Genomic DNA, 57,671 nt, shown 5'->3' with positions numbered 1-57,671 from the left:
TTCCTCGGTCACGCCAAAGCCGAAATCGGGATATCCGTTTTCGGCGGACTTCTCGAGACTGCGACCGCCATAATCGACATAGACACTGGCGGTGGAGATGGTGATCAGGCGACCGACCCGGTCGGGATCGTAGCGCCGCACATCGCCTTCGTCATAAGCGATGGTGTCAACCACGATATCGGCGGAAGGGGCTGGGTGCTCCCCCGCGATGTATTGCTCGAACCGCGCATCATTGTGCGCCCAAGCCGGCATTGACCGAGCGAGCACTCGCACGTCCCATCCAGCGTCAAGAAACGCCTCGCAGGCGGCATAGCCGATCTGTCCGGCTCCGATGATGGCGACTGTTCCGCTCAATTCCGTCCCCTCAGTGCTGGCAACGCTAGCCCAATGCCAAGAATGGCTGCCGCTCCATAGCCAATCAGAGGAGTGGGGTAGTCACCGATCAATGACGCCAAGGTGAACCCGCCGAGCGCTCCGGCGAGGGCGTAACGGGTGGCTTTGTCGGCGGCTGGCGCGTGCAGGATTATGGCGTGGGCTGCGATCAAACTGAGTGAAAGAAGCGTCGCGATAAGTGGGCTGGTGCTGAACAGGTCTGGCAGGATGCGCTCGACAAACTCCTGTGGCGAGAGGTTTGCTAGGAACAGGGCCGCGCCACATGTGAGAATCCAGAAAATGGCATAAGCCATCCAGTTCGGATGACGGTCTGCGACGGTCATTGCGAGCGCGGCTGTCATCAAGGCCAAGGCCGAAGCGGGGTCCGGCTGGAACAGCGTCAACAGCATGGCTGACACGAGCGCGATGTGTCCAAACTTCTCATCCCTATTGCTGAGAACCGCGATGAGCGGGATGACTAGCATCCCGACATGCAGGCTAAACCCGCCGAGTGGAAGCCAGCGCGCGATGCCTTCGACTTGCGGTCCGGTCAGCAGTGGTAACCCGAGCAGTGCTACAAGCACGAACATGAGAATGCGCACTGTTTTCTCGTCCGAGGGCAGGCGACCGAACGCTGCCCAAAGCGCAGCTGCAGCTAGTGCGCCCGCATTGACGTAGAGATAGCTCGACGGTGCGCCGAACAGCGCAAGGTAGGCTAATCCCGCGCCGCACGGGATCAGCAAGGCGAGCGCCGCGACGGCTCGATTTTTCCAATCGAAACGCGCGGCGCTGTCCATCACATGTGGATCGGTTTGCCTTGGACCGCCATCGCCGCTTCTTTCAGCGCTTCGGCGTGGGTCGGGTGCGCGTGGCAGGTGTAGGCGATGTCTTCGGACGTTGCGCCGAACTCCATCGCTTGGGCTGCCTGTGCGATCATGGTGCCCGCAAGGCTGGCGACGATATGCACGCCCAGCACGCGGTCGGTTTCCGCATCGGCAACCACTTTGACAAACCCGTCGGTGTCGCGGTTTGCCTTGGCGCGGCTGTTGGCCATCATCGGGAACTTGCCGACCTTGATTGTATGGCCTGCCTCTTTCGCTTCCGCTTCAGTCATGCCGACATCAGCGAATTCGGGCATGGTGTAGACGACACCGGGGATCACCGCGTGGTTCACAATGCCGGTCTGTCCCGCGACGTATTCGGCACAGGCGATGCCTTCATCCTCGGCCTTGTGCGCCAGCATCGGGCCAGGCACGACATCACCAATCGCGCGAACGCCATCGACCTTGGTGCGGAATTCGTGATCGATCTCGATCTGGCCGCGCTTGTTCAGCTCCAGCCCGATATTCTCGAGGCCCAGCTTGTCAGTGTTGGGGCGACGCCCGATCGACACCAGCACATGGCTCGCTTCGATAGTCTGCTCGTCGCCACCTGCCGCTTTCTCGACGGTCAGCGTAACTTTCTTGCCCTTGACGTTCGCGCCAGTGACCTTGTGACCGAGCATCAGGTCCATGCCCTGCTTCTTGAAAATGCGTCCGGCTTCCTTGCGCACATCGGCGTCCATGCCAGGGAGCAGCTGGTCGAGGAATTCGACCACGGTGACTTTTGCACCCAGCCGCCGCCAGACCGAGCCAAGCTCCAGTCCGATCACGCCGCCACCGATGACGACGAGGTGTTCGGGCACTTCGGAAAGTTCGAGCGCGCCTGTTGAATCGACGATACGCCCTTTGGCATTGTCCACATCGACACCGGGCAGCGGGGTGACGCTGGAGCCTGTGGCGATGATGATCTCCTTTGCGGTGACGGTGTCATCGCCGACGGTTACCGAATGCGCGTCCTTGAATGAGGCGTGACCTTTGATCCAGGTGACCTTGTTCTTCTTGAACAGGAATTCGATCCCGCCGGTCAACTCGCCCACCGCCTTAGTCTTCTCGGCCATCATGGCCTTGAGGTCGAGCTTTGGCTTGGCGGTGATGCCCCAAGTCGCAAAGTGGCCGCCTTCGGCTTCCTCGAACAGCTCGGAACCGTGCAGCAATGCCTTGGAGGGGATGCAGCCGACATTGAGGCAGGTGCCGCCCAAAGTCTCGCGGCTTTCAACGCAAGCGGTCTTCAGCCCTAGCTGCGCCGCGCGGATAGCGGCGACATAGCCGCCCGGGCCAGCGCCGATAACAAGGACGTCATAATCGTAATTGTGGTCAGCCATGGGGAGTCTCTTTTCCTTAGAGGTCAATCAACATCCGGGTCGGATCTTCGATTGCTTCTTTGATAATCTTCAGCGCGGTCACGGCTTCGCGGCCGTCGATCAGGCGGTGGTCATAAGACAGCGCCAGGTACATCATCGGGCGGATTTCGACCTGACCGTTGATCGCAACCGGGCGATCTTCGATGCGGTGGAGGCCCAGCACAGCGCTTTGCGGCGGGTTGATGATCGGGGTCGACATCAGCGACCCGAATACGCCGCCGTTGGAGACGGTGAATGTGCCGCCGGTCATGTCTTCCATGGTCAGCGTGCCTTCCTTGGCGCGCGCACCGAAATCGGCGATGTCCTTCTCGATGCGGGCAAAGCCCTTCTTGTCAGCATCACGGATCACAGGGACGACAAGGCCGTTTGGCGCGGACACTGCGACCGAGATGTCGACATAGTCGTGATAAACGATCTCATCGCCTTCGATATAAGCGTTGACGGCTGGCACATCTTTCAGCGCCAGACATGCGGCCTTGGCGAAGAAGCCCATAAAGCCGAGGCGGATATCATGCTTCTTGGCGAACAAGTCTTTGTACTTGGTGCGCGCTTCGATGACCGCGCTCATGTCCACATCGTTGAAAGTGGTGAGCAGCGCAGCGTTGTCCTGTGCGCCTTTGAGGCGCTTGGCGATGGTCTGGCGCATGCGGGTCATCTTCACCCGCTCGTCATTGCGTCCGGCGGCCGGAGCACCAGCACCAGCAGGAGCGGCGGCGGGGGCAGGGGTAGGCGCAGCGTCCTTGGCCTTGGCAGCCGCAAGCACGTCTTCCTTGGTTAGGCGACCATCCTTGCCAGTGCCGTTGATCGTCGAGGGATCGACACCGTGTTCGAGAACAGCGCGGCGCACAGCAGGCGACATGGTGATCGTGGCATCGGGTGCATCCTTGGCCGCTGGAGCGGGCGCCGGGCTGTCCGATTTCGTCTCGGCAGGCTTGGCGGAGGCTTCAGCACCTTCGTCAATCACAGCGATGACCGCGCCAACTTCAACGGTGTCACCCACGGCAGCGCGGTGTTCGACCAGCACGCCAGCAACAGGCGAGGGCACGTCAACCGCGACCTTGTCGGTTTCGAGGCTGGCAATCGGTTCGTCGGCGGCGACCGCGTCGCCCGGCTGCTTGAGCCATTCGCCGATGGAGCCTTCTGTGACCGACTCTCCAAGAGCCGGGACGGTGATTTCAGTGGCCATTGTGTTTGTCCTTGAGCCTATTGAAACTGCGATAGATTACGAAAGACCGAGCGCGTCTGCGACCAGCTGTTCCTGCTGCTGCGCGTGGCGTTTGGCGAGGCCGGTTGCGGGCGAAGCCGAAGCTTCGCGGCCGGCATAAGTTGGGCGCATGCCCTTATGACCTGCGTCGGTAAGCGCGTCCTCGATCTGGTTCTGCACAAAGAACCACGATCCGTTGTTCTTCGGCTCTTCCTGACACCAGACGACGTCTTTGAGGTTGGTCATCCGCTTCAGACGCACTGAAAGCGGCTCGCCCGGGAAGGGATAAAGCTGCTCGATACGCACGATCGAGACGTCTGTCAGACCTTCGGCATCACGCTTTTCGATCAGGTCGTAGGCGACCTTGCCTGAGCACAGCACCAGACGTTTGATCTTCTTGTCAGCCGCGCTGTCGGGCGCCATCGACGGGTCCGACTTGATCCGCATGAAGTGGTTTTCGCCCAAGAACTCGTCCTTGGTGCTCTTCGCCATCGGGTGACGCAGCAAGGACTTAGGCGTCATGATCACCAGCGGCTTACGGAACGGGCGCAGCATCTGGCGGCGCAGCACGTGGAAGTAGTTTGCCGGCGTGGTGATGTTGCACACCTGAATGTTGTCGTTGGCGCAAAGCTGAAGGAAACGTTCGAGGCGCGCGGAGGAGTGCTCCGGACCCTGACCCTCGTATCCATGCGGCAACAGCATCACGAGGCCGTTGGCGCGCAGCCACTTGGCTTCGCCGCTGACGATATACTGGTCGATCATGATCTGCGCGCCATTGGCGAAGTCACCAAACTGCGCTTCCCACAGGACCAGCGATTTCGGGTCGGCCATGGCAAACCCGTATTCGAACCCGAGCACGCCGTATTCGGACAGGGTCGAGTCATACACCTCGAACTTACCGTGGGGCAGCGTGGTCAGCGGGATGTACTTCTCTTCGGACTTCTGGTCGATCCAGACCGCATGACGCTGAGAGAAGGTGCCGCGTCCGCTATCCTGACCGGACAGGCGCACGCCATAGCCTTCCATCACAAGGCTGCCGAAGGCGAGCGCTTCACCGGTCGCCCAGTCGAAGCCTTCGCCGCTGTCAAACATCTCACGCTTTGCCTTAAGGACGCGGCCTAAGGTACGGTGAATGTTGTGACTTTCTGGAACCTCGGTGAGCACTTGGCCGAGCCGGTCGAACATCTTGGGTTCAATCGCCGTCTCGATATTGCGGCGCGCATTCTCTGGATCGGCAGGCTTGTTGAGGCCTGCCCAGCGACCGGCGAACCAGTCCGCTTCGTTGGCGGAATAGCTCTTGGCTGCTTCGAATTCCTCTTCAAGCAGAGCGTTGAACTCGGCAGCCACCTCATCGCGGTGTCCATCTTCGATTACGCCTTCTTCGATCAGGCGCGCTTCGTAATGCTTGGACACTTTCGGGTGCTTGCCAATCGCTTCGTACATCAGCGGCTGGGTGAACTTGGGTTCATCGCCTTCGTTGTGGCCGAACCGGCGATAGCACCACATGTCGATCACGACGTCGTGGTTGAACCGTTGGCGGTACTCGACCGCGAGTTTGCAGGCGAAGGTCACCGCTTCGGGATCATCGCCATTTACGTGCAGGATCGGCGCCATCACGCCTTTCGCCACATCGCTGGGGTAGGGCGAATTGCGCGCAAAGCGGGGCGAGGTGGTGAAACCGATCTGGTTGTTGATGATGAAATGCAGGCAACCGCCCGTGTCATAGCCGTTGACGCCCGTGAGGCTCAGGCTTTCCCACACCACGCCTTGGCCAGCGAAGGCGGCATCGCCGTGGATCAGGACGGGCAGAACTTGCTGCTTGTCATCCAGATCATCGCGGACCGCCTGCTGCGCGCGTGCCTTGCCCAGAACAACGGGGTTTACCGTTTCAAGGTGCGATGGGTTTGGCGTCAGCGACATATGGACGCTGATCCCATCAAATTCGCGGTCAGTGCTGGTGCCGAGGTGGTATTTGACGTCGCCCGATCCGCCGACATCTTCAGGATTGGCCGATCCACCAGAGAATTCGTGGAAGATCACTTTGTATGGCTTGGCCATCACGTTCGCGAGGACGTTCAACCGGCCACGGTGGGCCATGCCGTAAATGATCTCGCGCACACCGTCTGAGCCGCCATGCTTGATGACCGCTTCGAGCGCCGGAATCATGGACTCGCCGCCATCAAGGCCGAAGCGCTTGGTGCCGACATATTTCTTGCCGAGGAACTCCTCGTAAAGCTCCCCACGCATCACCGCGGCAAGGATCGCTTTCTTACCCTCAGGGGTAAACTGGATCGTATCGCCAGGGCTTTCGAACTTGTCCTGAAGGAAGCGGCGCTCCTCGGTGTCGGCGATGTGCATGTATTCGAGGCCGACTTTGCCGCAATACACCTCTTTCAGCCGAGCATGCAGCTTGCCGATCGTGGTCCATTCGAGGCCCATGACGTCGCTGACATAGACGTCTTCGTCTTCCATCCCTGCGAGGCCATGAAATTCCAGCGTCAGATCCGCTGGTTCTTCACGCTTGGCCGATATGCCCAATGGATCAATATCCGCCGCCAAGTGGCCGCGCACACGATACAGCCGCACAAGGGTCATCGCCTTGTTCGAGATGTCCGCCGCGTGTTGCAGCGCCGCCTGATCCAAAGGCTTGCCCGCCTTCTTCGCCGCTTTCTCGATGGTATCCTTGGTGACGCGCATTTGCGTCGGATCCATCGCGCTCGCGAGATCGGCATCCGCATCCGCAACCTCGGCCATCCACTTGGGGTTGCCCCAGGAAGGGCCGGGCTGCGGTCCTTCCTGGTCGTAGGATTCAGGGATGAATGTCTGAGCTTCTTTGTTCATGGCTTTTCTCGCGGGGAGGAGAGTACTGGTCCTTACGCCATCTCTTTGAGCATGGCGTCGAGCGTGGTGCCGAGCTCGCTGGGCGAGGGCGAGACGCGGATGCCCGCATCTTCCATCGCGGCGATCTTGTCGTCAGCACCACCCTGGCCGCCCGAAACGATAGCGCCAGCGTGGCCCATGCGGCGCCCCGGAGGTGCCGTGCGACCAGCGATAAAGCCGACAGTCGGTTTGCTGCGGCCCTTGGCTGCTTCGGCTTTCAGGAAGGCTGCTGCCTCTTCTTCGGCCGAACCACCGATTTCACCGATCATGATGATGCTTTCGGTTTCAGGATCATCGAGGAACAGGTCGAGCACGTCGATAAAGTTGGTGCCGTTGACCGGGTCACCGCCAATGCCAACCGCAGTCGTCTGGCCAAGGCCTACGGCTGTGGTCTGGTGCACGGCTTCGTAAGTGAGCGTGCCCGAGCGCGAGACAACGCCGACGCTGCCCTTCTTGAAAATGCTGCCTGGCATGATGCCGATCTTGCACTCTTCCGGCGTCAGAACGCCGGGGCAGTTCGGGCCGATCAGGCGCGATTTCGAGCCGGTGAGCGCAGCCTTGGCGCGGACCATGTCAAGCACCGGAATGCCCTCGGTGATGCAGATGATCAGTTCCATCTCCGCATCAATTGCCTCGCAAATCGCATCAGCGGCGAAGGGCGGGGGAACGTAGATGCACGAAGCGGTCGCGCCGGTGGCTTCCTTCGCATCACGCACCGTGTTGAATTGGGGCAGACCGATGTGGTCGGTGCCACCTTTGCCTGGCGTTACGCCAGCCACCATCTGCGTCCCGTAATCGAGCGCCTGCTGCGTGTGGAAGGTGCCGGTGTTGCCGGTCATCCCTTGGGTGATGACCTTGGTGTCTTTATTTACGAGGATGGACATCTAATTCCCTTTTTCTGGTTCAAGCGAGTTGGACGGTCGCCCGCCAAGAAGAATTCCAAGCCCAAAGAACAGCCATCCAGCTGCCAAAGGGCCAAGTATTATGATTAGGAGCATCTTGCCGTATGGGTCGACAAAGATGCTGGGACCGTCGTTTGCCATTTCGAGAAAAGCTACGAAGCCGAAGAAAGGTGCACTAATCGCGACGGCCCACAAGCAAAGATGGCGCGCTCCGAGCCAGGCCATACTAACAAAAAATATGATGCAGGCAGTAAAGATTAGGACAATCATCACGCCAGCGAGCTATCCAGCCCCTTACATGCCTCAAGCAGTTCCTCGACCGCATCGGTGCTGACCTTGAGGTTGGCTTTCTCTTCGTCGCTGAGTTCGATCTCGACAACTTCCTCGGTGCCGCCTGCGCCGATTACGGTCGGGACGCCGACATAGAGCCCGTCGAGGCCGTATTTGCCTTCGACATAGCTGGCGCAGGGCAGGATGCGCTTCTGGTCGCCGAGATAGGCTTCAGCCATGCTGATCGCGCTGGTTGCCGGCGCATAGTACGCCGAGCCGTTGCCGAGCAGGCCAACAATCTCGCCGCCGCCTTTGCGGGTGCGGTCGACGATTTCGTCGAGGCGCGCAGCATCGACGCCCTTGATCTTGGCATAGTCATCAACCGGAATACCGTTGATGGTGGTGTAGCTTTTGACCGGGACCATGGTGTCGCCGTGGCCGCCGAGGACGAAAGCGTTGACGTCCTTGACCGAGCAATCAAACTCCCAAGCAAGGAAGGTCGCGAAGCGTGCGCTGTCGAGCACGCCCGCCATGCCGACCACTTTGTTGTGCGGAAGACCGGAGAATTCACGCAGCGCCCAAACCATCGCGTCGAGCGGGTTGGTGATGCAGATCACGAAAGCGTCGGGGCAGTTGTTCTTGATGCCTTCGCCAACCGCTTTCATCACTTTCAGGTTGATGCCGAGAAGGTCGTCGCGGCTCATGCCAGGCTTGCGGGGAACGCCTGCGGTTACGATCACAACGTCTGCGCCGGCGATGTCGGCATAATCGTTAGAACCGGTGATCTTGGCGTCGAAGCCTTCGATCGGGCCGCACTGCGAAAGGTCGAGCGCTTTGCCCTGTGGCATGCCTTCGGCGATGTCGAACAGGACGATGTCGCCCATTTCCTTTTTCGCGGCGAGGTGGGCGAGCGTGCCACCAATCATGCCAGAGCCGATAAGCGCGATCTTTTTGCGTGCCATGTGGGGTATTTCCTTCCCTGATCCTTCGGGACGAAAAAGCATTCCTCCAACTGATGCGAACCCCCGTCCCAAGAAGCGTTGTGCATCAGCGCGTCTAAAGGCGAGGTAGGCGGGTGAGCAGGCGATTGCAACCGTCAAAAGGGCGCATGTAACAACAATTTATGCGACTAGTTCGCAATTGCAATAAAGGTTGGCGTTTAGACGCATCCTTAGTGGAAACTGTCTGTTGTTGTTGGGATTAGCTGGGCTACGCCAGCCAACATGCGTCAGGCGCTGGCGCGCTTGCGCTCATCGTCGCGTTCTTGGGCGAGAAGCATTGCCGCCAGATAGTCTGGCACCGCGCGGCTGAAGTAGTAGCCCTGACCAAGGTTACAGCCCGCTTCACGCACCGTCTCGACCTGTTCGAGCCGCTCTAGACCCTCGGCGACGATATCCATCTCGAGCGTGTTGGCCATCTCGGCCACGGCGCGGATAATGGCATCGCTCTTCTTGCCGACATTGGGACCGGAGACGAAGCTGCGATCGACCTTAATCTTCGAGAACGGGAAGTTGTTGATGTAACCCAGCGAGGAATAGCCGGTACCGAAATCATCAAGCGCAAATTTCACACCGATCTCGGAAAGCTCCTCAACGAATGCTGCGGTTGCGTGGTTGTCCTCTACGAACAGGCTTTCGGTGACTTCGAGTTCCAGCCGACGCGGATCAAGTCCAGCTTCACGCAGAGCGTTACGAATACCCAGTGCTGCACCCGGAGCGCGGATTTGCAGCGGGGAGAGGTTCACTGCGACCGTTACATCTTCCGGCCATTGCGCTGCGGTGCGAGCCGCTTGGGCGGTGATCCAGTTGCCCAGTGTTACGATAACACCGGTTTCCTCGGCTACGGGAATAAACTCGTCCGGACGTAGCTCGCCCTTCTCAGGGTGGAACCAGCGCACCAGCGCTTCGAATGTCTTGATGCGGCCCGTTTCCAGGTCGACGATTGGCTGGAAGAAGATTGAAAGCTCATCGCGTTGCAGAGCGATGCGCAACTCGTCCTCGATTTCACGGCGACGCACCAGATCGCGGGTCATGGTCTTGTTGAAGAAGCATGTCTGCGCTCGGCCACCAACTTTGGCGTGATACAGCGCAAGGTCAGCACCCTGCATCAGAGTATCGGCATCTTCGCCATCTTCGGGGAGAATCGCGACACCAAGAGAAGCGCGAACCTCCAACCGGTCTGCTTCCACGCGCACCGGACGCATAATTTCGGCGTGCACCTCGCTTGAGATGTGCTCGGCATGCTTGCGATCACGGATGGGGCAGAACAGAACAAATTCGTCACCACCAAAGCGCGCGACGGTTGAACCTTCTGGAGCAACGTCCTGCAGACGGCTGGCAACTTCGGCCAGAACCTTGTCGCCGACGGGATGGCCCAAAAGGTCGTTGACTTCCTTGAACCGGTCAAGGTCGACCCAGATCAACGCGAGTTTGTCATCTGCACCGACTTCCATCAGTGCCTCGACCATGGCGTGGTTCAGACCGGCACGGTTGGCGAGGCCGGTGACCACGTCGGTACGGGCCAGAATGCGCATCTTTTCGGCCAGCTCGGCGCTCTCTTCGGCTTTGTCGAAGCTTTCGCGCAAAGTTCTGAAGATGTTCAGCGCGATCGACATCATGGCCGGAACCAGCAGCAGGATCGTCACTGCCAAAGCGATCATCGCAGCGCTGCCTATTGCTAGGCAAACGACGATAATCGGCACGCAGACGAGCGTTAGCTGCCCCAAAGCAATCGTTGGGCGCCCGGCATTGCGAGACGCCACTCCCACGCCGTAACACAGCGCGTTGGCGACCATCATGATCTTCGCATCAGCAGGCGTTGGATACCAGAGCACCAGAGCGGCCAAGATGCTGATTGTCAGAGCATAGCTGAACGCGCCCATTTCATAGAGCACTTCGAGCATCCGCGTGCTGCGGCTTTCAGATTGGGGGTGAAAGCAACAGCTGCTCCGACACGGACGATTGCGACGATTGTGAGCACCGTGAAGCAAACGTAGATTTCTGTGATGTCGGAGACCCAGGCGGCCACAGCTGCAGCAGCGACACCGGCCAATGCGCCAATCGCGAGGCTGGAAGGGTTAGCGTAGAGAGTTGTTACGAGCAAACGTTGCACGCGTGCGGAAACCTGGTCCGAACGCGGACCAGATGCGCGTCGCGCACGTAGTTTCGTTAGAGTGCTCACAACTCCCATGACACATGTGAACTAACGTAAAGTGGTCAAGCGGAGGTTAACGCGATGCTTACCGCGTTTTTCCTTATTGCTTTTGGGATGTTACAATCAGTCGTTTGAAGACTGATTTGGCAATTCCAGGGGCAAAACCGTGTTTCTGGCGCCATTTGCCTGATCCGCAATGCGCCGATCAAGCGTGCGGGTGATGCCAAGCCACCAGTCATACGCTTCGCGGTCACCTGCAAAGAAAGCATCTTCTGCTTTGGCCCGTGCGGCCCGTGCTGCGCCGAGACCGTGCTGGGCAAAATGCCGAAGCGCTGCGCGCAGCATAGCGTCGCTGGGTGCTTCCTTTGTGGGAAGCGGGCTGTTGTCGTTGTTGGCGCTGGGAAAAGTCGGGCACTGCAAAACCCTCGCCAAAGGCGATGCGTTTGCGATGTTTGCAGGAGCAAAGTGAATTGTCATCACGCGCGCTTTTCCCGACCCGTTCTTCTTCTTGGATGCAGCGCGATGAGCCGTCATGGCGGCGCGCACCTTATTCAACGATGAGACGGGATTAGCTGGCCTAGCGCTAAGGCTTGGTGTGGTAACACGGTTTCGAAGCGATTAACCCTATTACTCCTTCGGGGTATCAGCCGGAGGCGCACCAGGAGATGGTTCACCTGGCTTCTTCTTCCACTGGCCCGCGTTGGCATAAGGCGATTTGACATCGCCCGAGCGCGGCAATGGGGGTGGGGCAGGTGCAGCGGTCGGCGCCGGCGTTGTGTTTGCAGAAGCATTATCATCGGAAGCTGCGCGCGCTGGTCGTGAAGATGGCCTTGAGGCGACCGCACGCGGGGCGCTGCGCGTTGAAGAGGCTCCGGCGCGGCGCGGTGCAATTGCAGGGGCCGGGGGTACTCGTCCACCAACCCTAGGCTCGATGCCAGAATAGGTACCGGTAAAGGCGCTTTTCTCGCCCTCTGCTCCACGTGCCCGGTAAAATCTGTGCGCGCCCACGGTGCCGATCGGGCTGAGCGTTGCCGCCCAGCCGGGCGTTGCCCAGCGAGTGTGGTAGTGTGTGGCTAGGCCAATCGGGGCGTACACTTTACCCGCCAGCGCATCTCTCGCCATGTCTTGGGCGCGGGTCCAGCCCGAGCCGGCTGGCTTGCGAGCTAAGCTTCCGTCGCAAGCGAAACCGAATTCGCACGCCGAGCCACGGGCCGATTTCTCATAGGCTACGCCGCAAACGCTGCCTGGCCATTTGGGGTGCGCTACCCGGTTCAAGATGACCTGTGCCACCGCGCGCTGCGCCGCTTCGCCCTCGGTTCCGGCTTCGTAATACACCGCTTGGGATAGGCATTCTTGCGCGCGTGCCTGGCTGGACATGCTTCCAGCAACAAAGAACGCCGAAGCTGCGGGGCCAGCGTCGATCAGCGCGCCAACGTCGCGCCCAAATTCTCCACCCGCGGCAAGAGGATCCGAAGAAGGAAGCGCGACGAGCGACTCATCGGAAGCGTCGATGTAATAGAACGCGGAGCCGGGAAAGCTCATGCCCGCTTGTTCGAACGGCATCGCATCTGGGCCACCAATCCCTGCCATCCAATCGGCTTCAGCCGGGGCAGCACCCGGTTCTTTACCGAAATTGCCTGAGGCAGCTGCCGCTGGAATAGCCACTATGGCCAGCAGAAACGCAATGCGCTTGCGCATCGAAAACTTAGGCTCGGGCTTTGAGCTGATTTCAGCGTGCTCGTCAGCGGGGCTAGTTTCAAGTTCTGCCTGATCGTGAGGGACCGGTGCTTCCGAAAAGGCTTCATCAACCGGCGGTGTATCCTCGATCACCTCGGGTGCCGGATGGGCCGTCTCATCAAAGATGTCTTTAACCGGAACCGGCGGAGCAAAGCTCTCCATTGATGGGAGATCGCGACGCATGCGCTTGCGCGGCTCGCCAAGCTCGATGGGCTTGGGCGGCGTGAAGCTTTTTCTTCCTAGGCGGGTGATCGTGCTGTCGGTCATGGCGCGCTTAGGCGCGTATCCTGAAAGTGCGCTTTGGCGCGAGGGGGAAGGCGTGTGCCGTCCCGATAGCAAACACCTTTGATCAAGGGGTTAACAGAGACCTTGCAGGGCGTCTTGCAGGCGCGAAGACCTGCGCCTATCGCTGACCCCGTTTTATGGCGCGCACGGCACTCTCTTTCGGAAAGCGAACTCGCAGCGCGTTTCTAAGCGCGGTTTTGGCCATGTCGGCATGCAGTGCGCCTGCCGAAGCGCCCGAAAACGACAAGCCCACTTTCGTCAGTCTCAACCCATGTCTCGATGCGATATTGGTGGAAGTCGCTGAGCCCGACCAAATCCTCGCGCTTTCGCATTACAGCCGCGATCCTTCGGCCAGCTCAATGGACACAGGTCTGGCCAAGCAGTTCGGGGTTACTGGCGGCACGGTTGAAGAGATACTCGCGCTGGAGCCCGATATAGTTGTGGGCAGCACATTCATGTCACCTGCGACCCGCAACGCGCTCGCCCGGCTCGGCTTACAGGTTGAGGCGTTTGGCAGTCCGGCCTCGGTTGATGACAGTATTGAGCAGGTCGAACGTCTTAGTACGCTGGTGGGTGGTGACGCCGATGCCGACGCGTTGATTGAGGAAATGAGGCCCGCGCAGTCCGCCCATAGCGGGGAGACGGCGCCATCAGCGTTGCTATGGCAACCAGGTGAGATTGTCCCCGGTGGCCAGACACTCATCGTGCAGCTGATTGCGGAGGCAGGGTTTTCGAGTCACGCCGAAGCACTAGGTTTGGGCCAGGCGGATCGGGTTTCACTTGAACAGGTGCTCGCATCGCCGCCGGACCTTCTGTTGGTAGCAGGCACCAGCCGGGGCCAACGCCATCCGGGCCTCGACGCTCTTGAGGGCGTTGCGGTTGAAGTGTTTGATCAACGGCTGCTCTATTGCGGCGGCCCGACAATCGCCAAGGCCAGGGACAGGCTCGCCCAGATTCGCCGTGAGCTTGAAAGTCCGGCATCATGAACCGTGCTGTCCTTGCCTTTGCCGCGATGCTGCTTGTGCTGTTTCCGCTGTCGTTGCTGGCGGGGCGGGTGTGGATTGATCCCGCGACGACCCAGAACGCAACCGTTATCCTGATGGAGCTGCGCCTTCCGCGAGCGGTTCTGGCGTTGATTGTGGGGGCAGGACTGGGCGCAGCGGGTGCGGCGATGCAAGGGTATTTGCGCAATCCTCTGGCCGATCCTGGACTTTTCGGGATTGCACCAATGGCAGCGCTCGGCGCGGTCGCCAGTTTCTGGTTTGGAGCGCTTCTGCCCACCGCTTTTGCCAGCTGGAGTCTGCCCGTCTTTGCGTTGACGGGAGCAGGGCTCGCCATGGCACTGCTCGCCCTGATCGCCGGTCGCACGCCTTCGGGAGCAGGCGGGGGGATAGCGCTGTTCACGCTGGCTGGCCTGATGATTGCCAGCCTTGCTGGAGCGCTCACCGCTTTGGCGATCACGCTTGCGCCCAATCCGTTCGCGCTTTCGGAAATTGTCATGTGGCTCAATGGTGCATTGACTGACCGTTCTTGGCGCGACGTGATGATTGCCGCGCCACTGGTCGCACTGGGCATTGGGACGCTGGCCCTGGCAGCCCGTTCGCTCGATGCGCTGACACTTGGGGAAGATGCAGCGCGCTCTATGGGCGTGGATCCAACCCGATTGCTCTGGCTGCTTGTGGTGGGCGTAGGCCTTACAGTCGGCGCAGGTGTAGCGGTCGCCGGGATCATCGGCTTTGTCGGCCTGATCGTCCCGCATCTCGTCCGCCCATTGACCGACCGTTTGCCATCAAGCCTGATTTTGCCCAGCGCGCTCGCGGGTGCATGTCTGGTGTTGCTCGCTGACAGTGCGGTGAGAGTGCTGCCGTTCGTCACTGAACTGCGCCTTGGCATTGCGCTCAGTCTGATTGGCGCGCCATTCTTCCTGTGGCTGTTGCTGCGTATGCGCCGGGGGATGCTGTGATGCTTGCCGCTCAGGATCTATCAATTCGCCGGGGCGGCAAGCGCGTGGTTGAGAGTGTTTCAGCCAAGCTGGAGCCAGGCACAATAACCGCTATTTGCGGCCCGAATGGCGCGGGCAAATCAAGTCTGCTGCTGGGGCTCGCAGGGCTGCTTTCGGCAGAAAGTGGCGCTGTATCGCTCGAAGATGCTGACCTTGCCGCGATGCCAACGCAGGCACGCGCCAAAGCATTGGGCTACCTCCCGCAATCAGCCGATGTCGCATGGGACGTCGCGGTCGAGAGCCTCGTCGCGCTGGGCCGTCTGCCGCACCGCGACGCGCGCCAAGAACCTGTCGAAGCCGCATTGCAGGCCCTTTCTCTGACTGACCTGCGCCATCGACCCGTCAGCCGGCTCTCAGGCGGCGAACGAGCCCGCGCATTGCTCGCCCGCGTTCTCGCCGGAGAACCCCGCTGGATCCTCGCTGACGAGCCGCTCGCTGCGCTCGACCTCGCGCATCAGCTCAATCTGATCGCTCATTTCAAATCATGTGCGAAGGCGGGGCAGGGCGTCGTCATAGTGCTTCATGATCTCACGCTGGCGATGAACCATGCGGACCGGGCTCTGGTGATGCAACATGGCCAAGTGATCGCCGATGGTCCCCCCGAAACGGCGCTTTCGGCCGAAAAAATCGGCAAGGCTTGGGGCGTGGACACAGGCTGGATCGGAGAAGAGGGCGCACGAGCACTCGTCCATCGATAGAGGATTGGCGGCACTCCATGGACACAGAACGTCGGATGGGGACCCGAAGGATGCCCATGGAGTACCTACTCTTGAATGCCTTACAACACGCTGGAGCGACCCGAAGAGCCCATCGCAAGACTTACAAAGAGGACTACATACGTAACGGCACAAACAGCCAGCGGGACTTCATTTTTCCTGTAGGGCAACGTAAGATACTGAAAGTATGTTAAAGTCTTTCAAAATGGGTCGGAAAAAAGCGGGAGGCACCCCCTAAGCGGCACCTCCCGTAAGGTTCGAGGAACTCTCGCTTGGAGAGCCGAGCACCAGACTGGGTCGCTAGGCCAGTGCTCTGGTTTGTCGTGGGCGAAAGCGGAGAAGTTCACGTGTGATGGGGGTCACGGGGCAGAGGGCTTGGCGGTCTCTTCAGTCAAAGCCTTCGCACACGTTTCCGATGGCGAGAGCTCTGGAAGCCAGACAACCAACAATCCAAGGATAATCAAAATTACTGCTGCCGGCGCCTTTGATAGAGAGTCGATAAAGCCGGGAAGAGCCTTCACGATCTCTATCAGATTGGCCATCGACTTGCTCTTCTCGGCCCCGCCTAGAGCCTTGGTTTCTTCGCCTTTCTGGCGTGCTTCTTGAACCAGAATGTAAATGGCCGAAAAGCCCTGAATGATCAGAAGCACAATCGCTGCCCAGAACGCGAAAACCGCGATGGTGTAGAGGCTGTCAAAAAGTTCGACGCGATCCTGAAGAAAGGTGCGGCATTGCTCGATCAGGCTAAGCTTGGGCTTCATGGTCACGTTCTCCTACGCGTTGTGTGCTTTGCATTCTTGATTAGCTGTTACGGTTCACCTCACACCAATGGGCCGAGAAATGGTTGGTCCGCATTCGTCTCAATCGTCGCGAGATTAGGTGTGTGTTTGTTCGTCACGCTGGTCACCAGCCTTGTGACCTCAGCCTCGACCTCGCGCGCTGACATCCCTGGCTTAGCGGCAGTTTCGAGCGCCCAAGTGAATACGCTTCGTTTTTCGAAAACTCCGGGCGAGACCTCGATCTTTTTTACAATAGCTTGTTCCTCTTCTTGCGCGGCCCCGAAATGGACGGAGTTGATCAGATCGCTATCGAAGACGATGGACTTGAAGAGGCTGCCGTGCTTCTTGATGGAGAGATCTGAAGGTGGAACAGCGCCGTCATATTTCAGATCGCCGGAGGAGATGAATTTGGCAATCTCGCCCTTCTGAAGGTCCACTCGCGCCTGACTTTTACCGTCTTCCGGTTCGTCAAAGCTGAATTTCTTATAGAATTCACCGCCGTGGCAAATGTCGTAGATGGCGTAGAAAGAGACATCGGGGCGTAGGCGTTTCTTAAGAAAGGCGCTCATCCATGAATCCGGCAAGAGCGATGACGATGTTGCCTCGTGCGGTACGATTGCCTCCGAATAATCCTCCTTCACGGGATCGTACATCCGGTAGCCGTGCGCCGTGATGTAGAACAGGGCCACATCGCCGGGATGACTGCTATCGACCAGATGGTTGAGCGCATCAATCAGGCCACGTCGTGTTGCTGTTGCGTCTTGCAGTGTATTGATGTCATCGAAACCGAATGTCGATGCGATACGTTTGAATGCTGCCAAGTCTAAATCGAGACCGGGAAGGTTATGCCTTGGATCGGCATATTGCCCGATGGCGACGCACAATGCTCTTTTCTCTGGCATTTTTTTCTCCATAGATCGAGAAACAACTCCAAAGCACGGACTATTTCACCGCGTCTTCGATTGCCTTTTTCAGTGCTTTGCCAAGATCACTCTTGTTTCCTTCAAAAGCTTCGCTGAGTGCCTGAAGCGCGACGCTGGGATCTTCGCTTTCCGTAACGATTGCCGAGATATTGTGGCGTGGCGCTTTGGGGACAGAGAATGAAAATGACGGTCCAAGGGGGTTGGCTTCGCATTGGCCATCTTCGCCAGTGTTATAAGTCTTGCCGATCTCGAAGCGACCCATATTGATCAGGTTTGCAGCCGGACTCTTGTCTTTGCCGCCATTCGCCTTCGGGCTATTCTTATTTTTTCCTCCTGTGGCCTCATCCTTCGGTTTGTCTTTAGACTTTGAGGTGCCCTGATTGACATCTATCCCATTAGCCTCTGGGAAATCACCTACGGGTGCGAAGCTGAATGCCAATGTGATCTCTTTGCGACCTTTGCCTCGGTTTCTGGCGCTGGTATCCGAATATGTTAGACAATCCGGTGTCACTGTCACGACAAGCGATTTTGAAGTCGCGTTCTGCTCAATGGTTACAGCTGATTTGAGGCTGAAGGCGGGCTTTGATCGTTTGGCATCCCCTTCCGCAGCACGTGAAATTGTCAAAGTGCCGTTCTTACAGTTAACAAACTGGTCGGTGCTGTTGGCGGCCGTCCAGCTACTTGTGCGCGCCTTTTGAGCTGCAGCGAGACTTTTGGAGATGACTCCGATGGCTGTGTCCACAGCGATGCCTACGATGGGAGCTAGTATGGCAGCTTTTGGAATCCCGTCATCCTTGCAAGAGAAAACGAGCCTGTTGACCTCTCGAATGCCTTCAGCCGTTGCAGCGCTTTCGACCCCAGCATATCGGAGGGAATTTCCTCCACAGCTGGCGAGCACAGTGGATGCCATTGCGATTGCCAATACAGATTTCTTCATGCTTCAATCCCCTACTTGTGGTGAGGCGAGGACTAGAAGAGGTCGCCGCAGGCAACGCGTGACCGACGTCACGCTGTGCCAAATTGCTTTTGTGATCTCAGATCATGCTGGAATCAGCGCCACCCGGTTACCGTTGGAACGCTGCGGCTGCGGATCAATCTGGACTTCGGCTTCGAGCCGGGGGAGAATGGTGCTTTCTGACACCTTAAGTCTGAAGCTCCAAAGACGCGAGCATGTCCGCATCAGACGCCGCTGTGTCAAATACACGCGCTTTGTCCAGGCGGCAGGTCTCGGCCGGCTCTTCATTAGGCGGCGCAGGGCTTTGGAGGTCGTGTGGCAGCTCAAGCTGCAAGCCGCTCGCTCGATCGCGTCGATTTTTGGCTTGTTGTGGCGCTCAGCACAGAGTTGGCCACGGGCAAGCTCGACCTGCATTGTACATGCGGTCGAGCTCATCCATATCTCTGGCCCTCTCTCGAGGAGCGGCGCCTAGAGGATGAAATTGCTCTCTAGCAGCGGGATATTGCCGTCGAGGCGGATGGCATAGTCTGCCGCTCCGTCACCGTCGATGTCCATGAAGATCATGGTGTTGGCGCCATCATTCTCGAAGCGGAGCTCTCCTGCCGTGCCCGAGAACGCATCGGTGCCCACAAAGGTGAAGGAATCGTCTTCACCGCCAAGGATCGCGTCAACGGCTGAGAGGTCGATAATCTCGCCCTGCGCGGCATTGAAATCGAGAATTCGGTCCGCGGTGTTGGCAGTGAGCCCGTCAAAATCACCATCAGCAAAGACGAAACTATCCGCACCGGTGCCCCCGGTCATGCTGTCACGGCCAGCACCGCCAGTCAGGATATCGACGCCTGCATCGCCGAAAAGGCGATCATTGCCAGCTTCGCCCATAAGGGTGTCATTTTGGCCTCCTCCGCGCAGCGTATCGCTGCCGCTTCCGCCATTAAGCTGATCATTGCCATTGCCACCGTTCAGGATGTCATTGCCAATCCCGCCGAACAGGAAGTCACCGCCAGCATCGCCGTTCAGGATGTCGCTGCCATCACCGCCGTTCAGCGTATCCGCACCTGAATTGCCGAAGAGGCTATCATTGCCAGATTCGCCGATAAGCGTGTCACTGCCATTGCTGCCAAACAGAGAGTCGTCACCGCCTCGACCGTTGAGGGTTGCTGCTTCACGCCCGGCAAACATCTGATTGTCGAGGAAGTTGCCTGTTCCTTCGTTCGCTGCTCCGGCAAGACGCAGGATTTCCTCGCCATTGCCCAATGTATAATTGATTGAAGCGCGCACCGCGTCGATGCCCCCGTCATCTTCTTCAAACACGACGTCGCCAACCTGAGTGACGAAATAGGTGTCGTTGCCGGCACCGCCGCGCATCAAATCATCGCCAGAGCCGCCAATAAGACGGTCATCTCCGTCACCGCCAACAAGCACATCATCGCCGCCAAAGCCGAGCAGCAGGCTGCCGACATCGGGATTGGCGCGTAGCTCATTTGCGCTCTGGTTGCCGAACAGCTCATCTGCCGTGCCCGCCAGTTCAAAAGCTTCTACATTGCGGAAATTTACTGGCTGCGCGCGGAAGTTGATGCTCGAGATCACCCGATCCACGCCTTCGCCGGCGAGTTCGGTCACACGATCACCCGCGTCATCGAGGAAATAGACGTCGTCGCCATCACCGCCTATCATGACGTCAGCTTCGCCAAGGCCGTCTATTACATCGTTGAAATCGCCGCCCGTCAGATTGTTGGCATTTTCATCGCCAAGGATGCGATTTCCAGTCGGACCACCATAAAGGACGAATGCACCTCCTGCGAATTCAACGCCATCCGTATTACGCAAAAAGCTTGATCCGATCACAAGGTCATCGAAGCCATCATTGTTGATGTCTCCGACACCTGACACACCACTGACGCCCACATTACTCACATCGTCATTTTCGATGACGAAGCCGTTGAGGCCATCCAGCGCTGTTAGGTCAATTTCAGCATCAAAACCCTGATCGGTGCCAAAAATGACAAAGCTCTCATCGCTAAAGCCGCTGACGGCAAAATCATCAAAACCATCGCCGTTAAAATCACCGATGCCTTCGATATACTCGCCGAACCCTTCATCGATCTGGTCCCCCACAATTTTGAAACCGTTGGTTCCATCAAGCGTGGCGACATCGAAATTGGGTCCGAATGGATCGGTTGATCCGAAAACGACATAGACCGCGCCAACCCCGTCTTCACCCCCTTCGCCGGTGAAATCATCCGGGAGGAAACCCAGGGCGGAGACCATAAAGTCATCAATGCCATCGCCATTCACGTCGCCGATACCGGCGGCATTGAAGCCAATTTCATCAAAGCCGTTCTCGGCATCGATTATGAACCCGTCAGTGCCATCGAGCGTGTCAAGATCGATAACTGGGTCAAAACCGGCGTCAGAGCCGAATACGACGGCGGCGAAACTCGAATCCTCAAAGGTCTGATCGTCGAAGCCGAATGGACCACCTACCAAGACATCGTCAAAACCGTCGCCGTTAATGTCCCCGATACCGGCGACAGAATTGCCGAAACTTGCACCACCAAAGCCTTGCAGTGCCACACCGTTGGTGCCGTCAAGAATGCTGGGATCGAATTCGTCCAGAAACGGATCGGTTGTACCGAAGATGACGTAGGCAAAGCCATCGTCGTTGAACACATCCTCTTTGCCGGGCCCGTTTTTCAGTCTTGCGCCAACGATGAAGTCTTCGATCCCGTCTCCGTTGAAATCGCCGATACTATCAACGTCACTGCCGAGCAGATCACCCGCCAAGATGCCGTGAAGGCGGAAACCGTTGGTGCCGTCCAGATCGCTTACGCTCAGATCAACAAGACCAGCATCGTCTCCGAAGATGACGAAAGTGGACCCATCTCGGCGTTGCCCTTCGAATGACTGCAATTCAGAGCCGATAATGATGTCGTTGAAACCGTCGCCATTGATGTCCGCCCCGGAAGCGGCATCGCCAAGTTCACCAAATCGCTCGGCACCATCGATCCTAAAACCACTCGTCCCATCGAGATCGGCCAGCAGAAATTCATCGCCAAACCCGCCAGCATTGCCGAATATGACGTAAACGCGTCCTTCGCCAGATCCACCGGGAATGTCGAAGCTGTCAGCGATGATGACAAAGTCATCGATCCCGTCACCATTCACGTCGCCAACAGGTGCAACGACGCTGCCTGTTCTGGCAAAGCGCTGCTCACCCAGGATCCGCGTTCCACCGCGCTCGGTGATTTCTGTCAGTCTAACTCTTGCGCCGATGCCCATGTCGATTCTCCACTGTTCCGTGGTCGCGGTTAATCAGCCACCGTTTGAATCACCGTTTGAAAAAGCGTTGTAATGCACGACAAAAAGCGTTGGAATCTGCGCTTCCGTGAGATTTTCATCGCAACCAGTGAAGGGTTTCGATCAAGGTGGCTCCTGTTTCCTCATTCTGGTTGGAACCCTCTGTGTTCAACCACCGTTGAACAACTGCGCCGCGCAAACCATCTTTGAGCGGCGACTTCGCGGGCGGGGGATCAGGTTACCTCGCGCTCTTGACCTATGCGAACATTTCCGGAACAGAAACGCTCATGAGCCTTACCAAAATCTCCGTCCGTGGTGCCCGTGAGCACAATCTCAAGGGTGTCGATATCGATCTGCCGCGCGATGCGCTTATCGTGGTGACGGGACTGTCGGGATCGGGGAAATCGAGCCTCGCGTTCGACACGATCTATGCCGAGGGGCAGCGGCGCTATGTTGAGAGCCTTTCGGCCTATGCGCGCCAATTCCTCGAGATGATGCAGAAGCCGGATGTCGAGCATATTGACGGGCTCTCGCCGGCAATCTCGATCGAGCAAAAGACCACCTCGCGCAATCCGCGTTCGACCGTCGCGACGGTGACCGAGATCTACGATTATATGCGGCTGCTGTGGGCGAGGGTGGGGGTGCCTTACTCGCCCGCAACAGGTGAGCCGATCACCGCGCAGTCAGTGTCGCAAATGGTCGACCGGGTGATGGCTCTGCCAGAGGGCACACGCGCTTATCTGCTGGCGCCGGTGGTACGCGGGCGCAAGGGTGAATACCGCAAGGAGCTGGCCGAGTGGCAGAAGGCCGGCTTCACCCGTGTGCGGATCGACGGGGAGCTGTACCCGATCGAGGAAGCGCCGGCGCTCGACAAGAAGTTCAAGCACGACATTGAAGTGGTGGTTGATCGCCTTGCGGTGAAAGAGGGTTTGGAGACGCGGCTGGCGGACTCGTTTGAGACCGCGCTGAAGCTGGCGGACGGGCTTGCCTATATCGACCTCGCCGACGGCGTGGTGCCGGGGCGAGAGGATGAAGCCGATACTGGTGGCGCGATGAAAGGGGCGGGCATCCCGGCCAACCGCATCGTGTTCTCGGAGAAGTTTGCCTGTCCGGTGAGCGGCTTTACTATCGAGGAGATCGAACCGCGGCTGTTCTCGTTCAACTCGCCGCAGGGTGCGTGCCCGACATGCGACGGGATTGGCGAGAAGCAGCTTTTTGACGAGCAGTTGGTTATCCCGAACGAGGCTTTGACGCTTAAACAAGGTGCGGTGGCTCCGTGGGCGAAGTCCAACCCTCCGTCGCCGTATTATATGCAGGTTCTGACCTCGTTGGCGAAGGCCTATGATTTTACCGTCACCACGCCGTGGCGCGACTTGGAGCCGGATCAGAAGCTGATCATCCTCCACGGCACGGGCGGGATGCCGGTTGCGCTGACGTTCAAGGACGGGCGCAAGGAATACACCGTCAACAAGCCGTTCGAGGGTGTGATCGGCAACCTCAACCGCCGCCTGATGCAGACCGAAAGTGCGTGGATGCAGGAGGAGCTGGGCAAGTTCCAAACCGCTCAGCCGTGCGAGACGTGCGGGGGTAAGCGCCTGAACGAGAAGTCGCTGGCGGTGAAGGTAGCGGGCACGGACATTGCCGAGCCGGTGAAGATGAGCGTGTCGGATGCGAAGGCGTGGTTCCTCGCACTTGATGACAAGCTGACCGACCAGCAATCGCAGATCGCCAAGGCAATCCTCAAAGAGATCAACGAGCGGCTGGGCTTCCTCGACAATGTCGGGCTCGACTACCTCAACCTTGACCGCACCAGCGGCACTCTGTCGGGCGGGGAGAGTCAGCGCATCCGCCTTGCCTCGCAGATCGGCTCCGGCCTGTCCGGCGTGCTCTATGTGCTCGACGAACCCAGCATTGGCCTGCACCAGCGCGACAATGATCGGCTGCTGGAGACGCTCAAGCGCCTGCGCGATCTCGGCAACACGGTGATCGTGGTCGAGCATGACGAGGACGCGATCCGTCAGGCGGACCATGTGGTTGACCTTGGCCCCGGCGCGGGTGTGCGCGGCGGCGAAGTGGTGGCGCAGGGCACACTCAAACAGATCATGAAGGCGAAGAAGTCGCTCACCGCCGATTACCTGACCGGCAGACGCGAGATCGCGGTTCCACAAACCCGTCGCACAGGCAACGGCCATCAGCTGACCGTCCACGGCGCGCAGGCGAACAACCTCAAGGACGTGACCGCCAGCATCCCGCTCGGCACCTTCACCTGCATCACCGGCGTCAGTGGCTCGGGCAAAAGCTCCTTCACCATCGACACGCTGCACGCAGGCGCGGCGCGGGTGCTCAACGGCGCGCGCGTCATCGCGGGCAAGCACGAGAAGATCACCGGCCTCGAATATTGCGACAAGGTCATCGAGATCGACCAGTCCCCCATCGGCCGCACCCCGCGCTCCAACCCCGCCACCTACACCGGCGCCTTCACCAACATCCGCGACTGGTTCGCCGGCCTGCCGGAATCGCAAGCGCGCGGGTACAAGCCGGGCCGCTTCTCCTTCAACGTCAAAGGCGGGCGCTGCGAACAATGCACCGGCGACGGCCTGATCAAGATCGAGATGCACTTCCTCCCCGACGTTTACGTGACGTGTGAGACATGCGGCGGCAAACGCTACAACCGTGAAACGCTGGAGGTGAAGTTCAAAGGCCACTCCATCGCCGATGTGCTGGATATGACGATTGAGGACGCGGAGGAGTTCTTCAAAGCCGTGCCCCCGATCCGTGACAAGATGCGGATGCTGAACGAAGTGGGCCTCGGCTACGTCAAGGTCGGCCAACAGGCGACGACATTGTCAGGCGGCGAAGCGCAGCGCGTGAAACTGGCCAAGGAGCTGGCGAAGCGATCCACCGGACAGACGCTCTATATCCTCGACGAGCCGACCACCGGCCTGCATTTCGAGGATGTGCGCAAACTGCTCGAAGTGCTGCACCGTCTGGTGGAGCAGGGCAATTCGGTCGTAGTGATCGAGCACAACCTCGACGTGATCAAAACCGCCGACTGGATCGTGGACCTTGGCCCGGAAGGCGGCGTGCGCGGGGGTGAGGTTGTGGCGGAAGGGACGCCAGAGGAGGTGGCAAGCGTCTCGCGCTCATTTACCGGACAATACCTCGCCCCCATGTTGAAACGTCAGCAAGAGGCAGCCGAGTAGCGTTCCGCACAACGCCGAGCGCGCAAGGCCGACCGGCCGCCCGCAGCGACGCGACCAAAGGTCGCGTGAGCGAGGATTTCGCGGCGCGGATGCGCTGCGGAAAACAAAAGCCCGCGCTCGTTTACGGGGCAGTATTTGAAGCCGATGCTTGAGAAAGGTGCGGCGCGGGAAGCGGCGGAGTGACTTGTTCGAGCAGCCCAGGTTAGGGCGCGATCTCGGCAAGAGCTTCAATCTGTAGGCCCACGCTTTCTTCGAGCAGGCTACCAAACTCGTGACCAGCATCGCGAAGTGCCTCTTCAACTCTGGGCAAAAATATCTTTCCCAGAGCGAATTCAAAGCTGACTGCTTCACCAATAATTTGATCCGTATTTGCGCGGTTTGGGTTGGTGCGGAGAATCTTGTGCTTAAGATCAGCTCGTTTACGCGTGATTTTCGACGCAAGTCTCGCTTGTGCTCCGGCCAAAGCTGTATCGATGGCCTCTTGTGCCACCACCTCGTCAACTTCAAGAACAGCAGAAATGTGGGCGGGGCGACAGAAAAAGTGTTCGATGTCGGTCAACTCAGAAATATAGATCGATGCTCTTTCGGGGAGATCCTGTTCGTACTTTTGTTGCGCCCATTCGCGTTCGGCTTCCGTCATGCAATCGCCATCACGATACACTAGGACCCTGTTTGCTTCTGAGAGTGAGAGAAAATAGTCTATGACGATGCGTGTGGCTTCAAAATTATCGACTCCGTTAAATGAAACGAACTCAACGTCCTCTAAGTCCCAACCATTTGAAATAAGAATTTTCTCTAACTTGTTGGTTTTTTCGTCTTCGGCAAAAACAATGGTTTTGGGACGTTCGTCTGACAGTGATGAGAACCGATCGAGCGCACCGAGGTCCAAAAGCAACCCAGCATCAGCATCCTGATCATTTATAATCTGACCGTCACTAAGCCAATGGAGCGAACCAAGCGGATTATTCGTTATTGAGTCAAAGACGTGCCGCGAGTGGCTTGCCAGAACAATCTGTGTGTTGGCGCTATCTGCTAGCGCGAACAGCATGTCGATTAATAGTTTTTGATTTCCAGGGTGCAAATGTGCATCCGGCTCATCGAGAAGCAGCAATTTTGGTTCGTATAGAATGACGTAGGCCGCGAGTTGAAGTGCTTGTAGACATCCGGTGCCTGAGAGCTCCAAAGGGTGCCAAAAACCATTCAAGAATACTTCGCTAGATATGTACTGATTGAGGTTCTCGTCAAACTGGGTTCGGACCTGAAACCTTGGAAAAATGTTTCGCATCAATAACTGCAAGGCGCGCTTTTTTGCCGCATCCTCTTCCAGTCGAAGTAAGATGTTTCTCAAAAACAAGTTTGCATCCCCTTGTGCAATACCTGCTTGAACTATTGAGTTTGCTCGCCTTTCCTCCGCTAATGGTATTCCTGCGAGTCCAGGCACAAACACTGAGAACGGTGTCAACAAATCCGAGGCGGCACGAAAAAACGGCGAGTATTTATTGTAGGCGATCGAGATATTTGCGTTCTTTCCGCGATACAATGAAAGCTTGAAAGGTTGCGGGTTTCCTTGACCATCTTTGTACGTGAACGAGATCTGGGGGCCGACATTTTGTGTCATCGCTGTGCGATGATTCATTCGCATGATTTCTGTTGTAGGTAGGAAAGTGAACTGGTTTACGCCCAAGGTCGTGGCAGGAAGATTTTGGCTCTTGCCGTACATTCTCGCGGATCGAAGCGCACTAATCGCAAAGTGGATCGCTTGGATTATGGATGACTTGCCAGCGTTGTTTCCGCCAATGATCAGATTCAAATCGTCAAGATCGATTGAGACGTCATCGATATTCTTGAAGGAGCTAATTCTGATACTTTCTATTTGCAACAGGCCAATCCTCAATGAACAAACAATGAAAGGTTTTTAGTAGCTATAGCGCACAACTCGGTTCGTACTTCAAGATTTTCTGAATTTCTTCCCTGAGCGCCACAACACCACGTATGCGGACTAAATCCGGGAGGTAGTCAATTGTTGACGGCCATGGCTCTGAATCAGGTGCTTAGACAATCGCAGTTCCTGCGAAGTCTAATTTCCTACCTCCACCTCATCCACTAATTGGATCGGTTCCCCAAATCCCCAGAGGAACAGAACATGCCCGACCTCACCCCCACCGACTCCACTCCCATCCCTCCGCACTTCTCGCGCGATGACCAGGCCGTGTTCCTCGATAGGCTTGCGCAGTGGGGGAATGTGACGGCGGCGGCGCGGGTGGCTGGAGTTAGCCGCGCGACCGCTTATCGCATGCGGCGGTCTTGTCCGCGCTTCAAGAAAATGTGGGACGCGGCGCTGTTGCTGGCGCGGCCTCAAGTGGAGGCGGTGCTGGCCGACCGGGCGCTCAACGGCACCGAGGAGTCGGTGTACTACCACGGCGAGGAGGTCGCGACGCGGGTGCGCTATGACGCGCGGTTGCTGCTGGCGCATCTGGGGCGGCTCGACCGGCTCGAGGACTCGCGCACCATCAGGCAAACCGCCGAGGGGTTCGATTGGGAGCTCGCCAAGTTGCTTGATGCCAAGGAGGTGGAAATGGTCGAATGCGTGCCGTGCGAGGAGGAGGCGCCGGAAGAGGGGCAGGACGCTGCGGGGCGCTCCGAAGGGCAGGGCGGTTTTTTGGCTCAGGACACTGTGTCAGCTGTTTCAAGCGTTCCTGAGCCGCGATGAACCAAGGGGTGGCCTGCGCAATCTGTCGCCGATGGACAAGCGTGTGGGCCGGGTGTGCGGTATGCTCCGATCCTTGGATTGGAGGGAACGATGGAACACAGGACACAGAGCATACGGGTGATCGCGGGCGCGGCGGCGCTGGCGCTGTTGGGGTTGCCGGTGGCGGGGCACGCGGCGGGCTACCTCAAGATACCGAGCATACCGGGTGAGAGCGAGACGAAGAAGGACTCGGGCGAGGCGCATCTCGACTATCTCGTGATCACGATGGAGAATGTGATGGTCACGCGGAAAGGCGATGATCACAGCAGCGGGGATGAGCACGAGATCGAGTATGACATCGCCGCGGGGGCGCTGAAGCAGACAGCGCGGCCCAAGATCGCGGGTGTGACATGGGGCGCGGTGAAGCCGGCGCGCATGGCGACGCGCGATGCAGCGACGGGGCTGCCCACGGGCAAGCGCCAGCACAAGCCGCTGAGCACGACCAAGCCGATCGACAAGGCTACCCCGATGAAGATGCGCGCGGCGGTGCGCTGGAGCGGCTGTGGTGTGGGTCGGCGGTTTGACCACGTGCTGCTCGGCGATGGTGCGGGTAAGGAGTACAAACTGCCCAACGCGGCGGTCACGGCCTGCGCGCGCGAGCATGTGAGCTTCACCTACGACAAGATCACCTCCTGACCGGACCTGATCGGGTATGAGTCCGCCCCCTTTTCAGGCGGGCCCGGATTTTATAGTCTTCTCCCCATCGAGGGGCTCGCATCACCGGAATAAGGGAGCCGGTGGCCTCGCGAAATGCCCCACGATGTCGGGATATCGATGGGAGAGGGATAATGATGAAAGGGACAATGCGCGGCGCTCTTGCGGGTGCCGGATTGGTGATGGCCGTGCCGTTGGGCGCGCAGGATGATGCGGAGCGCTATGCCTATGTCAGCACGTCGTTGTTCGGCGAGTATGTAACTGACGGCACGAGCGACGGGAAGGGCGCAGGCGAAGATGCGAGCGCCGACTTCATGGCTGAGTTCGACTATGTCGATGGCAAGATCTGTTACCTGCTTGAGCTGACAGAGATCGACGACTTCACCGCCGCCCACATCCACAGAGGCACTCGCAAAGAGAACGGCCCACCGGTGATGGAGCTGAAGCTATCGGAAGATGGCAACGACGTATGCGCGCCGGCCGATACCGCTCTGATGAAAGAGATGGAGGCGAAGCAGGAGCAATTCTACGTCAAGGTCCACACCAAGGCATTCCCGAATGGAGCAGTGCGTGGGCAGCTGGGCGAATAGAGAGATTGTCTTGCAGCCAGGCGGCGCTTGCGGCTAGCAGGAGGCAGGGGAAACAAACAGGGGGTCAGGACGTGGCAACAGCCGCTGCCAAGCGCGCGTATGACGTGAAGCCGCTCTTCGCAGAGCCGTATTTCGTGATGAACATCGCCGATGCAATTAGCGACAAGCAGGTTGAGTTCATCAAATCGATCAAGATGATCGAGAACCAAATGAACCACATCTCTGAGGAGCTGTATCTGTTCGATCGCCCCGAGATGCGGAGCATTTCCAAGGCGGTTCAGGAAGGGCTCGATATCTACACTTCAGAGGTGATGGGCGGCTCACACAAGCTGAAAGTGACGCAGAGCTGGGCGTTGATGAACCCGCCGGGTGTGGGGATGCACAGCCACACGCACTCGAACTCGATTGTTTCAGGATCGCTGTACTTCGCCGAAATGCCCAATCCTCCGGGCAATATGATCTTTGATAGGCACAACACCTATCGGCAGATTGAACTGGATGTTCGGTCCGAGAAGCAGAACATCTATAACGCGCAGCGCAATGCGATCATTCCCAAGCGCGGTGATCTGGTGCTGTTCAGTTCAAGCATCCAGCACTACGTTGAGCCGAACAACTCTATGCAGAACCGTCACTCGATCGCGTTTAACACTTTCGTGCGTGGGACCATTGGGTCGTTCTGTGATGTGAGCGAGTTGAAAGTCTGAACTAACCGTTCAGCCAACTTTCCTACCCGTAATGAAGTCTGCCACACCGCTTCTAAGCGGTGTCGTGAGGGCAGAACTGAGTCGAGCTGAGCCCAAAAAGCAAATGGGGCCGGCATTGCTGCCGACCCCACTCTCACCAGCGCGTGGTCGCTTCGGTCTTTCGGGTCTTCCGGCGAACCTTCCGTCCCGTTTTTCCGATGCGCGCTTGGCGCCCGATGTCTTGCCCTTTCGCACCGAAGCGCGTCCGGGTTTGTCACCGGCGCTCGCGCCGGCATCCAGCTTCCACTTGACGGGGCAGTCCAAGTGCGCCGAGCCGAAACCCTTTGCTCTTGTGTCTGCTCCTTGGGCGGGAGCCGTGGCCGCGTCTCGTTAGTGACTGGCTGTTCTGTGCGTCCAGTTCGGGCCGAAACCCTCCTCTTTCGCGAACTGCCGGTCCGATCCTTGGCCGAACCGATGATCTCGCTTCGCGCTCTTCTCAAACGATCCAGCTTGCACTTGGCCTGAACCTTATGCATGCCATCTCTCAAAGGGCGCGTGGACAAAGATCCTCGCATCCTTGGAACTCTAAAGCCTCACAAAATCAAAGTCTTGCGACTTGCTTTTCTGATGCTCCGTGTTCCGAAGACAGGTTGAGATTGCGTCGGAATCGGCGGTCTGACAAGCAGCGCAACACCGACTTATCCACTTTTCACCAGATCATCTGTGGACAGCGGTGGACAACTCAACCGTTCATCGCATTTGACAGTTTGAGCGGGAACGAAATCGAAGAGAGGCGAATCTCACCTTGCCCAATAGGCAAGGCGTGCTTTTCGATTCTTTCAATCAGATGAAACGCAATTCAGCGAGTCGCAACTTCAGTGAGGCAAGACCTAGTCGCGCTGACGGTCTCGCTGGGCGAGCAGTTTCAGGCGCAGCGCGTTGAGCTTGATGAAGCCCTCGGCATCATGCTGGTCATAAGCACCAGCATCGTCTTCGAAGGTCACATGCACTTCTGAGTAGAGCGAGTGAGGTGACTTCCGGCCAACTACGCTTGCCAGGCCTTTGTAGAGCCTCAGCCGAACCGTGCCGCTGACCTTCTCTTGGCTGAGGTCGATTGCAGCTTGAAGCATCTCACGCTCGGGGCTGAACCAGAAGCCGTTATAGATGAGTTCGGCGTATTTCGGCATCAGTTCGTCTTTGAGGTGTGCTGCGCCGCGATCAAGTGTGATCTGCTCGATGCCACGGTGCGCGCAAGCGTAGATCTCACCGCCCGGCGTTTCGTACATGCCGCGCGATTTCATGCCGACGAAGCGGTTTTCGACCAGATCGAGCCGTCCGATACCGTGCTTGCGGCCCAAGTCGTTGAGCGCAGTTAGCAGACTAGCGGGCGACATCGCTTCGCCATTGAGCGCAACGCCATCGCCGCGCTCGAAATCGATCGTGATGTATTCGGGCGTATCGGGTGCGTTCTCCGGGTGATCGGTGCGCGAATAGACGTAGTCCGGTGTCTCTTCCCACGGATCTTCCAGCACTTTGCCTTCGGACGAAGTGTGAAGCAGGTTCGCATCGGTCGAGAACGGGCTTTCACCCCGCTTGTCAGTCGGCACCTTGATCTGGTGTTTTTCCGCCCACGCGATCAGCGCGGTGCGGCTGGTCAGGTCCCATTCGCGCCACGGGGCAATGACGTGGATGCTCGGATCAAGCGCATAGGCTGACAGCTCGAAGCGCACCTGATCGTTGCCTTTGCCCGTTGCGCCGTGAGCGATCGCATCGGCGTCCGTCTCGTGCGCAATCTCGACCAGACGCTTTGAAATCAGCGGGCGCGCGATGGAAGTGCCAAGTAGATAGTCGCCTTCGTACCGCGCATTGGCGCGCATCATCGGGAAGACATAGTCACGCACGAATTCCTCGCGTAGGTCTTCGATAAAGATGTGCTTGTCCGGGATGCCCATGGCGCGTGCCTTGTCGCGCGCGGGTTCAATCTCTTCGCCTTGGCCAAGGTCAGCGGTGAAGGTGACCACCTCCAGCCCGCGTTCCACGCTCAGCCATTTGGCGATCACAGAGGTATCGAGGCCGCCCGAATAGGCGAGGACTACACGTTTGATGTCGGACATAGATTGGGCCTTGGGTTCTGGCTTGAGTTGGTTGCGCGGCGGCTAGCACCGGCAAGGCCCCTCGGCAATAAGGGTAGAGCTATTTGGGACCCTATGAATTCTTCCTCATCAAACGCTTCTCCTCACGCTCGATATAGCTGCGAGAAAGGGGAAGGGCGTGGCGTGTGCGGATGTACTGGATCTGGTAATTGCACATGCTGCCATATTCGAAGACCGTGGCCGCACCGGCGAGGTAGAAGGTCCACATGCGGAAGAAACGCTCATCGTACATATCGATGATCGCCTCCTTGTTCTTCATGCAGTTGTCGTACCAGCAGCGCAGCGTCTTTCCGTAGTGGACGCGCAGCGTTTCGATGTCGCTGGCGATCAGGCGGAACTTTTCGCTCGATTCCACGGTCTCTGAGAGGGCGGGGATGTATCCTCCGGGAAAGATGTATTTTCGGGTGAAGGCGTCGGTTGACCCGGGTGATCCCATCCGGCCAATCGTGTGGAGCAACATAACGCCGTCGTCAGTCAGGAGTTTGCCGCATGCCTCGAAGAAGGTGTCGAACTGCGGCTGCCCCACATGCTCGAACATGCCGACAGAAACGATGCGGTTGAACTTACGGCCCTCTGCCGCGAAATCACGATAGTCGACCAATTCAATGCTGACTTTGTCGGCGAGGCCCGCCTGCCTGACTTTTTGCCGAGCAAGATCGGCCTGCTCTTCGGACAGGGTGATGCCGGTGACATGGACATCGTAATTCTTGGCCAGGAAGATCGCCATCCCGCCCCAACCGCAGCCGATGTCGAGGATGGTATTGCCTTTCTTGATGTTCAACTTCGCCGCGATGTGCCCGAGCTTGGCCGTCTGGCACTCGCCCAGCGTCTCGACCCCTTCAGGCCAGTATCCGCAGCTATATTGCCAGTGCTCTTCGTCCAGCATCAGCGCGTAAAAGGCATTGCCGATGTCGTAGTGGTGCGCGACGTTGCTCTTTGCGCTGACCGCGTTGTTGACCTTCTCGAACGCGTAACCTGCTGCATTGCCGATACGGCGCAGCATCGAAGGGGGATCAATGTCGCCGCCCTCATCCCAGCGATTGTTCGCGCGCAGCAGAGTGACGAGGCCCATGATATCGCCTTCTTCGACGATCAGGCGACCGTCCATGAAGGCTTCGGCGGCGCCAAGGCGCGGGTCCATCAGGATATCGCGGGGCACCGCATCATCGGCGAAACGAAGGATTATGTCAGGGTAGCCTTTAGCGGGTTCGCCATAGGTTTTGTCCGATCCATCGGCGAACACCACGCCTAGTCGGCCCTTGGTAACACTGCGGCCTAGGAACTTGTCGAGAAGTACTTTGCTCATTGCGATCCCATCTTGTTATCGGCCCCCGACACTCGCCCACAATGGCGGTCACTTGCGCTGTGTCAACAATGGGATAAACCTGTGCGCATGGCAGAGAACAAGACCCAGCAAACTGATGTGGCGGTGGAGGAGTTCATCGCCTCGGTCGAACCCGAAGCAAAGCGAGAAGATGCCAAGGTGCTCGACGCGATGTTCCGAAGGGTGACCGGCGAAGAGCCGAAGATGTGGGGGGCAAGCATCATCGGCTATGGCAGCTACCACTACAAATACGAAAGCGGGCGCGAGGGCGACTGGATGCGCAGCGGCTTTTCCCCGCGCAAGGCAAAGCACTCGCTCTACCTGATGGGCGGGTATTGTGATGAACTTGCCTCGGGAGAGCGCAAGGAAATTCTTGAGCGGCTGGGCAAACATGCCGAGGGCAAGAGCTGCCTATACGTCAACAAGCTGGCCGACGTTGATCTGGAAGTTTTGGAAGAGATGATCGCCAATGACTGGGCGAATATGAACCGGATTTATCCGCCAAAGTAATCAGATACCGGCGTACCACTGGTACCCATATTCGTCTTCCCAGAACCCGCCTTTGCCTTTGCCGATATCGTCAAAGCTGGCGACCGCTTCGATGGCGGTGACGTATTTGGCGTGTTTGTAGCCTAGCTGCCGTTCGATCCGCATGCGTAAGGGAGCACCGTTCTTCTCTGGCAGTGGCTCACCGTTCAGTTCGTGCGCGATGATGGTCTGTTCGTGATAGGCGTCAACCAGATCAACGCTTTCGTAATAGCGTTCTCCGGCGATTGTGTCGGCACAGCGGAAGACGACGAATCTGGCTTCAGGTTTGATCTTTGCGCGGTCAAGCAGTTGGCCCAGTTGCGGCCCTTTCCATTCGGCAATCGCGCTCCACCCCTCCACACAATCGTGTCGGGTGATCTGCGTTCGCTGGGGAAGGGCGCGCACTTCATCCATGGAAAGCGAGAGTGGGTTCTCGACAAGGCCCGTCACTGCCAGTCGCCAATCGGCAAAACCGTTGGAGAGGCCTGTGCGGTACTCGGGTGTGTTCACCGTCGTCGAACCATTGCCGCGAATGTCGGGTGAGCGTTCATCAGGTGCGTATTCAGGGGCGAGCCGTTGCCGGCCTGCAAGCGCGCGGTGCGCCGCACGGTGCCAGTCCTCGGCGGTATCGAGAACCGCGCCGCCCCATTCGCTCTTGCTAATCTCGGAGCAGCCGCTTGCGCCCAGAGCTGCCATTCCAGCGAGCAGCGATCGGCGTTTGATATCAGTCATGGGCAGCCTCCATTTCGGCGTCACCGCCATCAATCATGCCCCAAATTTGCTTCGATGCGCCGGAGACCAAAACCATCGCTACATGGATCACGACAAAGGCGAACACCGCCCATGCAAAGATGAAGTGCAGCGAGCGCGCACTCTGTCGTCCACCCAGAATGTCGACGAGCCACGGTGCGGCAGGCTCAATTCCCGGACTGATCGCGAGACCGGTGAACACCATCATGGGCAGGAGGATGCCATAGACAGTGCCGTAGGCGATCTTCTGAAGCGTGTTGTACTTGCCCTCATGCGCGTCGAATCGACCCCGCAGATGCTCGCGAATATCGGCGAACAGATGCGACGGCTTCCACTCACGCAGACGCGTCATAATAGAGCGGGCAAAGTGCCGGCTGACCAGCATGTTTACCCACATTGCAAACAGACCAACGCCAAAGAACCATGCGGCGATATTGTGCCAGTCGCGCGCAATGGCGAGGCTGTAGTAGCCCGGGATGGTCGCCCATCCGGGGAAGCGGATCACGGCGGTCCATGCATCGGCTGGATCGAAGCCGTAGTCGCCCCAGTAGAGGTATCGATGCGCATTCGAGATGTTGAGGCCTGACATGAACAGCACGATCACCGCCGCTGCGTTGATCCAATGCCAGACCCTTGTGAAGAGCGAGTGGCGCTTCACGCGTCTGCTCCTTCGCGCGCAAGATAAATCACATCGCGTCCCTGCGAGAGCAGATGCTGCCCGCTGTCGATAAACAGGGTGGAGCCGCTCTTTAGCGCGCCAGAGGCAAGGAACAGCGCAGCATCGACGATCTCGCTCGCATCGGTCTTGCGGCCCAGCAGGTTGAGCTTGTGCGAAACCTCGGTCTCGTCCTCGGTTTGGTCATGGCTGGCCAGAATGGCGCCGGGCGCGATGCCGTAGACGCGGTCATATGGTCTCGCAGCGCCCTCAGCCAGCATCGGAATGGTCGCGGCGAGGGCGTGTTTGGACATGGTGTAGCTGAAGAAGTCCGGATTGGGGTTCTCCAGTTTCATGTCTGTCACTTGCACCACACTGCGCACGCCATCGCTTTTGGCATGGGATAGGAAGGCTTGCGCCATAACAGCAGGGCTGACCGCATTCACTTGCATCGCTTCGTAGTTCGTTGCGAGATCGAGTTTGGTTGCATCGTCATAGTCAAAAACCGATGCGGAGTTGATCAGACACCGCCAATCGGGAAGGCGCGCAGCCAGTTCTTTGATCATCGCGCGTGCCGCTTCGGCATCGGTTAGATCGCATTGCACTGTTTCGGCAGAGGGCAGATCGGCGGCCAATGCATCGGCTGGATCAGAGGATGATTTAAAGTGGATCACCACGTGCCAGCCTTCCCGTGCAAAGCCGCGAACGATGGCGGCGCCGATGCGGGTCGCACCACCTGTGACAAGGACGGCTGGCTTGGTCATGCGCTCGGCCTATCAGGGCAGAATAATCGGTTCAATTGGCGCTCACCAGCTTCGCTGCCGCTTTCTCTCGCAAACGCGGAGTAAGGCGCTCCAATTTGGTCAGCTCCGCCAACTCCTCTTTGGTCGCCTTGCCAGCCACCAATGCCTCAAAGGCGCGCGCGACAGTCCAATCCGCGTGGCCAATCTCGAGACGTTCGAGCACATCACCTGCCTCGCAGTCGCCGATCTCAAGGACTCGGAAGTACCAACCTGCGCGGCCAGTCTTGGAGATCTTGGCCACCATGCCCTTCGCCCCAAAGCGGTGCTCGATCTTCCAGCATGGCTGACGTGGTTGGCTGATCTCGATCAATGCATTGCCGACACGAAACCGATCGCCGATATGGACGTCAGTTTCGTCAAATCCGCGCACAGCAAGGTTCGAACCGAATGCGCCCGGTCGGTCAAGCAGGCTCGTGTCTTCCAATTCGCCCTGCCACCAATCATGGTGATCGAGTGGGTAGAGATGCACCGCCATTTCGGGCCCGCCATGCACGCGCCGATCGGCCTGCTCGTCCGGCGCGAAACCGTCCTCCAGCAACTGCACCACACCTTCGCGCGGACGCTTGGCAATTGCGCTGGTCTCCGCGCCGTTGAAGGGGCGGGCAGTTCCGGTGCAAATCGCTTCGACGGTTAGTTTCATGGTGCCCTATTGATGCTTTTGGCCGGTAATGGCCAGCCAGTCTCGCTGGGTGCCATCGCTGGCTTTTCCCGCAAACATTGATTGATCGACGATTCTGAATCCAGCAGCGCGATAGCGTTCGATCAACCAGGCCGCCGTTGGGAAGTTATGCAGTCGCCCCAGCAAATCGCGACCTTCGCCTGCCCCGAGTTTGAAACTGGCGTAGTGATAGCCTTCTGGTTTCAGCGCCCCGTGGATACGTGCCAAAACATCTGGCAGCTCGGCCTGGGGGCAATGCAGCAAGCAGGCGTGCGCCCAGACCGCGTTATATTCCGACGACGCCTCTAGCTGATCGAAGCGCATCAGGCGGGCATCAAGACCCCAGCGCTCGTTAGCTTTCGCCACCATGGCGGGAACACCGTCGGTTGCGTGGATATCAAAACCGCGTTTGCGTATCTGCGCCGCATCGCGACCCGCGCCACAACCAAGCTCCAAAACCCGCGCTCTGGGCTCGAGACGATCTAGAAAACCATCGAGATGTCGGCTGTAGCTGATCGAGGGATCAAGCGAATAGAACGGTGCTTGCGATTGATAAAAGTCGTAGGTTTGGGCGTCGATCACATTGGCGCTCAATCTTTGAGATGCTTTTCAAAGAACGCGATGGTCGCAGGCCAGATCACCTTTTGCGCTTCAAGCGTCGCTTGATCTACCTTCGTGCTGGTCCCGTCGCCCGATAGAAAATGCCCAGCATCAGTAAAAACTAGACTTACTGTCGGTAAGCCAGATTCGGCACGGCGCTCTGCAATAATCTGCGCCATTTCGCCTGAATTCCAAACGAGATCTGCATCGCCGCCGGCGACGAGAAGCGGCTCGTCGATGGCTTCTACATCAATGCGTGCGGCGACTGCGCGGTCTGGGTTGGCATTTCGGCCTTTGTCATGTGGTAGTCGCAGGCGAGGGCGACCATCCGGCCCGGTGGGGTTCGAGAATTCTTCTCCCATCCCATCATATGGTACGAAGGGGAGCGGCTCGCCTTGCCAACTGAAGCTGCTGAGCTTGCCCTCATACGGACCGGCGCCCCAGCCTTCCCAGACGACGTCTGTGGGCACAATAGCCGCAATCGCGGCGAAGCCATCGATTTTGGAGCCAGCGAGGAGGGCAAATTCGGCCCCTTTGGAGACACCATAAATCCCGATGTCTTCGGACTGGATATCCGTACGTTTAGCTAGCCAGTCTTTTGCCACGCCTGCCTTGTCGACCGGGATATTCACGAAGGCACTTGGAAGGTCAGGAAATTGCTTCGGCTGACCGCCCCATGCTGGCGAGTAGTAGGGAACGCCAAGTACCGCGTATCCCTCGGCCAAGAAGCGTGGTGCAAGGCTGCGCGAACCGCGGTCGCCGCCCTCACTCCCTCCCAGTAGGATAATGGCTGGAAATGGGCCATCACCCTCGGGTTTCATAAAGAACGCGCCGGGTAGCGCGTCTCCCACCATCACTTCTGCAGTCGCGGGAGCCTGCTCTTCTTGGGCAATGGCAGGGGCAGCGGTGACTGTTGCAGACCACAACAAGTTCGCTGCGAGAAAGGTGCGTAGACTCATGGAATTATCTCCTGTCTCGCCTCCCACTGTAGGGCAGCTACGAACAAGAGCAATGGCAGGATGCGTTACTCCGCAGCAGCAGCGGCGGCTTCGCGGTCTCTTTCGGCGCGACTTTTCTTTTGCGCGGCGGTTTTCAGCTGACCGCAGGCTGCGTCAATATCGCGTCCGCGCGGCGTGCGCACCGGGGCGCTGATGCCCGCCTCGAATACGATATTGCTGAAGGATCTAATCCGGTCAGGGTCGGAGCATTCATAACCAACGCCGGGCCATGGGTTGAACGGGATCAGGTTCACCTTGGCGGGCAGGTCATATTCCTTGATCAGACGGACAAGTTCGTGCGCGTCTTCATCGCTGTCATTCTTGTCCTTCAACATCACATACTCAAACGTGATGCGCCGCGCGTTCGATGCCTTGGGATAATCGGCGCACGCCTGAAGCAGCTCATCGATCCCGTATTTCTTGTTCAGCGGCACGATCTCATCGCGCACTTCCTTGCGCACGGCATGCAGGGACACGGCAAGGTTCACGCCGATTTCTTGCGCGCACCGCTCCATCATCGGGATAACCCCGCTGGTTGAAAGAGTGATACGGCGTTTAGACAGAGCCAAGCCTTCGCCATCCATCACCAGCTTCAGCGCGTCACGCACATGGTCGAAATTATACAGCGGCTCACCCATGCCCATCATCACGATATTGGTCAGAAGGCGGCCATCGGCACGGTATTCGCTTTCGTCTTCCTCATCCGCGAAATCCATCTTGCCTTTGGGCCATTCACCCAAAGCATCGCGGGCCAGCATGACCTGACCGACAATCTCCCCCGGTGTCAGATTGCGAACAAGGCGCATCGTGCCGGTGGCACAGAATGTGCAGTTCAACGTGCAGCCAACTTGGCTTGAAACGCACAAAGTCCCGCGATCCGCATCGGGGATGAACACCATCTCGAAATCGTGGCCATCATCGGTTTTCAGCAACCATTTGCGAGTGCCATCGGAGCTGTGTTGCGCTTCGACAATATTGGGGCGACCAACGATAAACCGCTCGGTCAGCCAAGGCCGCATAGTCTTGGCAATATCGGTCATCGCGTCAAAATCGGTGACGCCGCGATGATACAGCCAGTGGAACACCTGTTTCGAGCGTAGCTTGGCTTGACGCGCATCCAGCCCCGCATCTTCGAACAGCTCGCGGATGCGGAGGCGGGGCAGGCCGATCAGGTCGATACGACCATCCTCGCGCGGCGTGATGTCACGCGCGACGGGAACGGGATCCACCTGTCCGGGGATCGACATGAGATCAGTATCTGCCATGATTAGGGCAGCATATAGTCGCGGATTTGCGCGAATGCCAGTGCTCTAAAGGCGCGCGCATCCCACCACCGCTGCGTCAATCGCAGTGGCTGCGCCGGAAAGGCTGTATCTCTGAGAAAAGCTGCGATTATCAGTGTCGCGAGCGCTGATCCGCATGGTGGACGAAGACCGCATAGCGGCGACTATCGCTGCATCCATCTGGCGGTTCTGCGCCCAGGCGTTGCGACCCTTTGTGGCTAGCACAAAGCTGCGATCTCCGATGGTCAAATTCGCTCCCTTGCCACCGACTGCACGGGGCAAGCGGAAGTGCACCTGATTGCGGACCTTACGGCCCGGCCATGTTCCGATGCTCGCGAAGGATGATGCTCCCGAACGCGGCTTGGCAATCGCATAACAGCGAGGGCTTTTGGCATCGCGAAACGCTGCCCAATCTGAGTACACACCAAGCGAGTCCTTGGCGGCCGCGGGAAGGGCTAAGATGGCCAAAGGAAATAGGAGCAGCAGCTTACGCATAGTCGATTGCCATCACTTCCCATTCTTTCGCGCCGCCGGGAAGCCTTACCAATCGCAAATCCCCAATTGCCGCGCCACGCAGCGCCTCGGCCATAGGGGAGTTCCAGCCGATCCGACCTTTGCTCGCATCCTGTTCGTCATCGCCAACGATGGTCACAGTCTTACGCGCATCATCTTCATCGGCGATCTCAACCGTGGCACCAAAGAACACCTTCTCTTTGTTCGGTTGATCTGCGGGATCGACCACGCGACATGCCTTCATGCGTCGCGAGAGGTATCCCAATTCTCGGTCAATCTCGCGCATGCGCTTGCGGCCATAGAGGTAATCGCCATTCTCGCTGCGATCACCATTGCCTGCGGCCCAGCTGACGATCTCGACAATCTCGGGCCGCTCTGTGCCGAGCAAATGGTCATAGCGTGCTTTGAGAGCCGCCATGCCTTGCGGAGTGATTGGTGGACCGGGTTTCGACGCCATATGGCGGGCTCTTTAGAAGAACCCGCCGATAGTACGCGGCAGACCCGCCTGCTCGGGATACATGTGAGAATAGCTGACGGCGTTCCCGAGGACGCGCATCACGTAATAGCGCGTTTCGGTGAACTTGATCTTCTCGATCCATTGCTGCCAATCGACCGCGCCGGTGCGAGGGTCGCCATTGGCACGCAGCCACTTGTTCACATTGCCGGGACCGGCGTTGTAGGCGGCGACTGCGAGTGGAACCGAGCCATCATAATACCGCACCATGCGGGCAAAGAACGCATCGCCCAGCGTGATGTTGTATGATGGATCGGTGAACAAGCCCGAGGGACGATAAGGTAGGCCGAGCTTACCTGCGGTCTCCCTAGCGGTACCCGGCATCAGCTGCATCATGCCGCGTGCGCCGGCGTGGCTTTCACGCGTGCGATCGAACTCGCTTTCCTGACGCATGATGGCGTGGGACATCGTCCAATCGTTCAGGACCGGTGTTTGTACGGTAGGGAAGCCGACGCGCGCCAATTCGTTGAAGCCGGATTCTTCGGCTTTGAAGCCCACAACAACTGCCATTTCTTCAAGGCCGGTATCTCGTGCAAGCTCACTTACAAGGGCAATATCTTCTTGAGACTCTGCGGCTTCACCAATGGCCTCGAAGAAGCGCCTTTCGACGCGCCAATCACGGCGGTTTTGCGCGATAGCCCGGATGGCCTGAGTTAGCGGTTTGTTGTTGAAATCAGCACGTGCCGACGGATCGGCTGGCGGCTGTGGCAACCCTGCGAAACCAGGCATTGTGCGACCCAAGGCTTCAATAGATAGCTGACCATAATAATATTGCGGGTATTGCGCGGCCATTTCGAAGTAGCGCGCCGCGTCGGCCGTCTGACCTGCCCGACGCGCTGCACGACCAGCCCAGTAATAACCCTTTGACTTTGTCAGCGGCCCACGCGCCGCGTTGCCATAATTAAGGAACATCGGCGCCGCGGTCGCGCCATCACCCAAACGCCAGAGCGCGTTGGTGCCGCCTTTCCACATCAGGTCAGTGTATTGGTCGCGCAACTTGAACGACATTTTGGAAATGTCAGTGCCTGGAGCAAACAAATCGTTGGTCTTGCTGGCGATTTTCACCGTGTCGCGCACCGTGGCCGCGGAGGCGAGGGCGAGCATGTCATCCACAAACGCTTCGGGATCATGTGCTGGGGCGCGGAAGTTAGGGCGGTTCGCAAGGACCTGAATTGCTGCTGCAGTCTGGCGACGCGCTCGCAGGTGATTGACGAGAGTGAAGGTGTAGCCCGCGTCGAAATTCGCCTCGTTCGGAATGCTGAGCCCGGCGCTGCTGGGCATTGAGCCATTCAGAAGAGCGAGACGTGCCATCGCAATTTCGCGCTGCGTTTGGGGAAGCGTATTCAGCATCCGTGTGGCAGCGTTACGCTCGCCTTGCCAGAGCAAGGCATCAACCCGCGCCACATTGTCATCGGTGGTGAGCTGCGAACCGAACATGCCTTTGATGTATGCTTCAGCGGAGTCGCTCATTACCCCGCCACGCCATGCCGCGCGCGCCATATCGGCAGCTTGCGGGCGTTGCTGAGATGCAAGGGCCAGCGCGTAGGCAGCGCGGCCGTGGTTGGTCAGCGGCGGGTGTTTGTCGAAATAGTAGATCAGCGAGCTGGGCGAGGGGGCTTCATTCTTCAGACCCGCTTCGGCGCGCAGACGAATGATCTCCATGCGCGGAAATTCGGGGTAACGGGCGGCGAAATTGGCGTATTGGGCAAAGCTAAGGCCGCGCGTCTTGTTGAGATACTCCCAACGGTCAATCGCCTGATTTATGCTTTGCTGGGAGAACTGCGCGGGTGATGCGCTGCTTTGCCGCTCAGCAGAGGATGGGCTGGAGAGTGCGCCCACGCTGGCCGTGGCCAGAGCAACTATTGCGATAGGACGATTGAAGAGTGTTTGGCGGGGGAATTTGAAAGGCATGCTGGACATGATGCCGTTGGTCTCCTTATCACGCGCTGAACAGCGGCGTGTGTAATATGGTGCGTCTGCTTTGTAAGATAAATGTCTGATTTAGGAATAACGCAATGTTCAGCGGCTCAATTCCCGCTCTAGTGACTCCTTTTCGCGACGGATCGTTTGATGAGGCCGCTTTTCGGCGTCTGGTCGATTGGCAAATCGAGCATGGCAGCGCCGCTTTGGTGCCTTGTGGTACGACAGGCGAGGCTTCCACACTTTCCAACGCAGAGCACCATCGTGTGATCGAGGTATGCATCGAGCAGGCGGCTGGGCGCGTTCCCGTGATCGCCGGTTGCGGCTCAAATGACACCAAGAACGCGCTTTTGCATATGAGCTTTGCCAAGAAAGCGGGCGCTGCGGCGGGGCTGTGTGTCGCTCCATACTATAACCGACCGAGTCAGGCAGGGATCATCGCGCACTTCAGCCATCTTGCAGAGAACAGTGACCTGCCGATTGTTCTTTATAATGTGCCCGCGCGGACCGTGACCGATATTGAAGACGATACGGTCGTGACTCTGGTCAAAAAATTTCCCGACCGCATCGTCGCCATTAAGGATGCAAGCGGAGACCTTTCGCGTGTGGCCGATCACCGCATGGGCCTGTCGAGCGACTTCTGCCAGCTTTCGGGCAATGACGAATTGTGGCTGCCGCATTCGGCCGCAGGGGGCGCGGCGCAATTTCGGTGACGGCAAACGTTGCGCCGGCCTTGTGCGCTGAATTCCAGGCGGCGATTGCTGCAAATGAGCTCAAGAAAGCGCGCGAGCTGAATGATTGCCTGTTCCCGCTTCACTATGCGATGTTCTCAGACGCATCTCCTGCGCCGGTGAAGTATGCGCTGAGCCGCGTTCATGACTGGATCGAGCCGTCGGTGCGTTTGCCCATCGTCGAAGCCAGCGCAGAGGCCCGCAAAGCCGTTGACGAAGCGCTCGAGCATGCGGGACTTTTGAGTTGAATGAAAACGTCATCCTGAGGTGCAAACTGCCCTTAGAATTTGATCCGAAGGGACTTCAGGCAGATTATGAGCGCCTGACCCAGGGCGACTATGGAGATGTCTATAACTCCTATTTGGAGCCGGATACACTTTATTTCGCGACGCTTATTGAGCCGGAATTCGTGCCCGAAATGGACCGCACTCCGGATTTTTACCCCAATGCACTGCTCAGAAGGTGCCCAGCATTTTTGGAAGTATTTGAGGCGATTGAGTCGCCAATGGAGTTGATGCGAGTGCATAAGCTCGCACCCGGTGCCTCAATTCGGCCTCATCGCGATGTAGGCAGGTCCTTTGAAGGCGGCGTGTTCCGTATTCATGTTCCCATTACGACCGGGCCGGGTGTTGAGACGATCCATGCCGATGAGCAAGTCAGTATGGCCCCCGGAGAATGCTGGTACATCAACTTTGATTTGAAGCACGAAATCCACAATCGGTCGGACAAATGGCGAGCGCACCTGATCATGGACTGCCGCCGGAATGATTGGTGGGACACAATAATGGCGCAAGCGATTTAAACGGGGCTTTCACTTGGCGCGCGCAGAGCCTATCTGCGCTGCATCATGGCAAAGCCCAAACCCGAGACCTTCGATAAGCAAAAAACCGTCGCGGAAAATCGCCGTGCGCGGTTCGATTATCATATCGAGGAGAAGTTTGAGGCTGGCCTTGCTCTTCAAGGGACAGAGGTAAAGGCACTGCGCGCGGGCGAAGCAACAATTGCCGAAAGCTATGCCGAAGTGAAAGACGGTGAAGTGTGGCTCATCAATTCCAATATACCGGAATACAGCCACGGCAATCGCCAGAACCACGAGCCGCGTCGTCCACGGAAATTGCTGCTCAACAGTCGCGAGATCAACAAGCTGTTCGGCGCCGTCGAGCGCAAGGGTATGACGCTGGTTCCGCTGTCGGTCTATTTCAATTCGACGGGCCGGGCGAAGGTTGAGCTCGCGCTGGCCAAGGGCAAGCAAGCACGCGATAAGCGCGCCACGATCAAGGACCGTGACTGGAAGCGCGACAAGGCTCGGCTGATGCGGGAGAAGGGCTGATGAGCCTGCTCTCCCTTTGTTTCGAGTCAGACCGTTTCACCCACACGGCAAGCCGAGAACTAGGCCTCAGTTCACCTGTTGGTCAGAACTCAAAAGCTATCCATATTGAAACTATGGTGGCACGCACTTTCACAGAATTGTTCGCACATGCTGACGGTGCGCATTTGCGCCGTGGGAGTGACGTGTGATGGCGCGGGAAAGCAATCGCAACACTTGGCTATCTGACAAGATACGCAAGTACATGCCCAAGCGCGAAGAGATGGCGAAGAACAAGTATCTCGCCCCGATTGCGCACAGGTTCCTCTCTCCGGAGTTGTGGCGCTTTACCCGCCGATCGGTACCGCGCGGCGTTGCCTTGGGACTGTTCAGCGCGTTTATCATTCCAATTGGCCAGATATTTCTGGCGGCTTTCTTGGCACTGCCCCTGCGAGCAAACGTTCCGCTCGCAGCGCTGGTTACCTTCGTCACCAACCCGTTCACTATCTGGTTCTGGATTCCGATTGCGAACCGTGTCGGTAACTTCATGATCCAGATTGATGCAGAGACGGCCAACGAAGCAGCGCGCCAGTTGGAGAGCAATCAGGTGCAATGGGCTGCCGAGGCGGGCGAGATGGCTGGATTGACGATCTTGGGATTCGTTGTGCTGGCTGTTTCGTCGGCAGTAGTCGGTTACTTTATTGCGGTTGGTGCGTGGCGCGTGCTGGTTGCACGCAGGCGGGCAAAACGTCTCGCTCAGATGGAAGAGCGTCTCGACCAGGGGCTCAACCCGAATTAAGGCTACACGTCTTGGCAGTCACAAGAACCTGCCGCACAAAGAAGAAGTTGAGCGCTTGAAAAGCCTGATCGACATTCCTGCAGATAGCGATAATCGGCTGATGCTGGTGGCACTGGGTGGTGCGCTGGCAGTGAGTGGTGCTGTACTTTTCGCAATGACCTCAAGCGGCGTGATTGCGTTGTCTTTCGTCCTCGGTGCGCTGATCCTGCTGGTCGGCTACTTCGCGATCGAACATCTGCGCGCGGCACCATCGCAATCGGTGGAGGCTTCGCAGGATTGGTCCGTCACAGTAGCAGCCATCGAACAGGTTGGAGAAGCCGTTGCCATAACGGATCGCGCCAACCGCCTTGTTTGTGCCAACTCGGCGTTTGTCGATGCATTCGGTGTCGATAGCGCGCCGCCTTCGTTGCCGCTTGAGCGGCCAGAGCTTGAGGCGGTTACCCGTCTGGCACGCATCGCATGGCGTGACGGTGTGGCGGCGCTCGATGAGATGGCGAGTGACGATGGTGCGCAATACTGGAGCGTTTCCGCCGAGCGTGTGGGGCGCGGCGAAGACCATCTGATCTGGCGTTTCTTCCCGTTGCTGGAAGCCGATGAGCTGGGTCTTGATGAGCTTGATCTGGGCGGCCCGTTTGGCGTCTTGTTGAGCCGCGCAGGGATCGAAACGGCGATCACCACTTCAGACGGCGTAATCCGGTCTGTCAGTGCAGGGTTTGCCGAGCGCGCGGTTGGTGACGCCGCGGCGACATTGGCTGGCCAGGATTTCGTGTCACTTCTTCGTTCCGACGACCGTGACCGGATCCATTTCGCGCGTGAGGGGCGCGGCGGCACGCCGCAGACACTGATCGATGTGCCCTTAAGCGATCCGGCGGTTGGTGGCGGTCTAGGCCCCGATGAGGTCACCTCTCTCATGCTACTCGTCGATAGCGGTGTCGGAATCGGTAGCGGCTACGACGGTTCATCCAAAGCAGGCGTCGCTCAGCTTGAGGCGCTCCTCGGACAATTGCCGCTTGGATTGGCAATGACAGATCGCGATGGCCGTTTCCTCTTCGGCAACGACGCCTTCTTGCGCTCGATTGAGCGCGATGGGCGCGGGCTACCAGCTTTTCCGACCGATCTGGTTGTGAAGGAGGATAAGGCTGCATTGTCCGACGCCGTTCGGCGTCACGGACGTGGCCCTTCAACCAGTGGCAATATGGCGGTGCGGCTGGTCAATCAGCCAAACGAGCCCGTATCTCTGGGCTTGGCCGGCGTCAGAGGGTTGGGCGAGCCGGCCGTGTTGCTCAGCCTTGCTGATTCTAGCGAAGAGAACCAGCTCAAGCGACAGGTGGCGCAAGCGACCAAAATGCAGGCGGTGGGCCAACTGGCAGGCGGTGTTGCGCATGATTTCAACAATGTGTTGACTGCGATCATCGGTACCTGTGACCTGATGCTGCTGCGCCATACGCCGGGCGACAGCGACTACGACGACATTCAACAAATCCGCGCAAACTCCAATCGAGCGGCTTCACTGACCCGTCAGCTCCTCGCATTCTCGCGCCAGCAAACACTGCGCCCGGAAATCCTCCAGTTGCCTGATGTGGTGAGCGAAGTCAGTCCGCTGATCAAGCGCCTGCTAGGCGAGAAGATCACCTATTTCGTGCAGCACGACCGTGATCTGGGCGCAGTGCGCGCTGACCCGCAGCAGCTAGAGCAGGTCATCATGAACCTTGCCGTGAATGCGCGCGATGCAATCCAGTCGAATGGCCCCAAAGAGCTTCGAGGAGCGGGGCGCATTTCGCTATTCACCCGCAGCATTCAGGCCAAAGACGTGATGCAGCTGGGATCGGAAATCCTTCCAGCGAGCGATTACACCGTCCTGATCGTACAGGATACCGGCGGGGGCATTCCCACCGAGGTACTGCCCAAATTGTTCGAGCCGTTCTTCACGACTAAAGAGCAGGGCAAGGGCACCGGTCTTGGTCTCTCAACCGCCTACGGTATCGTCAAACAATCAGGCGGGTTTATCTTTGCGGACAATGTGACTGGCAAAGATGGCAAGCCAACCGGGGCCCGCTTCACGGTCTACTTCCCCGTCCATCGTGGGGAGGCGCCGCAAAAGCGAGAGAAGCCCAAGCCATTGCCATCATCCGATTGGTCAGCGGGTGGCAAGATCCTGCTCGTCGAAGATGAAGACATGGTTCGAGCAGTGGCCGAACGTGCACTTGCCCGTGCAGGATTTGAAGTGACGACTGCGCCGGATGGCGAGGACGGGCTTGAAGAGATCACAAAGGGCGGTGCCTTCGATATGGTCGTCAGCGATGTTGTGATGCCGGGTATGGATGGCCCCGCGATGGTTCGTGCGATCCGCCAGCAACGGCCCGAAATCCCGGTCCTGTTCATGTCTGGCTATGCCGAAGAACAACTGCGCAAAGACATCAATATTCCGGATATGCACTTCATCGCTAAGCCGTTTAGCGTTGCTGCGATCAGCGAGAAGGTCAGCGGCATTTTGCACCAGGCGAAAGCGGCGAAAAGCGAAGACGGCTAACGTTCTCATCCGGAAAAACGGTGAATTTCAGAACATTCACCTTGGATACACATGCATCTTCCATCATACTCGCCAGCAAATCGGGGAGGGGAATGGCATGTCCAACCAAGTGTTTTCGCGCGCTGCCAAAGTCGCTGCGCTTTCTGCCACCGCATTGATCGCAGGCGTTGCCGCGGCACAATCGGTCCCTGATCCAGATGAAAGCGCGCAGGGCGATGTGTCGCTGACGATATACAACAACAGTCTCGCGCTGGTTCAAGATGTTCGTCAAATCAACATCGCCGACGGCAAAAGCCGGGTCGAGTTTCCCGATGTCTCTGCCAGCATCCGGCCAGAAACGCTCAGTTTTTACGCGCCTGATACGACCATCATCGAGCAGAACTTTGATTTCGATCTGCTCACCCCGACGAAGATGATGGAAAAGGCCATCGGGCAGACGGTGACCTTGCTGCGCACCAATCCTGCCACGGGCGCGCAAACGCGCGAACGGGCCAAGGTGCTCTCAACCGCAGGCGGTGTTGTGATCCAGATTGGCAACCGGATTGAGGTGCTGCGTGATGATGGCTTGCCGGTGCGCGTTATCTTTGACCGCGTCCCGCCAAACCTGCGCGCTCGCCCGACGCTTTCCGTGAATGTGGACAGCAGTCGCGCCGGCACCCGTCCAGTCTCGCTGCGTTATCTTTCGCGCGGATTTGGCTGGGAAGCTGACTACGTCGCGCTCTACAACGAGCAGGAAGACACGATCGACATGCAGGGTTGGGTAACCCTCACCAACAATTCCGGCACCACTTTCAACCGCGCCAATGCCGTGCTGGTGGCGGGTGATCCATATCGTTCACGCGGACGCGGATTCGGCTCACGTGGGATGACCCGCGCGGGCACTGAGAATGCGGACCGCGAGCAGTTGGGTGATTATTACCTCTACCCAATCAGCGGCCGCACAACGATTGCCAACAACCAGACCAAGCAGGTCAGTTTCCTCGATGTGCAGGGCGTGCCTGCGCGCAAAATCTATTCAACCAGTGCTCGCTGGCAGCAAAACGACACTCAGCCACGAAGCGTCGCCAGCAAGATCAGCTTCTCGACGTCGCGTGATCAGGGGTTGGGCGATGCTCTGCCTGAGGGGACTGTTCGGTTCTATCAGCGCGACAGCCAAGGCACACCGCAATATATCGGCGAGAATGGCATCAGCCACACGCCGATGGGCAGCGAACTCTCGCTGGCGACGGGCGAAGCCTTTGATGTGAATTATCAGGTCGAGGTCGAGAAGCGCGAGACCATTACTGGAAGGGAATGGGAGCGCACAGCGCGCTACCGTGTGCTTGAAGACGGTGAGGAAGTCCGCCGCGTTGATGTTGAACGGCCCAAGACCTTCTACCGCACCACCATGCGCTACACTGTGTTCAATGCGAAGAGCGAGCCGGTGAATGTCGAGCTGACTCAAACAGGCCTCAATCGCAATTGGTGGGCGAATGACTACCGTATTGTCAGCGAGGATATCGCAGGCGAGCAGCTCAATGCTGACCGCCGCAAATACACGATCCCCGTGCCCGCAGAAGGCAAAACGGTTATCCGCGTCACCTACGAAACCCGCTACTAATCGGTAGGGGCAGGGTGATGCGGTTTTCCGCCCTCCTTTTGGCCGCCGCGGCGGTCGCGATGACGCCGGGCGTCAGCGCTCAACAGCGCGCTGTGGTGGAGGCCTCTGCGCCTTCTGATCTGTCCGTCACCATCTACCGCGATCCTTATCGTGATCCTGACGTTGAGATGGACACTCGTTTCCCCGGAGGTTTTGCCATGATCAGCGAGACTCGCACAGTCACGCTGCCTGCAGGCCGGTCTACGATCCGTTTTGAGGGCGTGGCTGAAGGAATGGTGGGTGTCACTGCTATTGTGACTGGACTCCCAGGTGGCACAATCGAGAAGAACCGAAACGCCGAATTGCTGTCTCCTGCGGCGCTGGTGAACGGTACACTGGGTAACCGCGTCACGATCACGCGCGCCAATCCGGGTACAGGGCAGTCTGTGTCGGAGCAGGCGACCGTTCGGACCCGCGCTGATGGCGGGCTGGTCCTGCAAACGAGTCAGGGCTTTGAGGCTGTGCGTTGTGCTGGCTTGCCTGAAAAGCTGACCTTCAACCGTGTACCCGATGGCCTGTCGGCCAAACCGATCTACTCTGTCGATACGCGCAGCGAAGCGGGCGGCACTTTCGAAGTGACGCTGACATACATCTCTTCAGGCTTTGATTGGCAGGCCAACTATGTTGGCACCATGGGCCGCAAGGAGCCGGGTGGCGACGAATTCAAGATGCAGATGCTCAGTTGGCTGACATTGCTGAATGACAACGGGCAGAGCTTTGACAACGCCAAGCTTCAGATCATCGCAGGCAAGCTCAATGTTGATAGTGATTTTGAAGATCTGTCCGATCCACCTGTGGCCGAGCCGCTTCGGCTGACTTGCTATCCCATCGGCAACACCAAGAGAGGTTCACCGATCCAGAACCTATTGCCGCCGCCCCCACCTCCACCACCGCCTCCGCCACCAGCCGCGCCGATGGCCGACCAAATGATCACGGTCACGGGGTCGCGACTTGTAAGGGAGGAGCTTGAGATGGCTGCTCCTGTTTCTGTTGTCACAGCGGAGGAAGAAGACCTCGGCGATCTCAAACTATTCCGTGTGCCGGATCGCGTAAATGTTTCGGCCAAGGGACAAAAGCAAGTCGCTTTCCTCAACAAGGATGAAGTCAAGGCTCGCTACCTCTATTTGACCGGGTGCAACGTCAATGATCCTGATATGCCCGGCGAGGATATGAACCCGTCGGGCATCCTTCTCGTTACCAAGAACGAAGAGGAGAGGGGGCTAGGCATTGCTTTGCCGCAGGGTTCGATGACACTTTATGAGCCGACATCAGGCGGCGTGCGTCTTTCAGGTAAGACTGACCTCAAAGACTATGCGCGCGGGCAGGAGGTTGAGCTGGAGCTCGGCCAGAGCTCGCAAGTGCATGCGAACTGCTCCGCATTGCAGCACAAGAGCTATCGCAAGAACCTCGAGAAGAATAAATGGGTGAAAATGTTCGCGGTGCTCAGCAATGCGAGATCCCCATCCGATCAAGGTCCGCGTCCAATTGGGATGGAGCAGCGATTGGGATGTTCGCTTTCCGCGTGAAAAGGTCACCGTGAAGAACGGCTACAAGACGGTCGAACTGGAAGTTCCAGCCAATTCACAGGAAGAATATCGCTGGAAAATACGCACGACAGACCGGAACTAGAGGCTGTCGAGAAAAATTTCGTTCCCTACTTGTTCCATGAGAACAAATCAGATACATACTGTCCCACACAAGGGGCGGTCGATATCTTTTTGTCGACCCTAGGCAAGTGAAGGAGCGCATGCGATGGCTACGAACCTCAAGCTGGTAGAGAAGGAAAATAACGTGGACCGTCAAAAGGCGCTCGACGCGGCACTGGCGCAGATTGATCGCGCATTCGGCAAAGGCTCGGCAATGAAGCTGGGTTCCAAGGAAGCGATGCAGGTTGAATCAATTTCGACCGGATCGCTGGGTCTGGATATTGCTCTGGGTATTGGCGGCCTGCCTAAAGGCCGCGTCATTGAAGTGTATGGTCCGGAAAGCTCGGGCAAGACCACTCTGGCTCTGCATGTCATTGCTGAAGCGCAAAAAGCGGGCGGTACTGCGGCGTTCGTCGATGCCGAGCATGCGCTTGATCCGGTCTATGCCAAGAAACTGGGCGTGGACATTGATGAACTGATCGTCTCTCAGCCGGATACCGGTGAGCAGGCGCTCGAAATTACTGACACTCTCGTACGTTCAAACGCGATTGATGTGTTGGTGGTCGACTCGGTGGCGGCGCTTGTTCCCCGCGCCGAAATCGAAGGTGAGATGGGCGATTCCCACGTCGGTCTCCAAGCGCGGCTTATGTCCCAATCGCTGCGCAAGCTGACCGGGTCGATCAACCGTTCAAAGTGCATGGTGATTTTCATCAACCAGTTGCGCATGAAAATCGGCGTGATGTACGGCAACCCTGAGACGACGACAGGCGGCAACGCGCTCAAGTTCTATGCTTCGGTGCGCCTCGACATTCGCCGCACTGGTCAGATCAAGGACCGTGACGAGGTGATCGGCAACTCGACCCGCGTGAAAGTGGTGAAGAACAAGGTGGCGCCGCCATTCAAACAAGTCGAATTCGACATCATGTATGGTGAGGGCATTTCCAAGAAGGGCGAGATACTCGATCTTGGCGTGAAGGCTGGCCTCGTAGAGAAATCGGGCAGCTGGTACTCTTACGACAGTGTGCGCATTGGACAGGGGCGTGAGAACTCCAAGACTTACCTTATGGAAAATCCGGAAGTTTGCGACCGGTTGGAAGCCGCTATTCGCGGTAAAACCGACGAGGTTGCCGAGGAAATGATGACGGGCCCGGACGCGGACTGACCCATCATATCCTCAAGCGGGTCCGTTCACGGATAAGGCGAGCTGCGCTCCCGCCCGAGAGACCGGAAAACCGGCACACGCCATCCCCGTTGGCGGTGCCGGTTTTTCTGTTTTCTAGCGAACCATTCCAACGAATATGTCGGCTGTGGTCACGCTATATCTTGTCGGCTCGCGCCCTATTGCCTAACTGCCCAATCATGACGTCTACCAATGATCTTCGCCGGTCGTTCCTCGACTACTTTGCAAGTGCCGAGCACCAAGCTGTGCCTAGCGCGCCGCTGGTGCCATATAACGACCCGACGCTGATGTTCGTGAATGCGGGCATGGTCCCGTTCAAGAACGTTTTCACCGGCTTGGAGACACCACCAGCTCGGCGCGCGACCTCGTCACAGAAATGTGTGCGAGCAGGGGGCAAGCACAACGATCTCGACAATGTCGGATACACCGCGCGCCACCACACCTTCTTCGAAATGCTCGGCAACTTCTCGTTCGGCGACTACTTCAAAGAAGAGGCGATCCTGCATGCCTGGACGCTGCTAACGAAAGAGTGGGGTATCGCGCCTGATAAGCTGACGGCGACTGTCTACCACACAGATGATGAGGCGTTTGACCTTTGGCGCAAGATTTCGGGTCTCCCTGAAGAACGCATCATCCGTATTTCAACCAACGACAATTTCTGGTCGATGGGAGACACTGGTCCGTGTGGTCCGTGTTCCGAGATTTTCTACGACCATGGCGATCAAATTGCTGGAGGGCCTCCGGGAAGTCCCGACGAGGATGGTGATCGCTTCGTCGAGATCTGGAACCTCGTTTTCATGCAGTATGATCAGGGAGCGGACGGTGAGCGAAAGGACTTGCCCAAGCCATCGATCGACACAGGTATGGGGCTCGAGCGGATCGCAGCTGTGCTCCAAGGAGTGCACGACAACTACGACACCGATACCTTCAAATCGCTGATCGCTGCGTCGGAGAACCTGACAAACGTTTCTGCTGACGGCGAACATGCTGCGAGTCACCGAGTGATCGCCGATCACCTGCGCTCCACCAGTTTCCTGATGGCCGATGGCGTGCTGCCGTCAAACGAAGGTCGTGGATACGTTCTCCGACGCATCATGCGTCGCGCAATGCGTCACGCACACCTGCTCGGGGCAGGAGAGCCGCTGATGCATCGACTGGTTGGCAACCTCGTCACTGAAATGGGCCAGGCTTACCCTGAGCTTGTTCGAGGTCAGGCGCTGATTGAAGAGGTGCTGCTGCGCGAGGAGACGCAATTCCGCAAGACTCTGGATAAGGGCTTGAAGCTGCTCGACGAAGCGACCGGCGATATGAACGAAGGCGGTGAGCTTGACGGCGAAACGGCTTTCAAACTCTACGATACATATGGCTTCCCATACGATTTGACCGAGGATGCGCTGCGTGCGCGCGGCATCGGCGTAGACCGTGACGGCTTTGATTCCGCCATGGAACGCCAGAAGGCTGCCGCCCGCGCCGCGTGGAAGGGCTCTGGTGAAGCTGCATCGGGCGAGGTGTGGTTCGACATTGCCGAACGCGAAGGCGCCAGCGAGTTTACGGGCTATGCCTCAACCTCGGGTGAGGGCGCAGTGGTTGCCATCGTGAATGGTGGCACGGAGGTGCAAAGCGCCAGCGCGGGTGATGAAGTCGTTATCCTGACCAACCAGACACCGTTTTATGGTGAAAGTGGCGGTCAGACTGGCGATACCGGTTCGATCAGCACGCCAAACGGGCTTTCGGCAGAGGTATCTGACACATCCAAGCCGCTTGGTCGTTTGCACGCGCATCATGCGATAATCAGCGCAGGTGAAATTGCGGTGGGCGATACCGTCCACCTTGATGTCGACGCGAGCCGCCGGACAAAAATACGATCCAACCACTCGGCGACACACCTGGTCCACGCGGCGCTTCGCAACCGTCTCGGCGGTCATGTGACGCAAAAGGGATCGCTTGTTGCCGAAGACCGCTTGCGCTTTGATTTCTCACAGCCCGGTCCACTTACGGCTGAAGATGTCGCTGCAATCGAGGCAGAGGTTAACGCTGAGATCCTCGCCAACGAGCCTGTCGAAACGCGGCTGATGAGCCCAGACGATGCAGTTGAAGCCGGAGCGCTCGCCTTGTTTGGCGAGAAGTACGGCGATGAAGTCCGCGTGCTTTCAATGGGCCGCAAAGGCGAAAACGCGCGCAATTACTCGGTTGAGTTGTGTGGTGGCACCCACGTTGAGGCGACGGGTGATATCGGTCTGTTCCGTATCATCTCGGAAAGCGCAGTGTCATCGGGTGTCCGCCGGATTGAGGCGCTGACGGGTGAGGCCGCACGCGAATGGCTGGTGGGCCGCGAGGAAGCCTTGAAGGCCGCGGCTGGAGCCATCCGCGCCACGCCCGAGGAAGTGCCGGGCCGCATTGCTGCATTGCTCGATGAGCGCAAGCGGCTCGAGAAAGAGCTAGCCGAAGCGCAAAAGGCGCTCGCCCTTGGTGGTGGCACTGGTAGCGATGCGAGTGGCGGCGATGAAGAGGTCGGGGGGTCAAATTCTCCGGTCAGGTGATCGAAGGGCTCAATCCCAAGGAGCTTCGTCCACTGCTGGATGAAGCCAAGACCCGCCTTGGTTCAGGTATTGCGGCTATTGTCGCTGTGAATGACGGCAAGGCCAGCATTGCAGCGGCGGTCACACAGGATTTGACTGATCGGTTTAGTTCAGTCGATCTAGTTCGTGCCGGTGTGGAAGCGCTTGGCGGGAAGGGCGGCGGTGGCCGTCCTGATATGGCGCAAGGCGGCGGACCGGACGGGACCAAAGGCGATGACGCAATTGCTGCGGTGAAAGCGGTGCTGGCAGGGTAAATGCTGCGGACTAGGCTTCGGACGTCGAAGTTCGGAGCTTAGGCTTCTGGTCCAGCCCCCCATCGCGCTCAAGCCGCTCGCGATATTCGTCCCGCTTCTCGTGGATCGAAGCGATCACTGGGCCCATAGCGACACCGATATCAACCAAGACGGCTTCAGAAAGTTGCAGTGAGCTTTCGAGATTTTCCGGCACAGCATGGCTGGCACCTGCGCGATAGAGAGATGCTGCATGATCCGTGTCGCGGGCGCGTGAGACGATTAGCAATTCGGGATGCTCATTGCGTAGCTTTGAAACCAGTCGCTGTGCCAAGATGGGTTCGTCCATGGTCAGGACTACGGCGGGTGCTTGCTCCACTCCTAGTCTCGACAGTGCGTCGCCACGCGCCGCATCGCCGAACGTCGCCCTGTATCCGTCACGTTTGGCACCGGAGATGAGGTCTGGGTCGGAGTCGAGCATCACATAAGGCTGTTCATGCTTGACCATCATATCCGCGATCAGGCGGCCAACGCGTCCTCCGCCGATAATGATGGTGCGTGCCTCATCCTGATCCTCTTCAGGCAATTCAGGCACGTCCTCTACCCGGCGCGCGATCACGCGGCCCAGCTTTGCGAGCAACGGAGTAACGGTGAGGCCAATGGCGGTGACGATCTGCCAGAACTGCGCCGTTTCGGTATCGATCACCAAAGCGCTTGTTGCGGCGGCGAGGACAATCAAGGTTGTTTCGCTTGGGCTGGCCATCAGCACGCCTGTCTCGGCAGCGGTGCTTCGCCGCGCGCCCATCAGGCGGAGCAATGTGCCCGTGACAATGGCTTTAAACACCAAGACCCCGACCACAGCGGCAGCAATGCTTCCAATGTCTTCCCAGATCGACATCAAATTGATGCTCATCCCGATGGTGATCAGGAAGACGCCGAGTGCGAGCCCCTTAAATGGGTCCATGATGCTTTCGACTTCGCCGTGATACTCGGTTTCCGCGATAAGCAGACCAGCGATCAGCGCACCGACGATCGGAGATAAGCCTGTCGCCGCGGTGGCGAGACTGGCGCCGATCACGACTAGCAAAGATGCCGCAAGAAACAGCTCCGGGCTTTTGGTGCGCGCGGCTTGCGAGAATAACGGGGGAAGGGCGTATCGTCCCAAGACAAGCAGGACTAGCACTACCAAACCGCCCTGCCACAGAGTGTCTGTAAGTCCGGTCATGCCTTCAGCCTGCGCGTAGGGAGACAACGCGCCAAGGATGAAGACTATCGGCACGATCATAATGTCTTCGAACAGCAGCATTGAGAGAGCTGCGCGTCCAACCGGCGAACGCGTGCCCGATATCGGCAGCACAATCGCTGTGGACGAGAAGGCGAGGGCGAAGCCGAGCGCGAGCGCTGCGGTCCACGTCATGCTGCCTGAGAGGCTGAAAAAGGCAGCTCCGGATGCGCCGATGATGAGCAGCTCGAGCGAACCAAGACCAAAGACGAGCTTCCTCAGCTGCCACAGCCGGTTGAAGGACAGCTCTAGTCCAATCGCAAACAGCAGCAGGATGATGCCGAAGTCGGCAAAGGGAGTTAACCGGTCGGGATCCGATATCGTCACATATTGAAGCCAATCGAACCGATCGACCAATGTGCCCAGGCCATAGGGACCGACGAGAACTCCAATCAGGATGAACCCGATGATCGGTGTGATGCGGAATCGAGCAAAGACCGGAATCACAATGCCAGCAGCGCCCAGAATAACGAGCGCGTCCTGCATTACCGGAGAGAGTTCGAGTTCGCCTGCCACCGTAGTCCAATCTAACCCGCTATTGGCCAGGTGTCATCGCTTTACGAAAAAGGGTGAGCCCTCACTATGACGGGCCACCCTCATTCTGAACATGAAATTTGTCGCTATGACTGAGCCAATTAGGCCCAGCTCTGCATTTCCGTTTCGAGATTGCGGACGATAGCCTCGAAGAATTGCTCGGTCGTAAGCCAGTTCTGGCCCGGACCGATCAGCAGCGCGAGGTCTTTGGTCATCTCGCCCTTTTCAACCGTTTCGATGCAGACGCGCTCGAGTGTTTCGGCGAAGCGCACCACGTCAGGCGTGTCATCGAACTTACCGCGATACATCAGGCCGCGCGTCCACGCGAAGATGGAAGCGATCGGGTTGGTCGAAGTCGCCTTGCCCTGTTGGTGCTGGCGATAGTGGCGGGTGACGGTGCCGTGCGCAGCTTCGGCTTCAACGGTCTTGCCGTCCGGTGTCATCAGAACCGAAGTCATCAGACCCAGTGAACCAAAGCCTTGCGCGACAGTGTCAGACTGAACGTCGCCGTCATAGTTCTTACAGGCCCAGACGAACTTGCCGTTCCACTTAAGCGCGGAGGCGACCATGTCGTCGATCAGGCGGTGTTCGTAGGTGATGCCGGCAGCTTCGAACTTGTCGGCAAACTCTGCGTCGAACACCTCCTGGAAAAGGTCTTTGAAGCGGCCATCATACTTTTTCATGATGGTGTTCTTGGTCGACAGGTATACCGGCCAACCACGGTCGAGGCCATAATTCATCGAAGCGCGAGCAAAATCGCGGATCGAATCGTCGAGGTTGTACATCGCCATTGCGACGCCTGAGCTCTGGAATTCGAACACGTCGAGATCAATTTTCTCGCCATCTTCGCCTTCGAAAACAAGGCGCAACTTACCAGCGCCTGGGATCAGTGTGTCGGTGGCGCGATACTGGTCGCCAAA

At 58.2% G+C, this 57,671-nt stretch carries 46 protein-coding genes and 2 pseudogenes (2 of these 48 cut by a window edge); 18 read left to right on the top strand and 30 right to left on the bottom strand.

Annotated features, from left to right (window positions below; all coding sequences use genetic code 11):
- The 11 genes from AC0V6K_RS01100 to AC0V6K_RS01050 form a co-directional block, all read right to left on the bottom strand.
- A protein-coding gene (locus AC0V6K_RS01100; protein ID WP_472623940.1) for an NAD-dependent epimerase/dehydratase family protein crosses the window boundary here: on the bottom strand, window positions 1–354 show its 5' portion. The gene continues 633 nt to the left of window position 1, outside the view; only the first 354 of its 987 coding nucleotides appear in the window; it begins with the start codon at window positions 352–354; the stop codon falls past the left edge of the window.
- The gene (locus AC0V6K_RS01095; protein WP_472623938.1) at window positions 351–1,172 is read right to left on the bottom strand and encodes a hypothetical protein; all 822 of its coding nucleotides are present in this window, start codon (window positions 1,170–1,172) and stop codon (window positions 351–353) included. Before AC0V6K_RS01095 ends, AC0V6K_RS01100 begins: the two co-directional genes overlap by 4 nt.
- A complete protein-coding gene (lpdA, locus tag AC0V6K_RS01090; protein ID WP_472623936.1) occupies window positions 1,169–2,575 on the bottom strand; it encodes a dihydrolipoyl dehydrogenase in 1,407 nt (468 codons plus the stop codon). The genes AC0V6K_RS01095 and lpdA overlap by 4 nt, the downstream gene beginning before the upstream one ends.
- A gap of 16 nt (window positions 2,576–2,591) precedes the next feature.
- Window positions 2,592–3,800 (bottom strand): 2-oxoglutarate dehydrogenase complex dihydrolipoyllysine-residue succinyltransferase, encoded by a 1,209-nt coding sequence (gene odhB, locus AC0V6K_RS01085; RefSeq protein WP_472623934.1) that lies wholly within the window; start codon window positions 3,798–3,800, stop codon window positions 2,592–2,594.
- Between the two features lie 36 nt (window positions 3,801–3,836).
- Window positions 3,837–6,659, bottom strand: a complete 2,823-nt coding sequence (locus AC0V6K_RS01080; RefSeq protein WP_472623932.1) for a 2-oxoglutarate dehydrogenase E1 component — start codon at window positions 6,657–6,659, stop codon at window positions 3,837–3,839.
- A 32-nt stretch (window positions 6,660–6,691) separates the two neighbouring features.
- Window positions 6,692–7,582: a succinate--CoA ligase subunit alpha gene (gene sucD, locus AC0V6K_RS01075; protein WP_472623930.1), complete on the bottom strand. Its 891-nt coding sequence runs from the start codon at window positions 7,580–7,582 to the stop codon at window positions 6,692–6,694.
- A gap of 287 nt (window positions 7,583–7,869) precedes the next feature.
- Window positions 7,870–8,832, bottom strand: a complete 963-nt coding sequence (gene mdh, locus AC0V6K_RS01070; RefSeq protein WP_472623928.1) for a malate dehydrogenase — start codon at window positions 8,830–8,832, stop codon at window positions 7,870–7,872.
- Between the two features lie 266 nt (window positions 8,833–9,098).
- Window positions 9,099–10,772: a putative bifunctional diguanylate cyclase/phosphodiesterase gene (locus AC0V6K_RS01065; RefSeq protein ID WP_472623926.1), complete on the bottom strand. Its 1,674-nt coding sequence runs from the start codon at window positions 10,770–10,772 to the stop codon at window positions 9,099–9,101.
- Window positions 10,727–10,981 carry a hypothetical protein gene (locus AC0V6K_RS01060; RefSeq protein WP_472623924.1) on the bottom strand — a complete coding sequence of 85 codons (255 nt, stop codon included), beginning with the start codon at window positions 10,979–10,981 and terminating at the stop codon, window positions 10,727–10,729. Before AC0V6K_RS01060 ends, AC0V6K_RS01065 begins: the two co-directional genes overlap by 46 nt.
- Before the next feature lie 165 nt (window positions 10,982–11,146).
- On the bottom strand, window positions 11,147–11,557 hold the full coding sequence (locus AC0V6K_RS01055) for a hypothetical protein (protein WP_486172529.1): 411 nt from the start codon (window positions 11,555–11,557) through the stop codon (window positions 11,147–11,149).
- A gap of 93 nt (window positions 11,558–11,650) precedes the next feature.
- On the bottom strand, window positions 11,651–13,027 hold the full coding sequence (locus AC0V6K_RS01050; RefSeq protein ID WP_472623920.1) for a cell wall hydrolase: 1,377 nt from the start codon (window positions 13,025–13,027) through the stop codon (window positions 11,651–11,653).
- A 155-nt stretch (window positions 13,028–13,182) separates the two neighbouring features.
- Here AC0V6K_RS01050 and AC0V6K_RS01045 point away from each other — a divergent pair, with 155 nt between their 5' ends.
- The 3 genes from AC0V6K_RS01045 to AC0V6K_RS01035 are packed head-to-tail and all read left to right on the top strand — an operon-like array spanning window position 13,183 to window position 15,745.
- Window positions 13,183–14,031 (top strand): ABC transporter substrate-binding protein, encoded by an 849-nt coding sequence (locus AC0V6K_RS01045; RefSeq protein WP_472623918.1) that lies wholly within the window; start codon window positions 13,183–13,185, stop codon window positions 14,029–14,031.
- On the top strand, window positions 14,028–15,008 hold the full coding sequence (locus AC0V6K_RS01040; RefSeq protein ID WP_472623916.1) for a FecCD family ABC transporter permease: 981 nt from the start codon (window positions 14,028–14,030) through the stop codon (window positions 15,006–15,008). The genes AC0V6K_RS01045 and AC0V6K_RS01040 overlap by 4 nt, the downstream gene beginning before the upstream one ends.
- On the top strand, window positions 15,008–15,745 hold the full coding sequence (locus AC0V6K_RS01035; protein ID WP_472623914.1) for an ABC transporter ATP-binding protein: 738 nt from the start codon (window positions 15,008–15,010) through the stop codon (window positions 15,743–15,745). The genes AC0V6K_RS01040 and AC0V6K_RS01035 overlap by 1 nt, the downstream gene beginning before the upstream one ends.
- Before the next feature lie 377 nt (window positions 15,746–16,122).
- Here the strand turns inward: AC0V6K_RS01035 and AC0V6K_RS01030 are convergent, their stop codons facing one another.
- The 4 genes from AC0V6K_RS01030 to AC0V6K_RS01015 form a co-directional block, all read right to left on the bottom strand.
- Window positions 16,123–16,524, bottom strand: a complete 402-nt coding sequence (locus AC0V6K_RS01030; protein ID WP_472623912.1) for a hypothetical protein — start codon at window positions 16,522–16,524, stop codon at window positions 16,123–16,125.
- 59 nt (window positions 16,525–16,583) lie between these two features.
- Window positions 16,584–17,444, bottom strand: a complete 861-nt coding sequence (locus AC0V6K_RS01025; RefSeq protein WP_472623910.1) for a caspase family protein — start codon at window positions 17,442–17,444, stop codon at window positions 16,584–16,586.
- A gap of 40 nt (window positions 17,445–17,484) precedes the next feature.
- On the bottom strand, window positions 17,485–18,402 hold the full coding sequence (locus tag AC0V6K_RS01020) for a hypothetical protein (protein WP_472623908.1): 918 nt from the start codon (window positions 18,400–18,402) through the stop codon (window positions 17,485–17,487).
- 486 nt (window positions 18,403–18,888) lie between these two features.
- Window positions 18,889–21,699, bottom strand: a complete 2,811-nt coding sequence (locus AC0V6K_RS01015) for a hypothetical protein (protein ID WP_472623906.1) — start codon at window positions 21,697–21,699, stop codon at window positions 18,889–18,891.
- 305 nt (window positions 21,700–22,004) lie between these two features.
- Here AC0V6K_RS01015 and uvrA point away from each other — a divergent pair, with 305 nt between their 5' ends.
- Window positions 22,005–24,920 (top strand): excinuclease ABC subunit UvrA, encoded by a 2,916-nt coding sequence (gene uvrA, locus AC0V6K_RS01010; RefSeq protein ID WP_472623904.1) that lies wholly within the window; start codon window positions 22,005–22,007, stop codon window positions 24,918–24,920.
- A 202-nt stretch (window positions 24,921–25,122) separates the two neighbouring features.
- On the opposite strand, the gene AC0V6K_RS01005 is transcribed toward uvrA, so the two are convergent.
- Complete coding sequence (locus AC0V6K_RS01005; RefSeq protein ID WP_472623902.1) at window positions 25,123–26,799, bottom strand: ATP-dependent nuclease; 1,677 nt, start codon at window positions 26,797–26,799, stop codon at window positions 25,123–25,125.
- Window positions 26,800–27,063: 264 nt separating this feature from the next.
- On the opposite strand from AC0V6K_RS01005, the gene AC0V6K_RS01000 reads away from it, so the two are divergent.
- From AC0V6K_RS01000 to AC0V6K_RS00985, 4 genes are all read left to right on the top strand, one after another.
- Window positions 27,064–27,630, top strand: a complete 567-nt coding sequence (locus tag AC0V6K_RS01000) for a hypothetical protein (RefSeq protein ID WP_472623900.1) — start codon at window positions 27,064–27,066, stop codon at window positions 27,628–27,630.
- A gap of 90 nt (window positions 27,631–27,720) precedes the next feature.
- Window positions 27,721–28,305 (top strand): Hcp family type VI secretion system effector, encoded by a 585-nt coding sequence (locus AC0V6K_RS00995; protein WP_472623898.1) that lies wholly within the window; start codon window positions 27,721–27,723, stop codon window positions 28,303–28,305.
- A 152-nt stretch (window positions 28,306–28,457) separates the two neighbouring features.
- Entirely contained in the window at window positions 28,458–28,913 is a 456-nt protein-coding gene (locus AC0V6K_RS00990; protein WP_472623896.1) for a CHRD domain-containing protein, read from the top strand.
- Window positions 28,914–28,984: 71 nt separating this feature from the next.
- Window positions 28,985–29,617, top strand: coding sequence for a putative 2OG-Fe(II) oxygenase (locus AC0V6K_RS00985; protein ID WP_472623894.1), 633 nt, complete (start codon window positions 28,985–28,987; stop codon window positions 29,615–29,617).
- Window positions 29,618–30,486: 869 nt separating this feature from the next.
- Here the strand turns inward: AC0V6K_RS00985 and AC0V6K_RS00980 are convergent.
- On the bottom strand, window positions 30,487–31,710 hold the full coding sequence (locus AC0V6K_RS00980; RefSeq protein ID WP_472623892.1) for an argininosuccinate synthase: 1,224 nt from the start codon (window positions 31,708–31,710) through the stop codon (window positions 30,487–30,489).
- Window positions 31,711–31,801: 91 nt separating this feature from the next.
- Window positions 31,802–33,055, bottom strand: coding sequence for a class I SAM-dependent methyltransferase (locus tag AC0V6K_RS00975; RefSeq protein ID WP_472623890.1), 1,254 nt, complete (start codon window positions 33,053–33,055; stop codon window positions 31,802–31,804).
- 87 nt (window positions 33,056–33,142) lie between these two features.
- On the opposite strand from AC0V6K_RS00975, the gene AC0V6K_RS00970 reads away from it, so the two are divergent.
- Window positions 33,143–33,583 (top strand): DUF1801 domain-containing protein, encoded by a 441-nt coding sequence (locus AC0V6K_RS00970; protein WP_472623888.1) that lies wholly within the window; start codon window positions 33,143–33,145, stop codon window positions 33,581–33,583.
- Here the strand turns inward: AC0V6K_RS00970 and AC0V6K_RS00965 are convergent, their stop codons facing one another.
- The 10 genes from AC0V6K_RS00965 to AC0V6K_RS00920 all read right to left on the bottom strand — a co-directional run bounded on the left by AC0V6K_RS00965 (window position 33,584) and on the right by AC0V6K_RS00920 (window position 42,295).
- Complete coding sequence (locus tag AC0V6K_RS00965; protein WP_472623886.1) at window positions 33,584–34,333, bottom strand: molybdopterin-dependent oxidoreductase; 750 nt, start codon at window positions 34,331–34,333, stop codon at window positions 33,584–33,586.
- Window positions 34,326–35,009: a cytochrome b/b6 domain-containing protein gene (locus AC0V6K_RS00960; RefSeq protein WP_472623884.1), complete on the bottom strand. Its 684-nt coding sequence runs from the start codon at window positions 35,007–35,009 to the stop codon at window positions 34,326–34,328. Before AC0V6K_RS00960 ends, AC0V6K_RS00965 begins: the two co-directional genes overlap by 8 nt.
- Entirely contained in the window at window positions 35,006–35,770 is a 765-nt protein-coding gene (locus AC0V6K_RS00955; RefSeq protein ID WP_472623882.1) for an SDR family oxidoreductase, read from the bottom strand. Before AC0V6K_RS00955 ends, AC0V6K_RS00960 begins: the two co-directional genes overlap by 4 nt.
- Before the next feature lie 31 nt (window positions 35,771–35,801).
- Window positions 35,802–36,449, bottom strand: coding sequence for an MOSC domain-containing protein (locus AC0V6K_RS00950; RefSeq protein ID WP_472623880.1), 648 nt, complete (start codon window positions 36,447–36,449; stop codon window positions 35,802–35,804).
- Window positions 36,450–36,455: 6 nt separating this feature from the next.
- The gene (locus tag AC0V6K_RS00945; protein ID WP_472623878.1) at window positions 36,456–37,061 is read right to left on the bottom strand and encodes a class I SAM-dependent methyltransferase; all 606 of its coding nucleotides are present in this window, start codon (window positions 37,059–37,061) and stop codon (window positions 36,456–36,458) included.
- On the bottom strand, window positions 37,058–38,026 hold the full coding sequence (locus tag AC0V6K_RS00940) for an acyl-CoA thioester hydrolase/BAAT C-terminal domain-containing protein (protein WP_472623876.1): 969 nt from the start codon (window positions 38,024–38,026) through the stop codon (window positions 37,058–37,060). The genes AC0V6K_RS00945 and AC0V6K_RS00940 overlap by 4 nt, the downstream gene beginning before the upstream one ends.
- Before the next feature lie 65 nt (window positions 38,027–38,091).
- Window positions 38,092–39,330: a dual-specificity RNA methyltransferase RlmN gene (rlmN, locus tag AC0V6K_RS00935; RefSeq protein ID WP_472623874.1), complete on the bottom strand. Its 1,239-nt coding sequence runs from the start codon at window positions 39,328–39,330 to the stop codon at window positions 38,092–38,094.
- A gap of 45 nt (window positions 39,331–39,375) precedes the next feature.
- Window positions 39,376–39,771, bottom strand: a complete 396-nt coding sequence (locus tag AC0V6K_RS00930) for an invasion associated locus B family protein (RefSeq protein WP_486172528.1) — start codon at window positions 39,769–39,771, stop codon at window positions 39,376–39,378.
- Between the two features lie 64 nt (window positions 39,772–39,835).
- Complete coding sequence (gene greB, locus AC0V6K_RS00925) at window positions 39,836–40,318, bottom strand: transcription elongation factor GreB (RefSeq protein ID WP_472623870.1); 483 nt, start codon at window positions 40,316–40,318, stop codon at window positions 39,836–39,838.
- Between the two features lie 12 nt (window positions 40,319–40,330).
- Window positions 40,331–42,295 carry a lytic transglycosylase domain-containing protein gene (locus tag AC0V6K_RS00920; protein WP_472623868.1) on the bottom strand — a complete coding sequence of 655 codons (1,965 nt, stop codon included), beginning with the start codon at window positions 42,293–42,295 and terminating at the stop codon, window positions 40,331–40,333.
- A gap of 95 nt (window positions 42,296–42,390) precedes the next feature.
- Here AC0V6K_RS00920 and dapA point away from each other — a divergent pair.
- The 9 genes and pseudogenes from dapA to alaS all read left to right on the top strand — a co-directional run bounded on the left by dapA (window position 42,391) and on the right by alaS (window position 54,959).
- A pseudogene (gene dapA, locus AC0V6K_RS00915) lies at window positions 42,391–43,274 on the top strand (4-hydroxy-tetrahydrodipicolinate synthase).
- On the top strand, window positions 43,271–43,828 hold the full coding sequence (locus AC0V6K_RS00910; RefSeq protein WP_472623866.1) for an aspartyl/asparaginyl beta-hydroxylase domain-containing protein: 558 nt from the start codon (window positions 43,271–43,273) through the stop codon (window positions 43,826–43,828). Before dapA ends, AC0V6K_RS00910 begins: the two are co-directional and overlap by 4 nt.
- Before the next feature lie 45 nt (window positions 43,829–43,873).
- The gene (gene smpB / locus AC0V6K_RS00905) at window positions 43,874–44,356 is read left to right on the top strand and encodes an SsrA-binding protein SmpB (RefSeq protein WP_472623864.1); all 483 of its coding nucleotides are present in this window, start codon (window positions 43,874–43,876) and stop codon (window positions 44,354–44,356) included.
- Window positions 44,357–44,543: 187 nt separating this feature from the next.
- Complete coding sequence (locus tag AC0V6K_RS00900) at window positions 44,544–45,131, top strand: DUF2062 domain-containing protein (protein WP_472623862.1); 588 nt, start codon at window positions 44,544–44,546, stop codon at window positions 45,129–45,131.
- Between the two features lie 100 nt (window positions 45,132–45,231).
- A complete protein-coding gene (locus AC0V6K_RS00895; protein WP_472626195.1) occupies window positions 45,232–47,661 on the top strand; it encodes a response regulator in 2,430 nt (809 codons plus the stop codon).
- Window positions 47,662–47,758: 97 nt separating this feature from the next.
- Complete coding sequence (locus AC0V6K_RS00890; protein WP_472623860.1) at window positions 47,759–49,261, top strand: DUF4139 domain-containing protein; 1,503 nt, start codon at window positions 47,759–47,761, stop codon at window positions 49,259–49,261.
- Window positions 49,262–49,278: 17 nt separating this feature from the next.
- Entirely contained in the window at window positions 49,279–50,826 is a 1,548-nt protein-coding gene (locus AC0V6K_RS00885; protein WP_472623858.1) for a DUF4139 domain-containing protein, read from the top strand.
- Between the two features lie 226 nt (window positions 50,827–51,052).
- Entirely contained in the window at window positions 51,053–52,108 is a 1,056-nt protein-coding gene (gene recA, locus AC0V6K_RS00880; protein ID WP_472623856.1) for a recombinase RecA, read from the top strand.
- A 197-nt stretch (window positions 52,109–52,305) separates the two neighbouring features.
- A pseudogene (alaS, locus tag AC0V6K_RS00875) lies at window positions 52,306–54,959 on the top strand (alanine--tRNA ligase).
- 10 nt (window positions 54,960–54,969) lie between these two features.
- On the opposite strand, the gene AC0V6K_RS00870 reads toward alaS, so the two are convergent.
- Both AC0V6K_RS00870 and AC0V6K_RS00865 read right to left on the bottom strand, forming a co-directional pair.
- Entirely contained in the window at window positions 54,970–56,733 is a 1,764-nt protein-coding gene (locus AC0V6K_RS00870; protein ID WP_472623854.1) for a cation:proton antiporter domain-containing protein, read from the bottom strand.
- Between the two features lie 119 nt (window positions 56,734–56,852).
- Window positions 56,853–57,671: the 3' portion of an NADP-dependent isocitrate dehydrogenase gene (locus AC0V6K_RS00865; RefSeq protein WP_472623852.1), read on the bottom strand. It continues 402 nt past the right edge of the window; the window shows 819 of its 1,221 coding nt (coding positions 403–1,221); the start codon falls outside the window, past its right edge — the gene reads right to left on this strand; it ends in the stop codon at window positions 56,853–56,855.

It is taken from the genome of Erythrobacter sp. S43 (assembly GCF_057364955.1).
This window is presented reverse-complemented; position numbering and strand designations above follow the sequence as displayed.

Excerpts from the sequence above, each read along its gene's own strand:
- lpdA (WP_472623936.1), bottom strand. The coding sequence starts at position 2,575 with ATGGCTGACCACAATTACGATTATGACGTCCTTGTTATCGGCGCTGGC.
- odhB (WP_472623934.1), bottom strand. The coding sequence starts at position 3,800 with ATGGCCACTGAAATCACCGTCCCGGCTCTTGGAGAGTCGGTCACAGAA.
- AC0V6K_RS01080 (WP_472623932.1), bottom strand. The coding sequence starts at position 6,659 with ATGAACAAAGAAGCTCAGACATTCATCCCTGAATCCTACGACCAGGAA.
- sucD (WP_472623930.1), bottom strand. The coding sequence starts at position 7,582 with ATGTCCATCCTCGTAAATAAAGACACCAAGGTCATCACCCAAGGGATG.
- mdh (WP_472623928.1), bottom strand. The coding sequence starts at position 8,832 with ATGGCACGCAAAAAGATCGCGCTTATCGGCTCTGGCATGATTGGTGGC.
- AC0V6K_RS01065 (WP_472623926.1), bottom strand. The coding sequence starts at position 10,772 with ATGCTCGAAGTGCTCTATGAAATGGGCGCGTTCAGCTATGCTCTGACA.
- AC0V6K_RS01055 (WP_486172529.1), bottom strand. The coding sequence starts at position 11,557 with ATGACGGCTCATCGCGCTGCATCCAAGAAGAAGAACGGGTCGGGAAAA.
- AC0V6K_RS01050 (WP_472623920.1), bottom strand. The coding sequence starts at position 13,027 with ATGACCGACAGCACGATCACCCGCCTAGGAAGAAAAAGCTTCACGCCG.
- AC0V6K_RS01045 (WP_472623918.1), top strand. The coding sequence starts at position 13,183 with ATGGCGCGCACGGCACTCTCTTTCGGAAAGCGAACTCGCAGCGCGTTT.
- AC0V6K_RS01040 (WP_472623916.1), top strand. The coding sequence starts at position 14,028 with ATGAACCGTGCTGTCCTTGCCTTTGCCGCGATGCTGCTTGTGCTGTTT.
- AC0V6K_RS01035 (WP_472623914.1), top strand. The coding sequence starts at position 15,008 with ATGCTTGCCGCTCAGGATCTATCAATTCGCCGGGGCGGCAAGCGCGTG.
- AC0V6K_RS01030 (WP_472623912.1), bottom strand. The coding sequence starts at position 16,524 with ATGAAGCCCAAGCTTAGCCTGATCGAGCAATGCCGCACCTTTCTTCAG.
- AC0V6K_RS01025 (WP_472623910.1), bottom strand. The coding sequence starts at position 17,444 with ATGCCAGAGAAAAGAGCATTGTGCGTCGCCATCGGGCAATATGCCGAT.
- AC0V6K_RS01020 (WP_472623908.1), bottom strand. The coding sequence starts at position 18,402 with ATGAAGAAATCTGTATTGGCAATCGCAATGGCATCCACTGTGCTCGCC.
- AC0V6K_RS01015 (WP_472623906.1), bottom strand. The coding sequence starts at position 21,699 with ATGGGCATCGGCGCAAGAGTTAGACTGACAGAAATCACCGAGCGCGGT.
- uvrA (WP_472623904.1), top strand. The coding sequence starts at position 22,005 with ATGAGCCTTACCAAAATCTCCGTCCGTGGTGCCCGTGAGCACAATCTC.
- AC0V6K_RS01000 (WP_472623900.1), top strand. The coding sequence starts at position 27,064 with ATGCCCGACCTCACCCCCACCGACTCCACTCCCATCCCTCCGCACTTC.
- AC0V6K_RS00995 (WP_472623898.1), top strand. The coding sequence starts at position 27,721 with ATGGAACACAGGACACAGAGCATACGGGTGATCGCGGGCGCGGCGGCG.
- AC0V6K_RS00990 (WP_472623896.1), top strand. The coding sequence starts at position 28,458 with ATGATGAAAGGGACAATGCGCGGCGCTCTTGCGGGTGCCGGATTGGTG.
- AC0V6K_RS00980 (WP_472623892.1), bottom strand. The coding sequence starts at position 31,710 with ATGTCCGACATCAAACGTGTAGTCCTCGCCTATTCGGGCGGCCTCGAT.
- AC0V6K_RS00975 (WP_472623890.1), bottom strand. The coding sequence starts at position 33,055 with ATGAGCAAAGTACTTCTCGACAAGTTCCTAGGCCGCAGTGTTACCAAG.
- AC0V6K_RS00970 (WP_472623888.1), top strand. The coding sequence starts at position 33,143 with ATGGCAGAGAACAAGACCCAGCAAACTGATGTGGCGGTGGAGGAGTTC.
- AC0V6K_RS00965 (WP_472623886.1), bottom strand. The coding sequence starts at position 34,333 with ATGACTGATATCAAACGCCGATCGCTGCTCGCTGGAATGGCAGCTCTG.
- AC0V6K_RS00955 (WP_472623882.1), bottom strand. The coding sequence starts at position 35,770 with ATGACCAAGCCAGCCGTCCTTGTCACAGGTGGTGCGACCCGCATCGGC.
- AC0V6K_RS00950 (WP_472623880.1), bottom strand. The coding sequence starts at position 36,449 with ATGAAACTAACCGTCGAAGCGATTTGCACCGGAACTGCCCGCCCCTTC.
- AC0V6K_RS00940 (WP_472623876.1), bottom strand. The coding sequence starts at position 38,026 with ATGAGTCTACGCACCTTTCTCGCAGCGAACTTGTTGTGGTCTGCAACA.
- rlmN (WP_472623874.1), bottom strand. The coding sequence starts at position 39,330 with ATGGCAGATACTGATCTCATGTCGATCCCCGGACAGGTGGATCCCGTT.
- greB (WP_472623870.1), bottom strand. The coding sequence starts at position 40,318 with ATGGCGTCGAAACCCGGTCCACCAATCACTCCGCAAGGCATGGCGGCT.
- AC0V6K_RS00920 (WP_472623868.1), bottom strand. The coding sequence starts at position 42,295 with ATGTCCAGCATGCCTTTCAAATTCCCCCGCCAAACACTCTTCAATCGT.
- smpB (WP_472623864.1), top strand. The coding sequence starts at position 43,874 with ATGGCAAAGCCCAAACCCGAGACCTTCGATAAGCAAAAAACCGTCGCG.
- AC0V6K_RS00900 (WP_472623862.1), top strand. The coding sequence starts at position 44,544 with ATGGCGCGGGAAAGCAATCGCAACACTTGGCTATCTGACAAGATACGC.
- AC0V6K_RS00895 (WP_472626195.1), top strand. The coding sequence starts at position 45,232 with ATGCTGGTGGCACTGGGTGGTGCGCTGGCAGTGAGTGGTGCTGTACTT.
- AC0V6K_RS00890 (WP_472623860.1), top strand. The coding sequence starts at position 47,759 with ATGTCCAACCAAGTGTTTTCGCGCGCTGCCAAAGTCGCTGCGCTTTCT.
- AC0V6K_RS00885 (WP_472623858.1), top strand. The coding sequence starts at position 49,279 with ATGCGGTTTTCCGCCCTCCTTTTGGCCGCCGCGGCGGTCGCGATGACG.
- recA (WP_472623856.1), top strand. The coding sequence starts at position 51,053 with ATGGCTACGAACCTCAAGCTGGTAGAGAAGGAAAATAACGTGGACCGT.